Genomic DNA, 57671 nt, shown 5'->3' on the forward strand with positions numbered 1-57671 from the left:
ATGGTGCTGACCGAGCTGGTGCAGAACGCGATCGAGCACGCCTACCCGACCGGGGTCACCGGCGACGTCGAGGTCTCCGCCGAGCGCACCGCCCGCTGGCTGGACGTCATCGTGTCCGACGACGGCCGGGGCCTGCCGAAGGGCTTCTCCCTGGAACGCTCGAACGGCCTCGGCCTGCAGATCGTCCGCACCCTGGTGGAGTCCGAGCTGCGCGGCTCGCTGTCCATGCGCAACCGCCCGCGCGGCGGAACCGAGGCCGTCCTGCGCGTCCCGCTCGCCCACCGCCGCACCTGAAATGCGATGAAGGCGTCCTTCGTCGCGTTGGGTGCGATGGAGGCCTCCTTCGCTGCACCCCGGAAACGCGAAAGGCCCGGATCCCTTTTCGGGAGCCGGGCCTCGTGGCGTCGAAAGCGGGCGATCAGGCGTTGCTGCCGGTCCGCGTACGGGCGTTGCGGCGCTTGAGCGCGCGACGCTCGTCCTCACTCATTCCGCCCCACACACCTGCGTCCTGGCCGCTCTGCAGGGCCCACGTCAGGCAGTTGGAAGCGACGGTGCAGCGGTGGCAAACGGCCTTCGCCTGGGCGACCTGCAGTATGGCCGGACCGCTGGTCCCCACGGGGAAGAACAGCTCGGGGTCCTCGTCACGGCAGGCCGCGCGGTGGCGCCAGTCCATTTCTACGTGCTCCTCGCTTTGGGCGCGTTCGGAAGCGCCTCAGTCGTCAATCCGGTCTCTTGGGGTGCTTGTGAATGCTTTCACAACCCAGCGATATGTCAAGGGTTCTTCATCAGCCCGTGCGTGAACTCACCCGAAAGATCGACGTCAGAGGCATGGCGGAGCACAGAGTAACATTTTGGTCACGACTGCGTCTCGCCCCTCAAGTCGCTCCGTGGCGATCCCGCGCCCGTGCGTCACGGCTACCCGACGACGGCGAGAGCATGCCGGACCGACGAAACTTTTACGCAGGTCCGCTCGCCGATCAGGTCCCCGTCGCACTGCACGAGGACCGGCTCGGGCGAGGTGATGGTGAGCGCGGGCACGTCGTCGAGGCGGAGCAGGTTGCGACCGCGCTGCTCACCCTTTCGACTGACCGCCTGACGGAGGTGTTTGAGCACGGTCGGTAAGCGAAGGCTGCGGAGCGCGAACACCCCCAGATCGCCGTCGAAGCCGCAGCCGCGGTTGAGGTGGATCGGCCGCGTGCCGAGGTAGGTCCACGGGTCGGTGTTGGAGACGAACACCAGCCGCAGGCCCGACTCCGGCTCCGCGCCCGGGATCGACACCGTCAGCCGCGCCTTCCGCCCCGACGGGCGCAGGTACTGGGTGACCGCGACCCGCGTGTAGAGCGCCGGACTGGCCCGCTTGCCCCGCTTGCGGTCCACCTCGGCCACCACCTGGGCGTCCAGGCCGACACCCGCGGAGAAGGTGAACCAGCGCACCGGATCGCCCGGCCGGTCCGACTCGACCCGCCCCAGCCCGACCCGCCGCGACCGCCTGCCCTCCAGTGCGTGCAGCAGCTGGTGGGTCGCCTCCACCGGGTCCCGCTGTACGCCGAGCGCGCGGGCGAACACGTTCGCCGATCCGCCCGGCACGATCCCGAGCATGGGCAGTTCGGGGGACAGGCCGTGGCTCAGCAGCCCGTTGACGACCTCGTTGACCGTCCCGTCGCCGCCGTGCGCGACGACCACGTCGGCGCCGTCCGCCGCGGCCTGCGCGGCCGCGGCCATCGCGTGGCCGCGGTAGTCGGTCTCCAGGATCTCCAGCTTGTTGACCTGGCTGGCCAGCGCGTGCGCCAGCACGTCCCGCCCGGCCGCCGTGGTCGCGGTCGCCTTCGGGTTCACCACCAGCACAGCGCGCATGACCGCAGGGTAGGCGAGTGCGGGCGGGCATTTAGGATCCCAGTCGAACCTCACACCCGGCCGGAGGACGATCGTGCGCATCGCATCCGACGCCCCGCGCACCGTTCGCGCCGCGGGCGTGCTGGTCGGCCTGCAGGGGCTCGCCGGACTGGTGTTCGCGGCGGCGCTGCTGATCCGGGCGCTGGACGGCGCGTCGACGGAGGGCAACAACGTCTTCGGCGAGGCCGGGTACTTCGTCGTGCTCGGTGGCGGGGTGGTCGCGGTCGGCGTCGCGCTGGTGCTGGGCAAGCACTGGGCACGCAGTCCGGCGGTGGTGGTGGAGCTGCTGCTGCTCGGCGTCGCCTGGTACGCGGCCGGGCCGTCCGGGCGCCCGGAGTACGGGGTGCCGATCGGCCTGCTCTGCGCGCTCGTGCTGTACCTGTTGTTCGCCGGCCCGTCCCGGATGTGGTCGCTCGGCCTGGACGAGGACGAGTCGGGCAAATCGGGGCAGTAGGGATTCCCGACTAACGGCGGGTAGTGGATCTACCACGAACGGGTGACCCTGATGGGGTTCCTTGTCCCTGCTCCGCGGCCGTGCGCCGCGGCTACGAGGTGATTCGCAATGCGTTTCGTTCGTGTCGGGGCGGCCCTGGTCGGGGCGGCGGCAGCCGTGCTCGGCTTCCTGGCTCCGTCGGCTGCGGCCGACGAGCCGACCGTTGGGCCGGCGATCATCGACGGTGGTTACGCGGAGAACGCGCCGTGGGCCGCAAGACTCTTCGTCAACGGCCAGGAGAACTGCTCGGCGACGATCATCGCGCCGACCTGGATCCTGACCGCCGAGCACTGTGTCGCCGGTGGCGGCACGGTCTCGTTCAACATCGGCAGCCTGGACCAGACCCAGGGCGAGCAGGCCACCGCGGTGAACATCCACACGCATGGCTCGGCCGACCTCGCGCTGGCCGAGCTGGACCACGCGGTGTCCGCGACCTACTCGCCGCTCGGCACCGCGGGCGCGGTGGCCGTCGGGCAGACGGTGCAGGTCTACGGCTGGGGCGCCACGTGCACCGACCAGCCGGAGATCAACTGCCAGTCCCAGATGCTCAAGGTGGCCGACGTCGGCGTGAACTCGGTCAGCTGCTCGGACTACCGAGGCGGCGTCGCCGTGTGCGCGAACCGGATCGACGGCATCACCGCCGGCGGCGACTCCGGTGGTCCGATGTTCGCCACCAGCCCGGTGGACGGCGGGTACTACCAGGTCGGCGTCGCCTCCACGAGCGACCGCGCGACCCGCACCGCGTACACCAACGTGACCCAGTACCGCGACTGGATCGCCGGCATCGCCGGAGTGTGAGCCCGGTTCGAACGCCGCGTCCGGGTGCCCCCGGACGCGGCGTTCGCGTGCTCGACGACCCACGCGCGCGTTGAGCGCCGGGGCAGTGCCGGCCCGCCACCGCCGTGACTCAGCCGGCGTCGCCGAACCAGCGGGCCAGGTGGTCGAGCAGGCTCCGCTGGTCGTCACCGGCCCAGACCACGTGCCCGTCCGGTCGCAGCAGCGCGGCCGGCACGTCCAGCTCCTCGCTGACGTCGACGACGTGGTCGACCCGGTCCGCCCAGCCCGTGACCGAGAGCCGCCCGGTCTGGTCGAGCAGCAGTCCGCGGCCGTCGTGGGTCAGGTCGTACAGGCGCCCCCGCTTCAGCCCGATGTCCCGCAGCCGCCGGCCCACCAGGTCGTGCTCGGCGCCGAGGTCGTACCGGATCCCGATCGCGGTGATCCGTTCGGTGAGGTACCGGTTGACCTCGTCGAAGTCCATCAGCTCCGCCACCAGCCGCCGCACCGCCCGGGGCCCCGGCTCGGTGGACATCAGCTCCATCTGCGCCCGGGTGATCTCCAGCACGTCGGCGGCCACCGGCCGTCGTTCGGTCTCGTAGCTGTCCAGCAGCCCCGCCGGCGCCCACCCCGCGACCTCGCCCGCCAGCTTCCACCCGAGGTTGAAGGCGTCCTGAACGCCGAGGTTGAGCCCTTGTCCACCGACCGGCGGATGGACGTGTGCCGCGTCCCCGGCCAGCAGCACCCGCCCGACCCGGTAACGCTCCGCCAGCCGAGTGGCGTTGCCGAACCGCGACAGCCAGTGCGGCGAGTGCGCACCGAAGTCGGTGCCCGCCACCGCCCGCAACCGCCGCGTGAACTCCTCGAAGGTGGGCGGAACCGAGCGCTCCTCGGCAAGTCCCTCCGCCGGCACGAGAACGCGGAACACCCCGTCACCGATCGGCCCGGCGCCGAACAGCCGGTTGGTCTCGCGAATCTCGTTCGAGACCGCGACCACCGTCTCCGCCGGCTCGGTCACCCGCAGCTCACCCAGCAGCATCTCCACCGACGACGGCTCCCCGGGAAACCCGACGCCGAGCAGCTTGCGCACCGTGCTGCGCCCACCGTCGCAGCCGACGAGGAAACGGGACCGAAGCCGCGAGCCGTCGGCCAGCTCGACGGTCACCCCGTCGTCGTCCTGACTCAGCCCGACGACGTCGCACCCGCGCCGAATCTCGGTACCGAGCTCGCCCGCCCGCTCGTCCAACAGCCGGTCGATGACGGGCTGCGGCATGCCGAGGACGTAGGCGTGCGCCGTGTCCAACCGCTCCGGCGACGGCTTGCGGATGCCGGCGAAGAAGCCACCGAGCGGGTACCGCCGGCCGGCGGCGAGGAACCGGTCCAGCAACCCACGCTGCGCCATCACCTCGATGCTGCGCGCGTGCAACCCGAGCGCCCGCACGATCCTGGTCGGCTCGACGTCCCGTTCCAGCACGAGGACGTGCACGCCGTGCAGCCGCAACTCACTCGCGAGCATCAACCCGGTAGGCCCGCCCCCGACGACGATCACGTCGAACATGGAAATCCCCCTCAACGATGTGCGATGTCGGACGGGGATTGTGCGGCACCACCGGGGTCTTGCCACAAGCCCCGGGGTGCGCTATACGTTGAAAGTGGCGGGGGAAGGTCAGTCTTCCCGCTTCGCCGACAGCCCGTTCTCGTCCAGCGCGTTGAAGATGTGCAGGCCGCCGCTGTCCGTCGCCAGCCACAAGCCGGTGGTCAATCGGGTCGAACAGGTGCCACTCGGACCATTCACGCTTTCGAGCGTGAACAGGAACGAATTCGCGGAAATGTGCCGCACCGACTCACCTGTTCGCCATTCCAGTGACCAATCCACCCAGGCTCTCGGCGTGACCGGCAGGTCGGCGAACCATTCGCCGACTCGGCGGCCCGACAGGGACCGCGGTCGGGCGTCCTGTCGCTCGAACTGCTCGTCAGCGGGACGGAAGTCGGAACCCGGCCCGAGAGTCAGGATCGGACGGCGTCACGGCCGGCGAGTTTGTCGAGCGCCGGGCCGGTGACGCGGTAGACGGTCCATTCGTCCATCGCGGTCGCGCCAAGCGATTCGTAGAAGTCGATGGCCGGCTTGTTCCAGTCCAGAACCCACCATTGCAGCCGCGTGTAGCCGTTGTTCACGCATTCTTCGGCGAGCGCGATGAGGAGGGCTTTCCCGAGTCCCGTGCCGCGCGCGGCGGGCCGGACATAAAGATCCTCGAGATAAATACCGTGCACGCCGTCCCACGTCGAGAAGTTCAGGAACCACAACGCGCAGCCGACGACCTCACCGTCCAGCTCTGCGACGTGGCCGAACAGCGCCGGACTGGGCCCGAACAGCGCGCGACGCAGCTGTTCCGCGGTCAGGTGGCACTCGTCGGGTGCACGTTCGTACTCGGCCAGCTCGTACACCAGCCCGACCACGGCGTCCACATCGGACTCACGGACCCGGCGGACGCGGGGATCGGGCATGGCGTGCTCCTACTCCAGTACGGGAGGCACGTTCAGCCGTTTGACCTGGGGCTCGCCGCGCTCGTCGCCGAGAACGGAGATCGCGGCGGCCTCGAGTGCGAAGTGGACGCCGGCGGTGGGTGGGAGCCCGAGCCAGGTGGCGACCAGGACGCGGCTGAAGTGCCCGTGCCCCACCAGGATGACATCCCCGTCGACCAGGGCGTCGCGCACCCGCTCGACCACCCGCGCGGCCCGCGCGCCGACCTGCTCGGCAGTCTCGCCACCGGGGGAGACGTGGCTCCACACGGTCCACCCCGGCACGGTCTCCCGGATCTGCGGGGTGGACAGGCCCTCGTACTCGCCGTAGTCCCACTCGGCGAGGTCCTCGGTGACCGAGTCGATCGACAGGCCGGCGAGCTCCGCGGTCCGGATCGCCCGGCCGCGCGGGCTGGTGGCGACGAGCGCGGGGCGGGTGGCGCCGCGCATCGTCCCCAGCAGCCGGCCGGCGTCCCCGGCCAGGCGCTCGCCGGTGGGGGTGAGGGGCAGGTCGGTGACGCTGGTGTGGCGTCCGGTGCGGGACCAGTCGGTCTCGCCGTGTCGAAGCAGGTAGAGCGCGGTCATGGCGGGCCACCTCCCAGGCTACTGGCAGGTAGGTTAACCCGGCCGGGAGTGACCGCGCCGGTTGTCCTGACCCAACGAGCTACCGAGCCTCCGGCTCGGGCCGAAGCAGGGCGACGATCTGTGCCATGCCGACGTTCGGCGTGCTGAACCCAGGTACGCCTCGACCACCACGTCGACGCGCGGTGGTTCGCGTGGCGGAGCCGTCGTGCAAACGCCCTCAAGTGCCAGGCCGCCCTTCTCCCGGTACGCACGCGAAGCCTCCCCAGGTGACGAACGGCGCCCACCAGCGGGAAATCGTCCCGCCGGTGGGCGCCGTTGGCGATGCGCTGGGGTTCAGCCGTTCTTGGTTTCCCAGAAGATCTTGTCGATCTCGGCGATGTAGTCGAGGAGTTGCTGGCCGGTGGCCGGGTCCATGGAGCCCTTGGTGCCGGAGGCGCCCGCGGCCTTGGTGGCCTTGTTGATCAGCTCGTGCAGCTGCGGGTACTTCTCGAAGTGCGGCGGCTTGAAGTAGTCGGTCCACAGCACCCACAGGTGGTGCTTGACCAGCTCGCTGCGCTGCTCGGCGATCATGATCGCGCGGGTCCGGTACTCCGGGTCCTCGTTGTCCTGGTACTTCTGCTGGATGGCCTTCACCGACTCGGCCTCGATGCGGGCCTGCGCCGGGTCGTACACGCCACACGGAAGGTCGCAGTGTGCGGTGGCCTCCAGGCGTGGGCCGAGAATGCGCGACAGGAGTCGCATCTTTCCTCCTGAAACAGGTTGACGCTCCGACTGATCGCGACACTACTCCCGGCATCATGGTCCGACACGACGGAGGTGATCGTTGGCACCCGAACCGAACCCGCTGGGCAGGCTGCCGTTTCGCCGCATCCGCGTACGGGGACCGTCCATGGCGCCAACGCTGCGTGACGGCGACATCGTGATCGCTCGAACGGGTGTCCCGGAGCCGGGTGATGTGGTCGTCGTGACCTGGACGTCCCGGCCGGGACAGCTGTCGGTCAAGCGCGCCGTCGGACCACAGGGTGACGGGTGGTTCGTGGTCGGGGACAACGACCTCGCGTCCACCGACTCGCGCGAGCTCGGGCCCGCCACGGTGCACGGGGTCGTGCGGTGGCGGGCCTGGCCTCGCCCGAAGGCCCTGCGAAAGGCCCTACGACCCGGCGCGTAGCTGCTGGTACCGCGCCAGACAGTCCTCGTACGTCGGCAGCAGGCCGATCGTCCGCGCCTCCGTCAGCCCCGGCGCCGCGCGGTCCTTGTCCGACAGCACCGCCTCGATCTCCGCCGGCCACGGCAGGTCCAGCTCCGGGTCCAGCGGGTTCAGGCCGTGCTCGGCCCCGGGGTTGTACGGCGTCGAGCACAGGTACGAGATCACCGTGTCGTCCTCGAGGGCCATCATCGCGTGGCCGATCCCCTCGGAGACGTACACCGCGCGGAACTCGACCGGGTCCAGGCGCACCGCGTCGACCATGCCGAACGTCGGCGACCCGACGCGGATGTCGACCACCACGTCCAGCAGCGCGCCCTGCGGGCAGTACACGTACTTCCCCTGCCCGGGCGGCACGTCCGCGAAGTGCAGCCCGCGGATCACCCCGCGCCGGGACTTGCTGTGGTTCGTCTGCGCCAGCCGCAGCGGGTGCCCCACCGCCTTGACGAAGTCCTCCTCCTGGTAGGGGCACACGAAGAGACCCCGGTCGTCCGGGAACACCCTCGGGGTGAACTCGAACGCGCCGGGTACGGCCAGTTCCCGAACATCCATGTGACTAAGCGTACTGGCCCCTTACCTCCACCTCCGGCCCCGCACCTGTCACACTGTGGGACACCGCAGCGTCCGCGGTCGCCCGCGAACCATCCGCGCGCGGCCGATCGGCCGGCACCACGAACGCGTCGACGTACCCGATCGATGCTCGATCGTGCCGAGACCCGGCGGGGCTACCTTTCCGCGATCCCCGCTTCGGCCCGTTGGAGGGACGCAATGACCACCGTGAACGACCCGCTCGTGCAACCCGATCTGACCGCCCCCGTCACCGATGAGGAGATCTTCGCCGCGCACGAGGGCGGCAAGCTCGACGTCGCGGTGACCCGCCCGATCGCCGACCCGCGCACCCTCTCCATCGTCTACACGCCCGGCGTGGCCAAGGTCAGCCGGGCCATCGCCGAGGACGCCGACCTCGCCCGGCGCTACACCTGGACCAACCGCCTGGTCGTCGTGGTCAGCGACGGCACCGCGGTGCTCGGCCTCGGGGACATCGGGCCACGGGGCGCCCTGCCGGTCATGGAGGGCAAGTCCGCCCTGTTCAAGACCTTCGGCGGGCTCAACTCGATCCCGCTGGTGCTGGACACCACCGACGTCGACGAGATCGTCGAGACGCTGGTCCGGCTGCGCCCCTCGTTCGGCGCGGTGAACCTCGAGGACGTGTCAGCGCCGCGCTGCTTCGAACTGGAGAAGCGCCTGATCGAGGCCCTGGACTGCCCGGTCATGCACGACGACCAGCACGGCACCGCGATCATCCTGCTCGCCGCCCTGCGCGGCGCCAACGCCGTTCTCGACCGGCCGATCGAGAACGAGCGGATCGTCATCGCCGGCGCCGGGGCGTCCGGGGTGGCCTGCGCGAACTTCCTGCTCTCCGCCGGCGCCGGGGACGTCACCGTGCTCGACTCGCGGGGCATCGTGCACGCCGGCCGGGACGGGCTCAACCCGGTCAAGGCCGAGCTGGCCACCCGGACCAACAAGGCAGGGCTGCGCGGCGGTCTGGCCGAGGCGCTGGCGGGCGCCGACGTGTTCGTCGGACTGTCCGGCTCCACCGTGCCCGAGGAGCTGATCGCCTCGATGGCGCCGGACCCGATCGTGTTCGCGCTGTCCAACCCCGACCCGGAAATTCACCCGGACGTGGCACGGAAGCACGCCGCGATCGTCGCGACGGGTCGCAGCGACTTCCCGAACCAGATCAACAACTCGCTGGCCTTCCCCGGCGTGTTCCGCGGCGCGCTGGACGCGGGCGCGCGCCGGATCACCGAGCGGATGAAGCTGGCCGCCGCCGAGGCCATCTTCCAGGTCGCCGCCGAGGACCTGGACGCCGATCACATCGTGCCGTCCGGGGTCGACCCGAGGGTCGCGCCGGAGGTCGCCGCGGCGGTCGCGAAGGCCGCCGAGGAGGACGGCGTCACGGCGTAGTCACGGCTCGATAACCACGTGGCAGGGGTGTCGTCGCTGGTCAGCGGCCCGGACCGGCGGCGGAACCCCTGCTTCGGCGATTTCGAACAATCCTCGGGTAATTCACGCGGTAGCCTGTGCACCGGCGGGAAAGATCGGCGGCTGCGCCCGACCCGCCGGCATGCGGGCGAGAGGATGGCGTGTGGCCGAGCATGTCCTGCGAGCCGGCCCGCACCCCGCGGCGGTGCGGACCGGCGAGTTAGCCATGCCCGCGGTGGCCGCCAACTCCGCCGTCCCCGTCACCGGGGAGCCACCGCGGGCGGACGTCGTCACGCCCGTCCTGCTCACCGACATCGAGGAGCTCGCCCAACTCGGGGTGTGGAGCATCGACGTCCGGGCCGGCCGCGCGTACTTCTCCGACGGTCTGCGCCGGCTCTGCGGTTCCCCCACCGGCGACACCCTCTCCGCCGCGATCGAACTGGTCCACCCGGACGACAAGCCGGTGCTCGACCTGTTCCGCGCCCGGCTGTACTCGCCGACCGACGACGCGCCGATCGAGGTCGAGCTGCGGGACGCCACCGGCGAGCGCGACTTCCGCGTCCGGGCCCGCTCCGAGACCGACGCCACCGGCGCGGTCGTCCGCATCCTCGGCACCGTCCAGGACGTCACCAGCTCCCGCGACCTCGAGCGGCAGGCGATCCTCGACCGTCGCCTGTTCCAGGACGCTCAACAGGTCGCCCGGGTCGGCACCTGGGAGTGGAACACCCAGACGGGTGAATGCGTGTGGTCGACCATGCTCTACGAGCTGTTCGGCGTCGAGCCGGGCGTGCCGATCACCTACACCGACTACCTCAGCATGGTGCACCCCGACGACCGGGACTGGGTCGACAAGCGCTGGCGCGGGCTCGCCGTGGACGGCCGCCCGGCCGAGGCCGAGCACCGCGTGGTCCTGCCGGACGGCGGCCGTCGGGTACTCCGCTGCCGCGCCGTCGCCCGGGACAACAGCCGAGGCGCCCAGGTGATGATCGGCACCGCCCAGGACGTCACCGAGCAGCGGTCCACCGAGACCAGGATGATGCGCTCCAGCCAGCGGTTCACCGACCTGGTCGCGATCGCCCCGGTCGGCATCGCGCTGTTCGACGACAGCGGGCACCTGCTCGACGCCAACGACGCCCTGTGCCGGCTGCTGGAGGAGGACCTGGAGCGGCTGCGCGGCCGGTCGGCCACCGACCTGGCCCACCCCACCGACCGGGCGACCTCGCTGCTGCACTCGGACGGCCTGCAGGGCGGCGACCTGCGCGCGGGCCAGCGGGTCCTGGTCACCGCGTCCGGCAAGTCGGTGTACTGCGAACTGAGCGTGACCTCGTCGGTCGCCGACGACGGCCAGCGGTTCTGGCTGGTGGTGTTCGCCGACGTCACCGAGCGCCGCCGGGCCGCCGAACGGCTGCGCTACCAGGCCACCCACGACGAGCTGACCGGCCTGCCGGGGCGCGCGGCGGTCAACGAGCTGTTGGGCCAGCTGCTGAGCGGGCCGGAGGCGGACAGCGTCGCGGTGCTGTTCTGCGACGTGGACAACTTCAAGCGGGTCAACGACTCCCTCGGCCACGACGTCGGTGACGAGCTGATCATCGCGCTGGCCAGGCGCCTGGAACGCGGGCTGCCGCCGTGCTGCACGCCGGGGCGGATGTCCGGCGACGAGTACGTGGTGATCTGCTCGGACGTCGGCGAGGTCGGCGGGGTCGAGGTGCTGGCGAACCGGGTGGCGCGGCTGCTGCGCACGGCGGTGCCGGTGCGCGGCCAGCTGCTGCGGGTCTCGGCGGCCATCGGCGCCGCGGTGCCGAACGGGCCGGACGGCGGGCCGAGCGCCGGGTCCCGGTCCACCGCGGCCGACCTGCTGCGGTTCGCCGACGCGGCGATGTTCAACGCGAAGCGGCAGGGCACCGGGCGGGTGTCGCTGGCCAACGCCGAGCTGATCCACACGGCGAACAGCCAGATGCTGCTCGAGGGCCAGCTGCGGGACGCCATCGCGAACGGCGAGCTGGTGCTGCACTACCAGCCGGTGGTCGGCCCGGACGGCACGATCCTGTCCGCGGAGGCGCTGGTCCGCTGGCCGCACCCGGAGCGGGGGATGCTGAGCCCCGGCGAGTTCCTGCCGGTCGCCGAGCAGGGTGACCTGCTGCGCGAGCTGGACCGCTGGGTGCTGCGCACGGCGTTGCGCGAGGCGGCGGACTGGCCGCTGCTGACCGGCGGCGTGCTGGGCGGCGGGCCGGGGGTCGCGGTGAACCTGGCCGGGCTGGTGCCGGGCGACCCGGAGTTCGTGGAGATCGTGTCGGCCGCGGTGGCCGAGTCGGGCATCGCCTGGGACCGGGTGGTGCTGGAGCTGGTGGAGACCAGCCTGATCGACCTGCCGTCCCGGTCGCGTTCGGCCATGGCCGAGCTGGCCGACCGCGGCGTGCGGTTCGCCGTGGACGACTTCGGCACCGGGTACTCGTCGCTGTCGCGGCTCAAGGAGCTGCCGGCGCAGATCATCAAGATCGACCGGGCGTTCGTGTCCGGCGTGGCGACCGAGGCGGCCGACTTCGCGGTGGTCCGCGCGCTGGTCGACATGGCCCGCGCGATGGGCCGCACCTGCGTGGCCGAGGGCGTGGAGGTCGAGTCGCAGTTCCATGTGCTGCGCAGCTTCGGCGTCGAGGCCTACCAGGGCTGGCTGCTGTCCCGACCGTTGTCCGCGGAGGCCCACCGGGAGCTGATGCGGCTCGGACCGGTGCACATTCCACGCGGATCCTGAACCGGTCTCGACTTCGCAACGGCTGCGCCGAACAGAGCAATCGGGTAGGCTGACCGGTCGTCGTCAGATGCTGGGACGACCTGCCGCCGTCGGTACCACCGGCTAAGGTCGGGCGACCTACGGCCGGCAGGGGGCCGTCTCGACCTGAGGAGTCTCGAGCGTGATCGAGTTCCAGGCCGTGACCAAGCAGTACCCGGACGGCACGGTCGCGGTCGACAACCTCGACCTGGCCGTCGAGGACGGCGGGATCACCGTCTTCGTCGGACCGTCCGGCTGCGGCAAGACGACGTCACTGCGCATGATCAACCGGATGATCGACCCGACCGGCGGACGGATCCTGCTGGACGGCAAGGACATCCGCGAGTCCGACCCGCCGCTGCTGCGCCGGGGCATCGGGTACGTCATCCAGCACGCCGGGCTGTTCCCGCACCGCACGGTCCTCGACAACGTCGCCACCGTGCCGCTGCTCACCGGGCAGAGCCGTCGCGCCGCGCGGTCCAGGGCGGGCGAGCTGCTCGAACTGGTCGGGCTGCCGGCGAAGCTCGCCAAGCGGTACCCGGCGCAGCTCTCCGGCGGACAGCAGCAGCGCGTCGGCGTCGCCCGCGCGCTGGCCGCCGACCCGCCGGTGCTGCTGATGGACGAGCCGTTCAGCGCCGTCGACCCCATCGTGCGCGACGACCTGCAACAGCAACTACTGCGCCTGCAGTCCGAACTGGACAAGACGATCGTGTTCGTCACCCACGACATCGACGAGGCGATCAAGCTCGGCGACCGGGTGGCGGTGTTCCGCGTCGGCGGCCGGCTCGCCCAGTACGACGACCCGTCCGCGCTGCTCGCCAGGCCGGCCGACGACTTCGTGTCCTCGTTCGTCGGCCGCGACCGCGGCTACCGGGCGCTCGGCTTCCTCGACGCGGGCGGGGTCCCCGTCGGTCCGGTCGCGACGGTCCGCGCCGGCGAGCAGGCCACCGCCGACCAGCTCGACGACGGCTGGGCGGTCGCGGTCGACGCGGAGAACCGGCCGCTCGGCTGGGTTTCCGCCGAGCTGCTGTCCACGATGGACGGATCGGTGAACGCGGACAGGCTGGTCTCCGGCGGCTCGCTGTTCGAAGTGGACTCCTCGGCCGGGACGACCGCCGGGTCGCTGCGCAACGCCCTGGACGCGGCGCTCAGCTCGCCGTCCGCCGTGGGCATCGCGATCGACGGCGACGGTGCGGTGGTCGGCGGCGTCACCGCCGACACCGTGCTCGCGGCACTGGCCGACGCGCGACGGGCGGGTGAGGTGCCGGCGTGAACATCGACTGGCCGTGGCCCTGGCTGCCGGCCAACACCGACGACATCGCCGAGGCGACCGGTGAGCACCTGTACCTGGCGCTGCTGCCGGTGCTGGTCGGGCTGCTGGTGTCGATCCCGCTCGGCTGGGCGGCGAGCCGCTGGCGGGTGGCGCGCGGGATCCTGGTGCCGCTGGCGGGCGTGCTCTACACGATCCCGTCGCTCGCGCTGATCACGCTGGTGCCGCTGGTCCTCGGCACCCAGATCATCGACCCGCTCAACGTGCAGGTGCCGCTGGCGGTGTACACAATCGCGCTGCTGGTCCGCTCGGTGTCCGACGCGCTGCGGGCGGTGCCGAGCGAGGTCACCGCGGCCGCGACGGCCGTCGGCTACCGGCCGCTGCACCGGTTCCTGACCGTCGAGCTGCCGCTCGCGGTGCCGGTGATCGTCGCCGGGCTGCGGGTGGCGGTGGTGTCGGCGATGAGCCTGACCGCGGTCGGCGCGCTGGTCGGCATCGGCGGACTCGGCCAGCTGATCACCGAGGGCTTCCTGCGCAACAACGGCGTGGAGCTGGTCGCGGCGATCGTGCTGATCGTCGTGATCGCGCTGATCATCGACGCGCTGCTGCTGCTCGTCGGCCGGATCGCCACGCCGTGGACGAGGACGGCCAAGGGGGTGAACTCGTGAGCGAGCTCGCGAGCGAACCATTGACACAGGGCGACCGTGAACGGCACCGCCGAGCCCGCGAGGGGGTGTCGTGAACTCCGCGTTCGCGTGGCTGTTCGACCCGGAGCACTGGTCCGGGCCGAGCGGCTTCCCCGCCCGGATCCTCGAACACCTCACCTACACCGGCATCGCGGTGCTGATCGCGGCCGCGATCGCGGTGCCGCTCGGCGCGGTCATCGGGCACACCGGCAAGGGCACGTTCCTGGTGGCGGGCCTGTCCAACGGCCTGCGCGCGCTGCCCGAGCTGGGCCTGCTGACGCTGCTGGTGCTGTTGACCTGGGTCGGCCTGCTGCCGCTGGTGATCTCGCTGGTGATCCTGGCCATCCCGCCGATCCTGGCCGGGACGTACTCCGGCGTGCGCAACGTCGACCGGGCCGCGGTGGACGCAGCGCACGGCATGGGCATGCGCGGGCCGACGGTGCTCGCCAGGGTCGAGCTGCCGAACGCGCTGCCGCTGATCATCGGCGGCCTCCGCGCGGCGACCCTGCAGGTGATCGCGACCGCGACGATCGCCGCGTACGTGTCGCTCGGCGGCCTCGGCAGGTTCGTGATCGACGGCAACAACGCGGGCGCCGGCTCACCGGACGGCTACCCGCAGATGGCGGCCGGCGCGATCGCGGTCGCGGTGCTCGCGCTGTTGATGGAGGGCCTGCTGGAACTGGTCGAGCGCCTCGTGGTGTCCCCCGGGGTGCGGAACCAGTCGCGGGCCAGGCGCGCGGTCCGGCTGCGTCGGCGGCCGACTACTGATTTGGTGGAGAACCCAACCTAGGGAGACAGGACATGAAGCGCGCACTCGCCGGCGTGGCGACCGCCGTGGCGGCGACGCTGGCACTGACGGCCTGCGGCAGTTCCGACCCGCTGGCCGAGGACCCGGCAGGGGGCGAAGGTGGTTCGAGCGAGTCGATCGCGATCGGCTCGGCGGACTTCCCGGAGAGCCAGCTGCTGGCCGAGATCTACGCCCAGGCGCTGGAGGGCGCGGGGGTGACGGTCTCCCGTGAGTTCGACCTGGGCAGCCGGGAGAAGTACTTCGCCGGCATCGAGGACGGCTCGATCGACCTGATCCCGGAGTACACCGGCACGCTGCTGCAGTTCGTCAACAAGGAGGCGCCGGAGGTCGAGCCCGAGGAGGTCTACACGGCGCTGCAGGAGGTCCTGCCGGACAACCTGACGGTGCTGGAGAAGGCCGAGGCGGAGAACAAGGACGCCGTGGTGGTGACCCGCGAGACGGCCGACAAGTGGAGCCTGACGACGATCGAGGACCTGGTGCCCCACTGCGGCGAGATCGTCTTCGGTGCGCCGACGGAGATGCAGCAGCGCCCGGACGGCATCCCCGGCCTCAAGGAGACCTACGGCTGCACGTTCAAGAGCTTCAAGGCCTTGGCGCCCGGCGCGATCACCACGAAGGCCCTGCTCGACGGGACCGTGCAGGCGGCGGACATCTTCACCACGGACGCCGCGATCGAGGCCAACGACCTGGTGGTGCTGGAGGACACGAAGAACAACTTCGCCGCGCAGAACGTGGTCCCGCTGATCGCCAAGGACAAGGTGAACGACACCGTCACCGAGACCCTCAACGGCATCTCGGCCGAGCTGACCACCGACGTCCTGCTCGACCTCAACGCCCGCCTCAACTCCCCGGAGAAGCCCGACTACGCCGACGTGGCCGAGGAGTGGCTGGCCGAGATCAACGCCTGAGTTCACGGCTGGTTTCACGTCGTGGGGGGGGGGGGGGGGGGGGGGGGGGGGGACGCGGGGGGGGGGGCGGGGGCCCCCCACCCGGGGGGGGGGGGCTGGCCGATATAAACGCCTTATTTCAGGGTTGGTTTCACGTCGTGCCGATGCGATGAAGGGAGCCTTCATCGCATCGGCTCGGTGGTCCGGCCACCGACTCGGGTGCTGAGGTCGGTGGCGGCGCGGAGGGTCTCGGCGGCCAGGTCGGGCCAGGTGTGGCCGCACTCGGGGTCGCACTCGTGGCGGAAGGTGGTGCTGATCGCGGCGATCGGGTGGTCGGCGTGGTCGAGCACGGGGGCCGCGACGGAGGCGAAGCCAGGCGTCACGTAGCCGTCCTCCACCGCCCAGCCGCGTTGGCGGCCCGCGGTGAGCAGGCGGCGTAGGGCGGGTAGGTGCGCCGGGCCTCGGCCGGTGCGGTCGACGAACGTCTCCCGGTTCGGGAACAGGGCCCGGACCTGCGGGGCGGGCAGGCGGGCGAGGATCGCGCGGCCGGTGGCCGGCAGGTGCGCGGGTAGGCGGACGCCGACGTCGGTCACCACTGTCGCGTGTGGGTGTGGGGGTTGCTCGCGCAGGAGGTAAAGGGTCTCGCGGCCGTGGAGGACGCCCAGTTGCGCGGTGTGGCCGGTGCGGGCGATCAGCGCGCGCAGGACGGGGCGGGCGAGGCGTTCGAGCGGATCGTGGCGTAGGTACGCCGAACCCAGTTCGAAGGCGCCGAGGCCGAGACCGTACCGGCGCTCGTCCGGCAGGTGGGTGACGAAGCCGGCGGCGACCAGCTCCGCCAGCAGGTGGTACGTCGTGGAGCGGGGGAGGTTCAGCTCGCGGGCGACCGAGCCCGCGGTGACCGGGCCGGCCCTCGTCGCCAGCAACCGGAGCACGGCCAGCCCGCGGCGCAGCGCTGGCACGTCGCTGCTGGCTCCCATCGGAACAGTCTGCGGCAAGTGATGGACATCACTCGATGGCGGCCCTAGGATTTGGAGTTGAAACGTTTCATTCAGGGGTTGAACGAAACCTCGTCGAAAGGAGCGCCATGAGCAGCGGGGTCAACCGGCGGACGTTCATCCATGGCTCGGCCGCCGCGGGGGCGCTGGCCACGACAATCGCCACCACCGCGCGGGCCGCCGCCGAACCCGGCCGGCACCGTGGCCGGCTGCGCGTGGACCGCACCACCGTCGAGTACGCCGAGACCCTCCTCGGCACCGACGTCACCGCACCTCGACTCTCCTGGGAACTCGACACCGACCAGCACGGCGCCCGGCAGACCGCCTACCAGGTCCGGATCGCCGGCGTCTGGGACTCCGGCAAGGTCCGCTCCGACCGCACGGTCGGCATCCCCTACGGCGGCCCGCCGCTGCGCCCGCGTACCCGCTACACCTGGCAGGTCCGCGTCTGGGACGACCAGGACCGCGTCTCCGGCTGGAGCCCGGCCCGCTGGTGGGAGACCGGGTTCCTCGACACCCCCTGGCAGGCGCGCTGGATCGGCGCCCCCGCCCCCGAGGCGCCGCCCGCGTTCGACGGCGCCTCCTGGATCTGGTCGGCCGACGCCACCACCGAGGGCGCCCCGGTCGGCGCCCGCTGGTTGCGCGGGAGCGTCGATGTGCCAGCCGAGGTCACCCGCGCGCGGGTGGTCGCCACCGCGGACGACGACTTCACCCTGTACCTCGACGGTCAGCAGGTCCTGCACGCGCCAGAGCAGGTCGACGGGTGGAAGGCCGGCCTGCTCGGCGACGTGACCGCGCGGGTCCGGGCCGGCGAGACCGTGCTCGCCGCCGTCGCGCACAACCGGGGCGGCAGCTCGGTCAACCCGGCCGGCCTGCTCGTCCGCCTCGAGGTCGAGCTGGCCGACGGGCAGCGGGTGGACCTCACCACCGGTGACGGCTGGCGGGTCACCGACACCGAGCAGGACGGGTGGCAGCGCCCGGACTTCGACGACAGCTCCTGGGCGCCCGCGACCGTCCTCGCGCCCTACGGCCACGGCCCGTGGGGCGACCAGGTCGCGGTGAACGCGACCCGCCCCGCCCCGGTGCTGCGCCGCGAGTTCCGGCTCGACAAGGCGGTGGACTCGGCGCGGCTGTACCTGTCCGGGCTCTCCTACTACGAGGCCGAGCTCAACGGCAGGCGCGTCGGCCGCCAGGTGCTCGACCCCGGCTTCACCGACTACGACGAGACCGTCCTGTACGTCACCCACGACGTCACCGGCCAGCTCCGCCGCGGCACCAACCGCGTCGACGTGACGCTCGGCCGCGGCTTCTACGGCATGACGACCCCGAACGTCTGGGGCTGGCACCAGGCCAGCTGGCACGGCGAGCCCCGCCTGCTCGCCCAGCTGGAGGTCCGCCACCCCGACGGCTCCACGACCACGATCGCCTCCGACACCGACTGGCGGGTCGCCGACGGCCCCACCCGGTCCGACTCCCTCTACGCCGGCGAGACGTACGACGCCCGCCGCGCCCCGACCGACTGGCGCGAACCCGTGCTCCAGGACGCCCCGGCCGGCACCCTGCGCGCCCAACAGCACGAGCCGATCGAGATCGCCGACACCGTCCGCCCGGTCGCCATCACCGAGCCGAGCCCCGGCGTGTACGTCGCCGACATGGGTCGCACGATGGCCGGCTGGACGCACCTGACCGTCAGCGCCTCCGCGGGCACCGTGGTCCGGCTCGCGCACGGTGAGAAGCTCCGGGACGACGGCACCGTGATCTCCGCGAACGGGCTCGTGCCCGGCCGGCACCAGACCGACGAGTACGTCTGCGCCGGCACCGGCGTGGAACGCTGGGAGCCGAGGTTCTCCTACAAGGGTTTCCGGTACGTCCAGGTCACCGGCCTGCCCGCGCGTCCCGACCCGGACGACCTGCTCGGCCGGCTGGTGCACAGCGCGGTCCCCGACGCAGGCGACTTCCAGTGCTCCGAGCCGTTCTTCGAGCAGCTCGAACACGCGATGCGCCGCACGCTGCTCAACAACTTCCACGGCATCCCCACCGACACGCCGATGTTCGAGAAGAACGGGTGGACCGGGGACGCGCAGGTCGCCGCGCCGGTGATGCTGCACGCGTTCGCCATCCAGCGGTTCTTCACCAAGTGGATCGGCGACCTCGGCGACAGCCGGGTGGACAGCGGCCAGATCCCGGTGATCGTGCCGAGCGGCGGCTGGGGGTACACGCAGCTCGCGCCGACACCGGAGTGGACGACCGTGTACCCGTTCCTGGTCCGCGAGATGTACCGGGTCTACGGCGACGACCGGGTGGCCGCCGCGCAGTGGCCGACGCTGACCGCGTACCTGGACTGGGAGATCGACCGCCTGGAGAACGGGCTCGCGGTCACCGCGCTCGGCGACTGGGTCTCGCCCGGGTACGAGGTGCCGCCGGAGGACACCCGGCTGACCGCGACCTCGTACCTGTACCGGGCGCTGACGCTCACCGCCGAGGTCGGCGACCTGCTCGGGCACACCGACGTCGCCGTCCGGTACCGGCGGGTCGCCGGTGAGCTGCGGGACGCGCTCAACGCGACGTTCCTCGTCGACGGGCACTACCGGACGGAGAAGGACCCGCACTACCGGCAGACGTCCAACGCGGTGCCGCTGATGTTCGGGATGGTCCCGGACGGCGCGGTCGCCAGCGTGGTGGCGAGCCTGGTCGCGGACATCCGCGAGCGCGGGAACCACCTGAACACCGGCATCCTCGGCACCAGCGTGCTGCTGCGGGTGCTCACCGCGCACGGGCACGCGGACGTGGCGCACGCGCTGGCCACCCAGCGCACCTACCCGAGCTGGGGGTACTGGTTCGACAACGGCGCCGACACGATGTGGGAGTTCTGGCCGCTGGACTCCCGGTCCCGCGACCACTACTTCCTCGGCACCGTCGTGCAGTGGCTGTACGAGAACGTCGCCGGCCTGCGCCCGGGCGACGCGGGCTACCGGCGCTTCACCGTCCGGCCGGACGCGCGGGTCGGGGTCCGGTGGGCACGAACGTCGATCCGGACCGTGCGGGGCCGGGCGGCGGCGGGCTGGGCGTCGACCGGCCGCACCGTGCACCTGACGGTCACCGTCCCGGTCGGATCGACCGCCGAGGTGCACGTCCCGGCCGCCTCCCGCGCGGCCGCGTCGGTGCGGCGGGGAGCCCGGTTCCTGCGGTACGAGCCCGGGTTCGCGGTGTACGAGGTCGCGGCGGGCACCTGGCGGTTCCGCGGCCAAGTCTGACATCCCAGACGGACTCCGTGCCGCTCGGGTCGTGCGAACCGCGTCGCCGGGTTGGGATGGGGGAATGCGTGAGGTGGTGGTGGACGGCGGGGCGCTGACCCGCGAGGAGGTGGTCGCCGTCGCGCGGGCCGGGGTGCCCGTGCGGCTCGGCGACACCGCGCTGGACGAGGTCGCGAAGACCAGGGCGCACGTGGAGCGGCTCGCCGGGGCCGACACCCCGACCTACGGGGTCTCCACCGGCTTCGGCGCGCTCGCCACGCGGCACATCCCGACCGACCGGCGCGCGGCGTTGCAGCGGTCGCTGATCCGGTCGCACGCGGCCGGCGCGGGCGACCCGGTCGAGCCGGAGGTGGTGCGGGCGCTGATGCTGCTGCGGCTGCGGACGCTCGCCACCGGACGCACCGGGGTCCGCCCGGTCACCGTGGAGACCCTGGCCGCGCTGCTGAACGCGGACGTGCTCCCGGTCGTGCACGAGTACGGCTCGCTCGGCTGCTCCGGCGACCTCGCGCCGCTGTCGGCGGTCGCCCTTGCCCTGATGGGCGAGGGCGAGGTGCTCGACCACGGCACGCTCCGGCCGGCGGCGGACGCGTTGCGGGACAACGGGATCACCCCGCTCCAGCTGGCCGAGAAGGAGGGCCTCGCGCTCATCAACGGCACCGACGGGATGCTCGGCATGCTCGTGCTGGCCCTCGCCGACCTGCACCGGCTGCTCGACCTCGCCGACCTCACCGCCGCGATGAGCGTGGAGGCCCTGCTCGGCACCGACCGGGTGTTCGCCGACGACCTGCAACGCCTGCGCCCGCACCCCGGCCAGGCCCACAGCGCCGCCCGGATCGCCGCGCTGCTCGACGGCTCCGCGATCGTGGCCAGCCACCGCGGCCCGGACTGCAACCGCGTCCAGGACGCCTACTCGCTGCGCTGCGCCCCCCAGGTGCACGGCGCCGCCCGCGACACCGTGTCCTACGTGGAGACCGTCGCCGACCGGGAGCTCGCCGCCGCCATCGACAACCCCGTCGTCCTCGCCGACGGGCGGGTGGAGTCCAACGGGAACTTCCACGGCGCCCCGATCGCCTACCCGCTGGACTTCCTCGCCATCCCGGTCGCCGACGTCGCCAGCATGGCGGAGCGGCGCACCGACCGGATGCTCGACGCCACCCGCAGCCACGGCCTGCCGCCGTTCCTCGCCGACGACCCCGGCGTCGACTCCGGCCACATGATCGCCCAGTACACCCAGGCCGCGGTGGTCTCCGAGCTGAAGCGCCTCGCCGCGCCGGCCAGCGTGGACTCCATCCCCAGCTCCGCCATGCAGGAGGACCACGTCTCCATGGGCTGGTCGGCGGCCCGCAAGCTCCGCACCGCCATCGACGGCCTGACCACGGTCCTGGCCGTCGAACTGCTCACCGCCGCCCGCGCGCTCGACCTGCGCGCCCCGCTCACCCCGGCGCCCGCCACCGCCCGCGCGGTCGCGGCCCTGCGCGAACGCGTGCCTGGCCCGGGCACCGACCGCCACCTCGCGCCCGAGATCCACGCCGCCGAGCAGCTCATCCGGGAAGGAAACCTGCCATGACCGCCCCAGGCCCCCGACCCGTCCGTGCCGCGCGCGGCACCGCGACGACCGCCCGCAGCTGGCAGACCGAGGCCGCGCTGCGGATGTTCCACAACAACCTCGACGCCGAGGTCGCCGAACGCCCCGACGACCTGGTGGTCTACGGCGGCACCGGCAAGGCCGCGCGGAACTGGGCCAGCTTCGAGGCCATCACCCGCGAGCTGACCGGCCTCGGCGAGGACGAGACGCTGCTCGTGCAGTCCGGCAAGCCGGTCGGGGTGATGCGCACGCACGAGTGGGCGCCCCGGGTGCTGATCGCGAACTCGAACCTGGTCGGCGACTGGGCCACCTGGCCGGAGTTCCGCCGGCTGGACGCGATGGGCCTGACGATGTACGGGCAGATGACCGCCGGCTCGTGGATCTACATCGGCACCCAGGGCATCCTGCAGGGCACCTACGAGACGTTCGCCGCGGTGGCCCGCAAACGCTTCGGCGGAAGTCTCAAGGGGACGCTCACGCTGACCGCCGGGCTCGGTGGCATGGGCGGGGCGCAACCGCTCGCCATCACGATGAACGGCGGCGTCGCGCTGTGCGTCGAGGCCGACCCGGCGCGGGCGAAGCGGCGGGTGGAGACCCACTACCTGGACGAGATCGCGTCCGATGTGGACGACGCGGTCCGGCGGGCCGAGCGGGCGAAGAAGGAGGGCCGCGCGCTGTCGGTCGCGGTCGTCGGCAACGCCGCCGAGGTCGTGCCGGAGCTGCTGCGTCGCGGTGTCGAGGTCGACGTGGTCACCGACCAGACGTCCGCGCACGACCCGCTCGCGTACCTGCCGAAGGGTGTCGACCTGGACGACTGGGGGGACTACGCGGCAAAGAAGCCGGACGAGTTCACCGACCGCGCCCGGGACTCGATGGCCGAGCACGTGGACGCCATGATCGGGTTCCTCGACGCGGGGGCGGAGGTGTTCGACTACGGCAACTCGATCCGCGGCGAGGCCAAGGAGGGCGGCTGCGACCGCGCGTTCGACTTCCCCGGCTTCGTGCCCGCCTACATCCGGCCGATGTTTTGCGAGGGCAAGGGCCCGTTCCGCTGGGCCGCGCTGTCCGGCGATCCGGCCGACATCGCCGCGACCGACCGGGCGATCCTGGACCTGTTCCCGGAGAACGAGTCGCTGGCCCGCTGGATCCGGCTGGCCGGCGAACGCGTCGCCTTCCAGGGGCTCCCGGCGCGGATCTGCTGGCTCGGCTACGGCGAACGGCACCTGGCCGGCCTGCGGTTCAACGAGATGGTCGCCAGCGGAGAGCTGTCCGCGCCGGTGGTGATCGGCCGCGACCACCTGGACTGCGGCTCGGTCGCCTCGCCGTACCGGGAGACCGAGGCGATGGCCGACGGCTCGGACGCGATCGCCGACTGGCCGCTGCTCAACGCCATGGTCAACACCGCGTCCGGCGCCACCTGGGTGTCCATCCACCACGGCGGCGGCGTCGGCATGGGCCGCTCGATCCACGCCGGCCAGGTCACCGTCGCCGACGGAACCCCGCTCGCCGGGCAGAAGATCGAACGCGTCCTCACCAACGACCCCGGCATGGGCGTGATCCGGCACGTCGACGCCGGCTACGACCGCGCCGACGAGGTGGCCGCCGAGCGCGACGTCCGGGTCCCGATGCGCCATGCCTGACCTGCTCGCGGCGATCGCCGGCGTGGGGGCGGACCCGCGGCGCGGCGGGTACTCCCGGCACGGGTTCGACCGGGCCGACCTGGAGCTGCGCGCGTGGTTCGTGGAGGAGGCCGAGCGGCGCGGGCTCGCGGTGCGCACCGACCGCAACGGCAACGTCTGGGCCTGGTGGGGCACCCCCGGTCCGGACGCCGTGGTCACCGGCAGCCACCTGGACTCCGTGCCCGGCGGCGGCGCGTTCGACGGCCCGCTCGGCGTGGTCAGCGCCCTGCTCGCGGTGGACTCCCTGCGCGCCAGGGGGTTCACGCCCACCCGGCCGCTCGCGGTGGTGGTGTTCGCCGAGGAGGAGGGCGGCCGGTTCGGCGTGCCGTGCCTCGGTTCCCGGTTGCTCGCCGGCACCATCGACCCGGACGCCGCCCGCCGGCTGCACGACCCGGACGGCGTGACGCTCGCCGAGGCCGTCACCGAGGCCGGGTTGGACGCCTCCCGGCTCGGCCGCGACGATGTGGCGCTCGGGCTGATCGGCACGTTCGTCGAGCTGCACGTCGAGCAGGGCCGGGGTCTCGTCGATCTGGACGCCCCGGTCGCGGTGGCCGGCTCGATCCTCGCGCACGGGCGCTGGCGGTTCCGCTTCACCGGCGAGGGCAACCACGCCGGGGCCACCCTCATCGGCGACCGGCGCGACCCGATGCTGCCGGCGTCCGCACTGGTCCTCGCCGCCAGGAAGGCCGCGGCCGGGGTCGACGGCGCCCGCGCCACCGTCGGCAGGCTCACCCCGAACCCCGGCGGCACCAACGTCATCGCGTCCACTGTGGACGTCTGGCTGGACGCCCGCGCCGACGACACCGCCCGCACCCGCGCCGTCGTCGACGAGATCACCGCCGCCGCGCACGACGCGGCCACCGACGAGGGCTGCGCGGTCACCGTCACCGAGGAGTCCTACGGCGACACCGTGCACTTCGACCCCGCCCTGCGCGACCGGCTCGCCGGCAGCCTCGGCGGTGTCCCCGTGCTCGCCACCGGCGCCGGCCACGACGCCGGCATCCTCGCCGCCCGCGTGCCGACCGCGATGCTGTTCGTCCGCAACCCCACCGGCGTGAGCCACGCGCCGGCCGAGCACGCCGAACCGGACGACTGCGCGGCCGGCGTCGAGGCACTGGCCGCCGTGCTCGCGGAGCTGGCCGGATGACCGCCTACTGGTGCGAGCGGGCCTGGCTGCACTCCGGCGTCACCCCCGGAGTCCTGGTCGACACCGACGGCGGCACGATCACCGAGGTGTCCACGGCGGAGCACGCGCCCGCCGGCGCGCACCGGTTGGCGGGGCTGGTGTTCCCCGGGTTCGCCAACGCGCACTCGCACGCCTTCCACCGCGCCCTGCGTGGCCGCACCCACGACGGCGGCGGCACCTTCTGGTCGTGGCGCACCGCCATGTACGCCCTCGCCGCCGGCCTCGACCCCGACCGCTACCGCCGCCTCGCCACCGCCGTCTACGCCGAGATGGCCGCCACCGGCGTGACCTGCGTCGGCGAGTTCCACTACGTCCACCACCCCCAGCAGGGCCGCTACTCCGACCCCAACGCCATGGGCGAGGCCCTGCGCCAGGCCGCCGCCGACGTCGGCATCCGCATCACCCTGCTCGACACCTGCTACCTCGCCGGCGGCATCGACACCCCGCTCGCCCCCGAGCAGGCCCGCTTCTCCGACGGCTCGGTGGACGCCTGGGCGGCCAGGATCGCCGACCAGCGCGACACCGCCCACGCCCGCACCGGCGCCGCGATCCACTCCGTGCGCGCCGTACCGAGGGGCGACCTGCCCGCCGTCGCCGCCGCCTCGGGGGACCGGCCGCTGCACGTCCACCTGTCCGAGCAGCCGGCGGAGAACGAGGCCTGCCAACGCGCCTACGGCTTGAGCCCGACCGAGCTGCTGCACGAGGCCGGCGCGCTGACCCCGCGCACCACCGCCGTCCACGCCACCCATCTGTCCACACAGGACATCACGTTGCTGGCGGACTCCGGTACCGGCGCGTGCTTCTGCCCGACCACGGAGGCCGACCTGGCCGACGGCATCGGCCCGGCCCGGGAACTGCTCGACGCGGGCGTGCCGCTGTCGCTGGGCAGCGACCAGCACGCCGTCGTCGACCCGCTGCTGGAGGCCCGCGCCCTCGAACACGGCGAACGCCTGCGCAGCGGCCGCCGCGGCCGGATCGCCCCGGCCGACCTGGTCACCGCGCTCACCAACCACGCGAGCCTCGGCTGGCCGGCGGCGGGTCGGATCGCCCCCGGCGCCCCTGCCGACCTGGTCGCCGTCGACCTGAACAGCGCCCGCACCGCCGGCTCCCGGCCCGAGCAGGTCGTCCTGACCGCCACCGCCGCCGACGTGCACACCGTCGTGTCCAGCGGCCGCGTGATCGCCACCGACGGCCACCACGCCCTGGCCGCCGACCTGGCGGCAGCCATCGAGGAGGTCTGGGCATGAGTGTTGTCATCACCGGCATCGGCGAGCTGACCACCAACGACGGCCCGCCGCGCACCGGCGCCGCGCTGGTGCTCGACGGCGACCGCGTCGCCTGGGTCGGCCCCGCGTCGGCCGCCCCCGCCGCCGACGAGTCCGTCGACGTCGAGGGCCGCGCCGTGCTCCCCGGCTGGGTCGACAGCCACACGCACCTGGTGTTCGCCGGCGACCGCACCGAGGAGTTCGCCGCCCGGATGGCCGGCCAGCCGTACACCGCCGGCGGGATCGCCGTCACCGTCGCGGCCACCCGCGCCGCCTCCGACGCCGAGCTGGCCGGGGTGCTGCGCCGGCACGTCGCCGAGGCCGTCGCGCAGGGCACCACCTGCCTGGAGACCAAGACCGGCTACGGCCTGACCGTCGCCGACGAGCTGCGCTCCGCCCGCATCGCCGCGTCGGTTGCCGACGAGGTCACGTTCCTCGGCGCGCACCTGGTCCCGACCGAGATGTCCACACAGGACTATGTCGACCTGGTCCGCGGCGAGATGCTGGACGCGGTCGCCCCGCACGTCGGCTGGGCGGACGTGTTCTGCGAGACCGGCGCGTTCGACGAGGACGCCTCCCGCGCGGTCCTCACCTCGGCCGCCGACCGGGGTCTCGGCCTGCGCGTGCACGGCAACCAGCTCGGCCCCGGCCCCGGCGTGCGCCTCGCGGTGGAACTCGGCGCGGCGAGCGTCGACCACTGCACGTACCTCACCGAGTCCGATGTGGACGCCCTGGCCGGCTCGGACACGGTGGCCACCCTGCTGCCCGCGTGCGACCTGTCCACCCGCCAGCCGCTGCCGGACGCCCGCGCGCTCCTCGACGCCGGTGCCACCGTCGCGCTGGCGTCGAACTGCAACCCCGGCTCGTCGTACACGTCGTCGATGGCCTACTGCGTGGCCACCGCCGTGCTGCAGCTGCGCATGTCCGTCGAGGAAGCCGTCCGCGCGGCGACCTGGGGCGGCGCGCGTGCCCTGCGCCGCGAGCACGAGGTCGGCGTGCTCCGCGAGGGTGCCCGCGCGGACGTGCACGTGCTGGACGCCCCGTCGGTCACCCACCTCGCCTACCGCCCCGGCGTGCCGTTGACGCACGCGGTGTGGCGCAAGGGGGAGCGGGTTCGCTAGTGGCCGGAACGGGCCAGCGCCGGCCATGCGCGGGGTGCGCTGCCGCACACTGCCCGTCATGGACGCGATCGTCGACCGGGTGCTGGACGAGATCGGCGCGGCGAAGCGCGCGATCGCGGAGGTCGAGGCCAGCGCCGACTCCCCGGACGGCCTGGTCACCGCCACCGTGAACGGCGGCGGCGAACTGGTCGAGCTGGAGCTGGACCCGCGGATCTACCGCGAGCACGACACCCGCGCGCTCGCCACGCGCATCCGTGCCGCGGTCGGCGAGGCCCACGCGCTCGCCGGGCAGCGGGTCAGGGCGGTGTACGAGCGCCTTGGCCGCCGGGAGGACTGACCCGTGCCGATCCCCGAGCCGTCCGGGCCGCTGTGGTGGATGGTCAAGGCGTTCAGCGGCTGGCCGGAGACCAACGAGGACGCCGTGCGCCAGCTCGCCGACGGCTGGCGGGCGGGTGCCGCCGCGGTCAGGACGGCCGCCGAGTTCGACCAGAGCCCGCTCGCGGCCGCGTGGCCGGACGACGTGGGAAAGGCGTTCGGCGGTCGGATCGCGCACACCACGAACTGGGCGATCGACACCGCGGTCGGCATGGACGGGCTGATCACGCAGGCCACCCGGCTCGCCGACGCCGTGACCCACGCCAAGACGTCGATCCGCTCTCTCATCTCCGCCGGCGGGGAGCTGGCCGAGGGCAGCGCCTACTTCCCCGGCTTGTCGGTGAACGTGCTCCAGCTCGTGCCGCGCCTGGCCGGCGAGGTCAACGACATCCTCGCCCGGACGGCGGCGATCGTCGCCGCGGACCCGGCCATCCCCGCGCCGCCGCCACCGCCGCCGCCCTCGTTCACCGCGGGCGAGTTCGGCTCCGACCCGAACACGCTCGACCAGCACGCGACGGAGCCGCTGTACGACGTGGCCGCGGCGGGCGCGCTGCCCCTGATGCCGGACGGGGCCGAACGCCTGGCGCACTACCTGGACGGTACCGGCACCACCATGGACGTCGACCCCGACGAGGTCATCGCCGCCGTCCCGGAGCTGGGCACGAAGGTGGACGAGCAGCTGAACGCCGAGCTGCGTCGGGTCACCGACCAGGCGGTCGCGAACGGCGACTACGGCCGCCCGATCCCCTTCTCGTCCGACTGGTCGGAGAAGTTCAACATCACGCCCGGTCACGACCTGAACTGGCACGTCGCCATGGGGCACGTGCAGCACTCGGTCACCGGTGTCGCCACCGTGCTCCCCCCGACCGACCCCGGCGGCACGCCGAGGGTCGAGGTCACCTACCAGACGCACTTCCACGACCCCTACAACTGGAACGCCGGCGACCCGAACAAGGCCGTTCACCTCGGCGGCGTCCCCGTGCCGGGCACCTACGACACCGACCTCGCCCAGTTCCACCGCGCCGGCACGGCCCAGGAGTACGACACCACCGGCTCGTCCGCCCCGCACACGGAGACCAGGGAGGTGCGATGACCGCCGGCGGGTTCATCGAGATCGACCTCGACGCGGTGGAGCAGGTGTTCCGGCGGCTCGACGCCACGGGCGCCACGCTGGACACCGAGTGGCGGCGGGCGCGGCTGACGGTCCACATCGGCGAGGCCGGCATCGGCCACGACGAGATCGCCCGGTCGTTCCGCATCCACTACGGGCCAGCCAGCGGCGCCGCGTTCCGCGCGGCGGACAACCTGCCCAGGTCGTTCACCACGCTGACCACCGCCGGCCGGGCCGGCGCGGCGGAGTACCGCGCGGCCGACGAACGCGGCGCGGCCGCGATCAACGGCAAGCCGCCGATGCTGGGGCCGCGCTAGAAGACCCAGATGCCCATGCCGCCGACCAGGACCATCACGATCAGCAGGATCGTGACCACCATCGGCCAGCGCGGGCGGCGGTAGGTCGGCTCCTCGTCCTCGAACAGGCCTGGCGGCTCGGGAAACGGGTCCGTGCCGAACAGCACCGGATCCGGTGTCCTCCGGCCAGGGGGCGGCGTGTCGTCCGTCATGTCTGCCATACAACCACCGACGGCGGCCCACCCGCAGGTCAGACGACCAGCCACACGACCAGGAGCACCGCCAGCACGCCGACGCCCAGTGCGATCAGGATCAGCCGGCGGAACGGCTGGCCCTCGCCGGTCGGGTCGAGGACGTCACGCTTGTCGTCCGCGTGGGGGTTGGCGTCGAGCGGGAGCCACTCGTCGGTCGGTTCGGTGTCGGCCACCCCGGCATTGTCGCGGGTCAGTCCGTGGCGCGGAACTCCACCTCCGGGTACGCCGCCGACGGGCCGTCCAGGATCGGCGCCTCGCGGTCGCGCAGGAACCTGTCGAAGAACGCGGTGGTGAAGTCGAGCAGCAGCTGCTGGGACCGCTGCGGGTCGATGTCGCCGAAGACCGACGTCCACGTCTCCGGCGGCATGGCCTCCTTGAGGTTCCAGCGGTCGGTGCTGCCGCCGAGGTCGACGAACCGGTAGTGCCCGGCGTCGACGAACCGCAGCCACCGGTTCCAGCCGGTCAGCTTCGGCAGGAAGTCGTCCCAGCTGGGATCCTTGACCGACGTGTGGTGGTAGTCGGAGCCGACCACGAGGAACGGCTTCGCCAGGCCGGTGTGCCGCACGGGCCCGGCGATCAGGCCGTCGAGGTCGATACCGGCGTCCAGGCGCGGGTCGTCGGCCAGCGCCTGCGCGGCGGTGGAGCCGCCGAACGAGTGGCCGTAGATGCCCACCCGATCCAGGTCGAGCGCGCCGGGCAGCCCCCACGGCACGTCCCCGCCGTCCAGCGCCGCGAGCTCGTCCAGGGTGAACCGCACGTCGGCGACCCGGACCCGTTGCAGCCGCTCGAGGATCGCGGCGTTCGCCGGGTCGTCCGGTGCCTGGGCGGCGGTGCAGAACGCGGGGTCCGCGGTGCCGACCAACCGGCCGTCCGGGAACTCGACCTGGTTGGACTCGTGGGTCGCGCCCAGCGCCACCACGACGTAGCCGAGGCTCGCCAGGTGCTCGTTGACCGCGGTCGTGTCGGTGCGGCCGGCGCACAGGCCGTGGGCGAACAGCACGACCGGGAAGTCGCCGGGGATCGCGGGCGCGTCCAGCGCGCTGTTGGTCGGCGCGCCCTCGAACGCGCCGGGCGGCACCGGGTAGAACGCCTGCAGCGCGGCGGCCTCCTTCGGTGGCGCGTACGGCGCGAGCGGGGCGTCGCCGACCGGGAGCCTCGGGTACCAGACCTGCGCCATCAGCTCACGCGGGCCGCCGTCCGGGTCCAGGGCGTCGACGCGGTCGGCGTCGGTCAGGTGCAGCACCGTCGTCGCCGTGGGGAGCGGGCCCGCCGGTTCCGGCAGGTGGACCCGTTGATCTTCGGCCGCGGCCGCTCCCGGTGCGGAGACCAGCATGGACAGCAGCAACAACACCCCGACGGCTCGCATGTCGATCAGTCTCGCACGACCTCCAACGGGCCGCTGGAGGCCACCGTCGCCCTGCCGTCCCGGTCCACCTCGACGGTCAGCGCGTGCCCGCCGACCGACAGGCCCTCGACGCGCAGCGGGAACCACGCGGCGAACGCGGGCGACGGCGCCACGGTCAGTCGCCCGGCCGGCACGTCGGCGGTCAACCCCAGCGCGGCGCGCACCAGCACGAACGCCGACGCCGCCGACCACGCCTGCGGGCGGCACGCGGCCGGGTAGTCCAGCAGTGCGTCCGGCCAGCCGCCGTACAGCTCGGGCAGCCGGTGGGCGAACCGGGTGCCGGCCCGGACCAGGCCGTGCGCGAGCGACGCGGCGGTCTCCGGGTGGCCGGCGCGGGCGAGGCCGTCGACGGCGATCGCGGTGTCGTGCGGCCAGACCGAGCCGGTGTGGTAGCCGACCGGGTTGAAGTACGGGTGCCGCGGATCCATCGTGCGCAGCCCGAACCCGCTGTCCAACGCGGCGATCCGACCGGCCACAGTGGACTCCTCGGCGGTCGACAGCAGCCCGGTGCCGAGCAGGTGCCCGAGGTTCGAGGCGAGCGTGTCCACCGGGCGCCCGGTGCCGTCGAGCGCGAGCGCGGGGAAGCCGTCCACCCAGAACGACTCCCGGAACCGGGTGCGCAGCCCGTCGGCGAACGCGCGAGCCGCCGCCGCGCCGGGCCGGCCGAAGGCGTCCAGCAGCGTGGCGGCGTCCAGCGCGGCGCGGTGCGCGTAGGCCTGCGCCTCGGACAGCACGATCGGCGGGGTGGCGAGGACGCCCGCGCTGTCCTGGACGGCGTCGGCGGAGTCCTTCCAGCCCTGGTTGGCCAGCCCGGTGCCGGACTCGTCGTGGTAGGCGAGGAAGCCGTTCCCGTGCGCGAGGATCCAGTCGAGCGCGCGGGCGAGCGGGTCGAGCAGCGGTTCGACGTCGGCGGCGGGCAGGCCCCAGCGCCAGGCGTCGTGCAGCAGGCTGATCCACAGCGGGGTGGCGTCGATGGTGCCGTAGTAGGTGGGCGGCAGACCGGCGTGCCGGTCGAGTCCGGCGGGGACCTGCCGGAGCTCGTGCGGGACCTTGCCCGGCTGCTCGGCGGTCTCCCGGTCGTGCCGGGTGCCCTGCCGGCGGGCGAGGGTGCGCAGGGTGCCGAGGGCGAGGTCGGTGCCGAGCGGGAGGGCGAAACGGGCGGCCCAGAGCGAGTCGCGGCCGAACAGGGTGAAGTACCAGGGCGTGCCGGCGCCGGCGAACCGGTCGTCGGGGGTGTCGGGGTCGGCGAGCAGGAGCGCGGAGAGATCGTCGAGCCCGGTGGCGACGAGCCGGTCCAGCTCGGGCTCGCGGCTGGTGACGCGCAGGGGCGCGAGGTCGCGGGAGCGTGGCGCGGTGAACAGCGGGGCGTCGCCGGTGGCGTGGAACGTGAGGGTGACGGCGGCGCGGCCGCGGGCCGGTACGCGCAGGTCCCAGGCGAGGAGGACGTGGTCGTCGGCGGCGTCGGCGCGGTCCGGTGCGCGGTCGGCGGTGGCGGTGGTGATGCGGGAGCCGGCGGTCCAGGTGGCCAGTGAGCGGCCGTGGGAATCGCCGGACGGAAGCAGACGGGGAGGTGGGAATCCCGGGAAACGGATGGCGAGGATCGGGGCCAGGTCGGTGGCGAGGCGGAGCTGGAGCGTGGCAGCGACCTCGGTGCGGGCGTCGTTGACCAGGGTGACGGTCTCGCGCAGGCGGTCCGGTTCGACGGTGCGGTGGCGTTCCAGGCGGACGGTGGGATCGGCGGTGGGGTCACCGTGGCCGAGGAGGGCGCCGACGAAGCGGAGCGTGGCCGCCGAGGGCTGGTGGTGCCCGATCGGGTGCGGTTCGGCGCCGTCGACGAGGACGGTCAGTTCCGCGAGGTGCCGGACGTCGGCGACCAGCCAGCCCTGCGCGCCGGACGGGCGGAGCTGCCCGTCCGGCGCGGACAGCACGGCGGCCGGGGCGCACACGCCGGTCACCAGTTCGTGGACGAAGACCCTGCTCACGACTTCTCACCTCAGACCTGGAGTAGCTCCGGGGATAGGTTGGTAATCATGGAGTACACCCACCTCGGCCGCAGCGGCCTGTCCGTGTCCCGGCTCGTGCTCGGCACGATGAACTTCGGCCCGGAGACGTCCGAAGAGGACAGTTTCGCGATCATGGACCGGGCGCACGAGCGCGGCATCAACTTCTTCGACACCGCCAACGTGTACGGCTGGCGCAAGGGTGAGGGCGTCACCGAGAACATCATCGGCCGCTGGCTCGCCCAGGGCGGCGGGCGCCGCGAGCGCACCGTGCTGGCCACCAAGCTCTACGGGTCGATGGGCGACTGGCCGAACGAGACGTTCCTGTCCGCGCTGAACATCCGGCGTGCCGCCGACGCCTCGCTCAAGCGCCTGCGGACCGACTACCTGGACCTGTACCAGATGCACCACGTCGACCGCAGCACGCCGTGGGAGGAGATCTGGGAGGCCTTCTCGGTGCTGCGGCAGCAGGGCAAGGTGCTCTACTTCGGCTCGTCGAACTTCGCCGGCTGGCACCTCGCGCAGGCGCAGGAGGCCGCGCGGAACCGGCACTTCGTCGGCCTGGTCAGCGAGCAGTCGATCTACAACCTGTTCACCCGCTGGATCGAGCTGGAGGTGCTGCCCGCCGCCCGGCACTACGGCATCGGCGTGATCCCGTGGTCCCCGCTGCACGGCGGCCTGCTCGCCGGCGTCCTGCGCAAGCAGCGCGAGGGCGGCGCGTCCCGCGGCACCTCCGGCCGCTCCGCCGACGCCATCGAGAAGCACCGCGAGGCCATCGAGGCCTACGAGAAGCTCGCCGCCGACCTCGGTGTCGACCCGGCCGACCTCGGCGTCGCCTGGCTGCTGCACCAGGAGGGCGTCACCGCCCCCATCATCGGCCCCCGCACGATGTCCCAGCTCGAAGGCTCCCTGCGCGCCCTCGACGTCACCCTGGACGCCGACACCCTCGCCAAGCTCGACGAACTGTTCCCGCCCCCCGGCCCCAACGGCGCCAAGCCCGCCCCCGAGGCCTACGCCTGGTAACCCCGCGAGTCGTACGTTCCGGTCGCGCGAGTCGTACGTTCCGGGAATGTACGACTCGCCGGTCGGGAACGTACGACTCGCGGGTCAGTCGTCGGGGTCGTCGTCGCGGGCCAGGTAGGTGGCGAGGCGTTCGACGGCGGTCTCGAACTCCGGGTTGGCGTCGACGAAGTCACGCATCTTGGCGGCCAGCCAGGACAGCGTGACCTCGTCGTCGCCTCGCCGGTCCTCGAGCTCCTCGAGGCCCCGATCGGTGAAGTACACGGCTACGCGAACGCCTTCTCGATGATCTCCCGCTGCTCGACCTCGTGCACCTTGCCGGAGCCGGCGGACGGCGCCGCCATCACCCGGCGGGACACGCGGGTCACGTGCGGCAGGTCGGGGAACAGCTCCCGCAGGTGCAGGCCGTAGAACGGCCACGCGCCCTGGTTCGCCGGCTCCTCCTGCACCCAGCGGACGTCGTCGACGTTGCCGTAGCGCTCGAACACCGCGCCCAGCCGCTTGACCGGCACCGGGTACAGCTGCTCGACGCGCACCAGCGCCACGTCGGTCAGGCCGCGCTTGTCCCGCTCGGCGGCCAGCTCGTAGTAGAGCTTGCCGGACACCAGCAGCAGCTTGGTCACCGCCGACGGGTCGGTGATCTTCGGGTCGTCGATGATCGAGCTGAACCGCGACTCCTCGGTGAAGTCGGCCACCGAGCTGACCGCGGCCTTGTTGCGCAGCATCGACTTCGGCGTGAACACCACCAGCGGGCGGGCCACCCCGTCGAGGGCGTGCCGGCGCAGCAGGTGGAAGTAGTTCGCCGGGGTCGACGGGATCGCGACGGTCATCGAGCCCTCCGCGCACAGCTGCAGCCAGCGCTCGATCCGGCCGGACGTGTGGTCCGGGCCCTGGCCCTCGTGCCCGTGCGGCAGCAGCATCACCACGTCCGAGCGCTGACCCCACTTGGCCTCGCTGGACGAGATGTACTCGTCGATCACCGACTGCGCGCCGTTGACGAAGTCGCCGAACTGCGCCTCCCACAGCACCAGCGCGTCCGGGTTGGCCACCGAGTAGCCGTACTCGAACCCGACCGCGGCGTACTCGGACAGCGCCGAGTCGTAGACCATGAACCGGCCCTGCTCGCCCGACAGGTGCTGCAGCGGCGTGTACTCCCGGCCGGTCTTGCGGTCGATGAGCACCGCGTGCCGCTGGGTGAACGTGCCGCGCCGCGAGTCCTGCCCGGCCAGGCGGACCAGGTGGCCCTCCAGGTTCAGCGAGCCGAACGCGAGCAGTTCGGCGAACGCCCAGTCGATGTCGCCCTCGCGGGCCATCTTGGCGCGCCGCTCGAGCACCGGCTTGACCCTCGGGTGCGGGACGAACCCGTCCGGCAGGTTCACGTGCGCGTCGGCGATCTTCTCCAGGACCTCCCGGGTGATCCCGGTCGGCAGCTTCGCCGGCACCTGCTGCTCGGACTCGACCGACGGGCTCGGCGCGACCGGGTGCTTCTCCAGCTCGCGGACCTCGTTGAACACGTGCTCGAGCTGGCTGGAGAAGTCGCGCAGGGCCTTCTCGGCCTCCTCGACGGAGATGTCGCCGCGGCCGATGAGCGACTCGGTGTAGGTCTTCCGCACGCTGCGCTTGGCGTCGATGATGTCGTACATCGCCGGCTGGGTCATCGACGGGTCGTCGCCCTCGTTGTGCCCGCGGCGGCGGTAGCAGACCATGTCGATCACGACGTCCTTGTTGAACGTCTGCCGGTAGTCCATGGCCAGCGCCGCGACCCAGTAGCACGCCTCCGGGTCGTCGCCGTTCACGTGGAACACCGGCGCCTGGATCATCTTCGCCACGTCGGTCGCGTACTGCGAGGAGCGGGAGTGCTCCGGCGCGGTGGTGAACCCGACCTGGTTGTTGATGATCACGTGCACGGTGCCGCCGGTGCGGTAGCCGCGCAGCAGCGCCAGGTTCAGCGTCTCGGCGACCACGCCCTGGCCGGCGAACGCGGCGTCGCCGTGCAGCGCGACCGGGAGCACGGTGAAGCCGGCGCCGCCCTTGTCGAGCAGGTCCTGCTTGGCCCGAACGATGCCCTCCAGCACCGGGTCGATGGCTTCCAGGTGCGACGGGTTGGCGGTCAGCGTCACCTTGGTCTCGCCGTCGCCGAACATCCGGAAGTACTTGCCCTCGGCGCCGAGGTGGTACTTCACGTCGCCGGAGCCGTGCGCCTGACCCGGGTCGAGGTTGCCCTCGAACTCCTGGAAGATCTGCGAGATCGGCTTGCCGACGATGTTGGCCAGCACGTTCAGCCGGCCGCGGTGCGGCATGCCGATGACGACCTCGTCCAGCTCGTACTCGGCGGCCTTGTCCAGCACGGTGTCCAGCAGCGCGATGACCGACTCGCCGCCCTCCAGTGAGAACCGCTTCTGGCCGACGTACTTGGTCTGCAGGAACGTCTCGAACGCCTCGGCGGCGTTGAGCTTGGACAGGATGTACTTCTGCACGGCCTGCGGCGGCTTCTCGTGCCGGACCTCGACGCGCTCCTGGATCCAGCGGCGCTCGGTCGGGTCGAGGATGTAGGTGTACTCGACGCCGACCGTGCGGCAGTAGGAGTCGCGCAGCACGCCGAGCACGTCGCGCAGCTTCATCCGGTTCTTGCCGGCGAACCCGCCGACCGGGAACTCGCGGTCCAGGTCCCACAGGGTGAGTCCGTGGGACAGGATGTCGAGGTCCTCGTGCTTGCGCTGGCGGTAGTTCAGCGGGTCGACGTCGGCCATCAGGTGCCCGCGGGTGCGGTAGGTGTCGATCAGCCCGATGACGCGGGTGGTCTTGTCGATCTCACCCTCGGGGATGTCCTCGACCCAGCGCACCGGCTCGTAGGGCAGCCGCAGCGAGGTGAAGATGTCGTCGTAGAAGTCGTCCTCGCCGAGCAGCAGCTGGTGCACGCGGCGCAGGAACTCGCCGGACTCGGCGCCCTGGATGATCCGGTGGTCGTAGGTGGAGGTCAGCGTGATGATCTTGCTGACGCCCAGCTCGAACAGGGTGCGCTCGCTGGTGCCCTGGTACTGCGCCGGGTACTCCATGGCGCCGACACCGATGATCGCGCCCTGGCCCTTGGTCAGCCGGGGCATCGAGTGGTTGGTGCCGATGGTGCCGGGGTTGGTCAGCGAGATCGTGGTGCCGGCGAAGTCCTCGGTGGTCAGCGCGCCGTTGCGGGCCTTGCGGATGATCTCCTCGTAGGCCTGCCAGAAGCGGGTGAAGGACATGTCCTCGCACTGCTTGATCGACGCGACCACGAGGGTGCGCTCGCCGCCCTTGCCGGGCAGGTCGATCGCGAGGCCGAGGTTGACGTGCTCCGGCGTGACCACGGCGGGCTTGTTGTTGACCTCGTCGTAGTGCCGGTTCATGTTCGGGAAGTCGGCGAGCGCCTTCACCAGCGCGTACCCGATGAGGTGGGTGAAGGAGACCTTCCCGCCCCTGGTGCGCCGCAGGTGGTTGTTGATCACGATGCGGTTGTCGAACAGCAGCTTCGCCGGCACCGCGCGCACGCTGGTCGCGGTGGGGATGGACAGCGAGATGTCCATGTTCTTGGCGATCACCGCGGCCGCGCCACGCAGCGGCTTGCTCTCGTCGCCGGCACCCTTGTCGGCCGGCTTGTCGGTCTTGGCCGGAGCGGTCTTGGCGGTCGGCTTGGGCTCGGCCTTCTGCGTGGTCTTCTGGCCGGACTTCTCGGCCGTCTTCTGGGCGGTCCGCTGCTCGTCCTTGGCGGCCTGCTTCGTCGGCGGCTTGCCCTCGGTCTTCGCCGTCGTCCCGGCGGCGGCCTTCTGGGCGGCCTTGTCGGTGACCTTCTCGGCGGCCTTCGCGCTCTTGGCGGACGTGCCGCTCGGTGGCGCGCCGGCCTGGCCGTTGGGCGTACCGGACCGGGTCGACGTGCCGGAGGTGGTGGCGGTCGATGTGGGTTTGGTCACGGTGTCGGTGTTCGCCTGGCTCTTGGCCTGGTTCCCGACCCGCTGGGTCGGCTTGTAGTCGGCGAAGAAGTCGTGCCACGCGTCGTCAACGGACGACGGGTCGGCGAGGAACTGCTCGTACATCTCCTCGACGAGCCACTCGTTTGGGCCGAACTGCGACGCAGGGCTGCTGCTGGACACGGCAGGCACTCGCCTCTATCTATCTCGATCTGTTACTGAAACGCTGCATGTTCAGGCTAGTCCTCATGGGTGGTCGGTGACGTCCCCCACTGAACTGTCGCCAGATACTCGCACTCCTGCCGAACGTACCCGCACTCGGTCCGGAGCAAGCGTTCAGCCACGGCCGAATCCTGCCAAATCGGACACATCTTCGGTCGAGGTGTCGACAGTTCCACCGGCCGCTGGTAACTCGGTGGTCCCGTGCCGCCACAGCGTGGCGTAGTGCCCGTCCGCGGCGACCAGCTCGTCGTGCGTGCCCTGCTCCACGATCCGGCCGCCGTCGAGCACCACGATCCGGTCCGCCCTGGCCGCGGTGGCCAGCCGGTGGGCGACCACGAACGTCGTCCTCGGCCGGGCGAGCCGCTCGCTCGCGGCGAGCACCACCGCCTCGGTGGCCGGGTCGAGCGCGGCCGTGGCCTCGTCGAGCAGCAGGATGTCCGGGGTGACGAGCTCGGCCCTGGCGAGCGCGATCAGCTGCCGCTGCCCGGCCGACAGGCCCTGCCCGCGCTCGCCGACGTGCTGCCGGAAGCCCGAGGGCAGCTCGGCGACCATCGGCAGCGCGCCGACCGCCCGTACCGCGGCCTCGACCCCAGCCGGCCCCGTGTCACCCCCGTAGGCGACATTGCTCGCCACGTCGCCGCTGAACAGGTGCGGCTCCTGCGGCACCACGCCCAGGTGCTGGCGGTAGGCGGAGGGGTCGTATTCGCGCACGTCGACCCCGTCGACCAGCACCGCGCCCGCGGTCGGGTCGTAGAACCGGGCGATCAGCTTCACGACGGTCGACTTGCCGGCCCCGGTCGGCCCGACCAGTGCGACGGTCTCGCCGGGCGAGACGGTCAGCGTGATGCCGGAGACCGCGTCCCGGTCGGCGCCGGAGTACCGGAAGGACACGTCGGCCAGCTCGACCGAGCCGGCCAGGCTCGCCGGCACCGGCGTGGGGTGTTCCGGTGGCTCGACCGAGGTCGGGGTGCGCAGCAGGTCGGCGATGCGGCGCAGGCCGACGCGAGCCTGCTGGTAGCCGTCGAACACACCGGACAGTTGCTGGACCGGCGCGAAGAACAGGCCCAGGTACAGCATGAACGCGAGCAGGACGCCCGGCGTCAGGTCGCCGGACGCGACCCGGCCCGCCCCGACCGCCAGCACCGCCGCCTGCGCGATCCCGGCGAGCAGCGCGGCGAACGGGAAGTAGGTGGCCACGTAGCGCTGGGCCCGCAGCCGGGTGCGCCGGTAGGTGTCGCTGCGCCGCGCGAACTCCTGGGCGGAGTGCTCCTCGCGGGTGAACGCCTGCGCGACCCGGAGGCCGGAGACGTTCTCCTGCATGTCCGCGTTGACCGCGCTGACCTGCTCGCGGGCCTGGGTGTAGGCGACGGTGGAGAGCCGCTGGAAGATCACCGTGGCGACCGCGAGCACCGGCAGGACGGCGAGCGCCACCAGCGCCAGGCCGGCGTCGGTGACCAGCAGCGCGATGGTGATGGCGAGGATCGTCAGCACGCTGGCGAGCGCGGTGGTGAGCCCGGTCTGCAGGAATGTGGACAGCGCGTCGACGTCGGTGGTCATCCTGGTCATGATCCGCCCGGCCATCTCGCGCTCGAAGTAGTCGAGCCCGAGCCGTTGCAGGTGGGCGTAGCTGCGGACGCGCAGGAGGTAGAGGAGGCGTTCGCCGAGCCGGGCGGTGAGCACGGTGTTGACCGCGGTGTTGACGAAGCTCACGGCGACCAGCACGGCCGCGATCGCGGTGACCGTCCACAGCGCGGCCTCGCTGCCGGTCAGCACGCCGTCGTCGACGCCGGTGCGGATCAGGGTGGGCAGGGCGATGGTGAGCACCGCGTCGAGGATCACCAGCGTGGCGACGACGACGAGGGGGCCGCGGACCAGGCGCAGGAGCTTGCGCAGCCGGAAGCGCGGGTCGGGCGCGGTCGGGTCCTCGCCGCCGAGCCGGGGGCGCTCGTCGGCGGGCGGGAGGGCACGTACCTGGGCGAGCAGTTCGGGGGTCGGCGGGAGGTTGGGGAGCGCGCCGCCCACACCCCCGCCGGTCACCCGGCCCCGGCCGCCGCGCGGCGCGCCGACGGCGATGGTCGGCGGTCTGGTCCCGTCGGGGCGGTGGCCGTCCGGTGAGTCGGGGTCGGGGTCCGGTTCCGGCCACAGGGCCGGGGTCCAGCCGTCCGGGCCGGGGGTGAGGTCGGTGGTGGCGCGGCGGGTCGGGTCCTCGATGGCCTCGCCCGGGCCGGCCAGCAGCGCCCGGTACAGCTCGCAGCGGGTGACGAGTTCGTCGTGGGTGCCGGTGTCGACCACGCGGCCCTTGTCGAGCACGGCGATCCGGTCGGCCAGGGACAGCGTGGAGCGGCGGTGCGCGATCAGCAGCGTGGTGCGGTCGCGGGTGACCGAGCGCAGCGTGTCGTGGATGGCGGCCTCGGTGGCCGTGTCGACGGCGGAGGTGGCGTCGTCGAGTACCAGCACCCTCGGGTCGGACAGCATCGCGCGGGCCAGCGCCACCCGCTGCCGCTGCCCGCCGGACAGGGTCAGCCCGCGTTCGCCGACGACGGTGTCGTAGCCGTCGGGCAGCGCGGTGACGAACCCGTCGGCCTGGGCGGCGCGCGCCGCGGCCCGGACCTCCTCGTCGGTGGCGTCCGGGCGGCCGTAGGCGATGTTGGCGCGCACGGTGTCGGAGAACAGGAACGCCTCCTCGAACACCACCCCGACCGTGCCGCGCAGCGACGCCGTCCGCAGGTCGCGCACGTCGACCCCGGCGATGGTGACCGCGCCCTCGTGCACGTCGTAGAACCGGGGCAGCAGCAGCGACACCGTCGACTTGCCGGAACCCGCGGTGCCGACCAGGGCCAGCGTCTCGCCCGGCCGGACGTGCAGGTCGACGCCGTCGAGCACCGGCTCGCTGCGGGTGTAGCCGAACCGGACGCCGTCGAGCCGCACGTCGACCGGACCGTCCGGCACGTCGACCGCGTCCGGTTTGTCGGCGACCGTCGGGTGCGAGTCGATCAGCTCGTAGACCCGCTCGACGCCCGCGCGCGCCAGCTGCACGTTGATCAGCAGGCTGGACAGCAGCCGGGTGGGGCCGACCAGGTTGGCCACGTAGGTCGCGAAGGCCAGGAACGTGCCGAGCGTGACCTGCCCGTGCAGCGCGAGGAACCCGCCGAGGGCGAGCACCGCGACCTGCCCGGCGGCCGGCATCGCGACCATCGTGGCCGCGGGCCGGGAGGTGAGCGCCGCGGTGCGCATCCGCTCGCCGAACAGCGCGCGGGCGGCCCGGTCGAGCCGGTTGATCTCCCTGGCCTCCTGCCCGAAGCCCTTGACCACCCGCACGCCGGTGACCGTCTCCTCGACGTGCTGGGCGAGGTCGGCGGCGCGCTGCTGCGCCGACCACGAGGCCGGGAACAGGGTGCGCCTGCTGTGCACCGCGACGATCGCCACCACCGGGGTGACCACGAACGCGATCAGGGTGAGCAGCGGGGACAGCCACAGCATCGCGCCGAGCGCGCACAGCGCGAACACGACCGTGCCGATCGACAGCGGCACCATCATCAGCAGGCCCTGCACGAGCTGCAGGTCGGTGATCGAGCGGGACACCACCTGGCCGGTGCGCAGGGTGTCCTGTTTGGCGCCGTCGAGCCGTTGGACGGAGGCGAACACCCGCTGGCGCAGGTCGTGTTGCACGTCGAGGGCCAGGCGCCCGCCCAGGTACCGCCGCACGAACGCGGTGGCGAACGTGGACAGCTCCATCAGGACGAGCGCGGCGACCAGCCAGCCCAGCTGCTCGGTGCTGCCGGCGACGGCGTCGTCGACGACGAACTTGACCAGCAGCGGGCCGGCGGCCTGGAAGCCGACGCCGATGACCGAGGAGACGATGGACAGCACGACCAGCCGGCGGTGTCGCCAACAGGCGGCGGACAGCCGGCGGATCCAGCCGGGGGAGGTCGGGTTCTCTGGCACGAGATCCAGACTAGGCCGGGGTGCCGACCGAACCGGTGGAGTTGTCCACAGGTTCGGCCGGCACCCCGGTCGCGAATGGTCAGGTGATGTCGCGGCTCCGGTTGCGGAACAGGCCGGTGACGAAGAACAGCATCGTCCAGCCGAGGAAGATCAGCCCGCTGACCCACAGGGAGTAGGCGCCGGGTGCGCCGGCCGCGAACCGCACCGCCATGTCGAAGTCCTCGACGTCGGCCTGCGCGAGGACGGCGTTGTTCCCGACGATGTCCTGCACCTGGCCGAACAGCACCTCGCTGGCGGTCGCGCCGGTGAGGCCGTTGGCTGATCCGTTCGGCAGCCAGCCGGTGAGGTGGGAACCCTCGGTGACGCCGAACAGGATCAGCTCGCTCACCGGGCCGACGAAGCCGGCGTAGATGAGCAGGATCACCAGCGTGCCGACCGGCGAGCCGAGCAGCGCGCCGACGCCCATGCCGAGCAGTGTCCACAGGACGCAGGCGATGACGCCGGCGACCAACACCAGGAACCAGTCGCCGCCCTCCGGCAGGTAGTCGCTGTTGGAGCCGAGGACCGTGCCGAGGCTGGCCGCACCGGCGACGACGAGGCCGTAGATGGCGCCCCAGGCGACGTAGGTGATCGCCTTGGCGCCGAGCACGCTCCCTCGGCTCGCGGCGGTGAGGAACGTGGTGGTGATGGTCTTGCGGCTGAGCTCGCTGGCCAGCGCGAGCGCGCCGAACACCATCGGGAACAGGGTGGCGATGTTCATCGCCCTGGTGAGCGCGAGCACCGACCAGGACATGTCGGTGACCTGGATGTTCGCGGCGTCGAGCAGGTCGGAGTCGGCGACGTCGTCGGCGATGTCGGTCACGAACGCGGAGACGCCCCAGGCCCAGGCGAGCGCGAGCAGAACGGCGGGGATGGCGAGTGCCCACCACAGCTTGGTGGTGAGGATCTTGAGAAACTCCGCCTTGATCAGCCGGCCCATCAGGCGTTACCTCCGACTCCGCCCTGGCCGGGCTGCTGCTCCTGCTGGGGTTGCTGGTTGGGTGGCTGTTGTTGGTTCCAGCCTTCTGGTGGCTGGCCGGGCTGGGGTGCCGGTGGCGCGGCCGGTGGCTGGCCCCAGCCTTCCGGCGGGGTGCCGGGTTGTTGCGGCTGTGCTGCTCGGCCGTCGGGTGGATTGCCCGGCTGGCCCTGCGGCGGCGCGGGTGGCATGCCGGGCTGTTGACCTGGCTGCTGGGCAGGTGCCCAGCCTTCCGGCGCGCCTGGTTGGTGCGGCTGGGTCGCCCAGCCTTCGGGCGGCGTGCCCGGCTGTGCGGGCGCGGGTGGCCCGCCAGCCTGTTGACCTGGCTGTCCCGGCGCGGGTGGCCCGCCGGGCTGTTGACCTGGCTGTTGCGGCTGGACCGCCCAGCCCTCGGGCGGGGTGCTCGGCTGGCCGTGCGGCGGTGCCGGTGGCCCGCCGGCCTGGTGCGGCTGTGCTGCCCAGCTCTCGGGCGTGCCCGGCTGCCCGGGCGCCGGTGGCCCGCCGGGCTGGTGCGGCTGCGCCGCCCAGCCCTCGGGTGTGCCTGCCTGTCCGGGCGCCGGTGGCCCGCCGGGCTGGTGCGGCTGCGCCGCCCAGCCCTCGGGTGTGCCTGCCTGCTGGCCTTGTTGCTGGGCTCCCCAGCCTTCCGGCGGGGTGCCGGGCTGGCCCTGTTGCTGGGGCGCGCCCCAGCCTCCCTGCTGCTGTGGTGCCTGCCCCCAGCCACCGGGCTGGCCCGGCTGCTGGTAGCCCTGCGGCGGCGTGCCGTAGGGCTGCTGACCCGGCTGGGCCTGACCCGACTGGGCCACGGGCTGGGCGTACCCACCGGGCGGCGTGCCGTAGCCACCCTGCGGCACGCCGGGTGCGGCGTACTGCCCGCTCGTCAGCTGGAAGAACAGGTGCTCGAGGTCCGCCTTCTCCTCCTGCACCCCGTACAGCGCCACCCCGGCCTTCGCCGCGATGTCGCCGATCTGTTGGACGGTGGCGCCGAGGATGGCGACCTTGCCGTCCGGCAGCGGGGTGACGTTGCTGATCTCGGCCTCCTGCAGGGCCGTGACCAGCTTGTTCGCGTCCGCGGGCTGCACGATCACCCGGCTCTGCTGCGACTTGCGGAGCTCGTCGAGCGGGCCGTTGTACCGCGTCTGGCCGTGGCTGATGATCACGACGTGGTCGATGGTCTGCTCGACCTCGGCCAGCAGGTGGCTGGAGATCAGCACCGTGCGGCCGCTGGCGGCGAACGCCTTGAGGAACGTGCGCAGCCAGGCGATGCCCTCCGGGTCGAGCCCGTTCGCCGGCTCGTCGAGCACGAGCACCTGGGGGTCGCCGAGCAGCGCCGTCGCCAGCGCGAGCCGCTGCTTCATGCCGAGCGAGAACCCGCCGGCCGCGCGGTTGCCCGCCGAGCCGAGGCCGACCAGGTTGAGCACCTCGTCGGCCCGCTGCTCGGGGACGCCCATCGCCGCGCAGTAGACGCGCAGGTGGTCACGCGCGGTGCGGCTCGGGTGGAAGCCCTGCGCCTCGAGCACCGCCCCGACCACGCGGGCCGGGTTCTCCAGCCGGTGGAAGGGCTGGCCGTTGATCGTCGTCCAGCCGGCGGTGGGGGCGACCAGGCCGAGCAGCATGCGCAGCGTGGTCGTCTTGCCTGCTCCGTTGGGTCCGAGGAACCCGGTGACCGATCCGGGCTCGACGTGGAAACTCAGGTTCTGTACCGCGGCCACCTGACCGAAGTTCTTGGTCAGGTTCTGAACCACGATGCGGCCGCTTCCGTCGTGCACTGCCCCTCCTGCCTGCCGAGTCGTGCGGGACATCTTGCCCCATGACCTTCGGCCGGCGAGTGGGAACCACACGGGTTGGCCCCGAGTTCATCCCGCGGACTGGCGAGCTGGGCGTCAGGGAGTGGTGCGGAACGGGTTGCGGAGGGGGTGGGGACGCTGGCGGTGGGGGAGGCCTTCGCCGATGAGTTGTTCGTGGGCGGAGCGCCAGACGGGGCAGGGCCAGCGGCGGGCACGAACACCGTGGTGGCAGGCGGCGCAGCGGCCGGACTCGTCCGCGCGGTGGGTACGGAGGAGGTGGCGCCAGCCGTCGGCCAGGCGGTGCAGCTCGGCGCGGGCCAGGGGGAGCAGGGTGGACGGGTCGGCGTGGCCGGCTGCCCGGTCGAGCAGGTCGAGGCGGCGGAGGACGGCGTCGCGGATGTCCGGTTGCTGACGCACGCTCAGCACGCCTCCCGGTTCCGCACCCTGTCCTGCACGGTGCGCACCTGGGCCTGGTCGAGCGCCAGCCCGAGGCCCCTGGCCTGCTTGGCGGACAGCACCGCGGCGGCCCCCGGCGGGGGAACGAGCACGATCCGCTCGTTCTCCACCAGCACGGTCAACGCGCGGTCCCGACCGAAGGGATCGTTGCAGCGAACGGACCATCTGGGTTCAGTCACGTCTACGCCATCGGCGCGCCGACGCGCCGACCCAAGTTGGTAATGGCCATGTTCACTCTGATGCTGGCGATCTCACTCGATCGAGCGGCCGCGTCGTGCGGAAAGTGAAGGTGTGAGTAGCAACTTGCACATGGGTTGGTGAACGATCCTCGGGATCTGAGAGGCATACGTCCTAAAGAAACTCAAAACTCGCGACCCCCGGTATGTGTCGACAGCCCGGCGATCGCATATCCTTACCGTGGCGGCCCGCTCCCAGTGACCCCCAGGCTGGTTGAGCGGGCCGCCCCCAGACATCCATGTTCGGTGGCGGAGCCACCTTTCCGGTGTCTCGTCTCATTCGGGGGGCGGCCCCTCGAACCCCCACGGTGCGAGCTCCTGGCGGCCCGGCGCTGGGTACGTTTTGGTGTTGACCAGCGCCGGGTCGCCTGTGGTGTGGCTACCGGTCAGTGCACGTGCTCGGACAGCGGGGTGTGCGGGAGGTCGTGGGCGGTGGCGACGGGGGCGTTGGTCAGGTCGCCCGCGTGCGTGTTGAGTCCCTGGGCCAGCGCGGGGTCGTCGGCGAGGGCCTGGTGCCAGCCCTTGTCGGCCAGGGCCACGGCGTGCGGGAGCGTCACGTTGGTCAGCGCGTACGTGCTCGTGCGGGGGACGGCGCCGGGCATGTTGGCCACGCAGTAGAACACCGACTGGTGAACCTCGTAGGTCGGGTCCGCGTGCGTGGTGGGGCGGGAGTCGGCGAAGCAGCCGCCCTGGTCGATGGCGATGTCGACCAGCACGCTCCCCGGCTTCATCTCCTTGACCAGGTCGTTGCCGATGAGCTTGGGGGCCTTGGCGCCGGGCACCAGGACGGCGCCGATCACCAGGTCGGCCTCCCGGGCGGCCTCCTCGACCGCGTACCGGTTGCTGGTCACCGTCCGCAGGCGGCCTCGGTACTGGTGGTCGATCTGGCGCAGGCGGTCGACGTTCGTGTCCAGGACCTGCACGTCGGCACCCATGCCGGACGCGATCGCGGCCGCGTTGAGGCCGGCCACGCCGCCCCCGATCACCACCACCCGCGCCGGGAGCACGCCGGGGACACCGCCGGGCAGCACGCCCCGGCCACCGCTCGGTCGCATCAGCGAGTACGCGCCCACCTGGGGAGCCAGCCGGCCGGCCACCTCGGACATCGGTGCCAGCAGGGGCAGCGCGCCGGACGCGGTCTGCACCGTCTCGTACGCGATCGCGGTCGTGCCGGCGGACATCAACGCCCTGGTCAGAGCCTCGTCGGCGGCCAGGTGCAGGTACGTGAACAGCACCTGCCCGGACCGCAGCCTCGGGTACTCCTCGGCGATCGGCTCCTTCACCTTCAGCACCAGCTCACCCTCGGCCCACACGTCGTCCGCGGTGGCCAGGACCTTCGCGCCGGCGGCGATGAACTCGTCGTCGGAGATCGAGGAGCCGAGGCCGGCGTTCGCCTCCACGTAGACCTCGTGACCGTGCAGCACCAGTTCGTGCACGCCGGCGGGCGTCAGTGCCACCCGGTACTCGTGGTTCTTGATCTCGCGGGGAACGGCGACCTTCACGACTTCCTCCCGACTAGGCCACATGGGTGTCGAAGACCACAGTGCGGTAGCAGCGGGTCATAGTCATCGTGCGCGGGGCATCATCATGGGCCGGATCGATAGTGGCGGTGACACTAACTGGCACCAACTACCGCCAGCGCAGTGCGGTCAACTGCGCGAGCAGCGCCAGCCGCACGTCCGGGTCCTCCAGATCGACGCCGGCCAGCTCGATCAGCTTCGCCATCCGGTACCGCAGGGTGTTCGGGTGGATCCGCAGCGCCCGGCTCGCCGCGCGTGGATCCCCCGGGTGCCGCAGCCACTCGTACAGGGTGTCCACGTACGCCGTACCCGAATCCTCGTCCCGCGCGCGCAGCAGCGGCAGCGGCCCGAACTCGGTCGTGCCGGCGCCGGCCGCCGCCACCGCCGCCCGGTGCAGCACCAGCACCGGCCAGGCCTCCTCGTGGCTGGTCACCGGCCCGGGCACCAGCCCAGCCCGCAGCAGCGACAGCAGCTCGACGGCCAGCGCGCGCGACTCCGGCAGACCGGCCAGCGGCACGGCCGGACCAGCGGCGACCAGCGGCGGCGTCCGGTCCTCGGCGAGCGCGGCCCGCAACGACGGCCAGCCGCCGTTCCCCGCCCGGTCCGGGACCACGGCGTAGAGCACGTCGTGCAGCTCCGCCACCGCCGGGCGGCGGCCGACGCCGGCGGTGATCCGCTCCCACAGCGCCAGCCGCATGCCCTCCGCGCCCAGCGTGTCCTGCGTCTGGCTGGCGATCGCCACCGCCCGGTGCGGCTCGTCGGCCAGGTCCAGCTCGGCCGCCGCCAGCCGCACGCTGCCCCGCCCGGCCAGCACCGACCGCACCAGCTCCGCCCACCGGCGGCGCTCGGCGTCCTCGGTCGCCCGGCGGCGCAGCAGGTGCAGCGCCACCACCGGCGCCGTGTCGGCGAACGCGGCCGCCCGCTCGGCCGGCACCGGGCCGGGGACCACCGCCCACATCGAGCCGAGCAGTTCCCCGCCCATCCGGATCGGCACGATCAGCCGGGGCAGCGTGCCGTCCTGCTGCGCCGGCACGAAGATCGTCGTGCGGCCGCGGGACAGCTCCCGGAACACCCCGCGCGACCGGAACCGGGCCAGCACGTCGTCCGGCACCCGCCGGCCCATGATCGTCGACACCCGCGCCGGGTCGGTCCGGTCCTGGCGGGCCGAGTACGCGAGCACCCGGGAGTTCGCGTCCTCGATCGTCACCGGCGCGTCGACCACCGCCGCGGCCGCGTCGGCGAGCCGGAACAGGTCACCGAGGCCACCCGTGTGGGTGTCACCCAGTTCGGACTCGTCCGCGGCGGCGTCGAGCACCGAGCGCAGCAGCCACACGACCTGCGCCCACGCCGCGCCGGCGTCCACCTCGACCAGCGCGAGCTCGCAGGTCCGCGCGGCGTCCCGGACCGCGGTCCTGGTCGGCAGCGGCGGCTTGAGCAACACGGCCGCCGCGCCCTGCGATCCGCAGTGCCGCACCAGCTCGACCGCGTCCGCGGTGCTGTGCACCGATACGCCGAGGACCAGGTCGCCGTCGCCGACCTGGTCCCGGCGCCCCGGCTCGGCGATCACCACGTCCGTGACGTGCGCCGCGGCGCCGTCCAGCCGCACGTGCAGCAGCGTCGGACCCACCCGGTCCACCACACCCCGCACGGTGATCATCGGCGCTCCCTCGTCACGTCCCCGGGACGATCCACCCTCGCACTAACCGAGCAGGTACGCCCGGACGACGGTCTGCTCGACGGTCGTACCGTCCCGGTTGACCGCCCTGGCCCGCAACGACACCGACTCCGCGTCCGCCGGATGGTGCAGCCGCGCGACCTGGTGCCCGGTCACCGGCACCGTCCGCCAGGTCGCGCCGTCGTCGTAGGACACCTCGACGGTCAGCCGCCGAGGGCGCACCGGCTCGCCCGACGGCCCGGTCACCACGACCGGCACCGCGAACCGGCCGACCGGCGCCTCCCCGGACTCGCTCACCGCCGGCCGGAACCCGATCACCGACAGCGGCACCCGCCGCCAGTCGCCGCCGGGAACGTGGGCCGAGCGGAACGTCCACGCCGCGCTCACCCGCGTGCTCAGCGCGAACCCGGACCGGCTCGCCGAGGTCGTCAGCCGGTACGTGCCCGGCTCGGGCGGCACCTCGAACGACCCGGTGCCGGGGACCGGCCGCTCCCCGATCAGCACGTCGTCCCGGTACAACGCCGTGCGGGCGGAGTCGTGGGTGGAATACCCGGCGTTGCCGGCCGCGTCGCCGAACAGCGGCACGTCGACCTCGATCCAGTCGCCGGTGCGGGACGCGCCGGGCGCCCGGTACGGCGTCGGCGGCAGCGCCGGGCCGAGCACCGGGTGGCCGAGGACCTGCCGGTGCGTGCCCGGCCGGAACCATCGTTCCGGGGAACGCGCCGACGTGGCCCCGCCGTCCGGGGTGTCCTGCCGCAGTGCGGTCGTCCAGGCCGCCTCCCGGTTCACCCGCGTGACGAACTCGGCGGGCAGGTCGAAGTCCTCGCTCGGGGCGCCCATCGTCAGGGACGCGGGGAACACCCGGTTGAGCCCGCCGACCGGCGCCGGCAGCACCAGCACCGACCCGGTTGCCCCCGGCGCGTGCGCGACCAGCCGCGTCCGCACCGTGGCGAGGTCCTTCTGGCGCACGGTCTCGCGGAGCCCGGTGTGCGAGCCGCCATGACGGAACCACGCCAGGTGGTAGCGCCCGTCACCCCATCCCCCGCTGAGCCAGGTGGTCACCCGGTCACCGGGCACCACCGGGCCGGCGTGCGCCACCGCCACCGTCGCCGGACCCGGGTACAGGACCGAGTGGTAGTTCCACGCCAGGTCCGGGCGGTACACGGCGTAGCCGACATCGAACCCGTCGGGTGAAGCCTCCTCCGGCAGGGTGATTTCCACGGGTTGGGCGGTCCGTGCGTCGAGCGTGACCGTCGTGTCCTCGGTGACGGTCAGCCCCAGGAGGTTCACCAGGTGGTCGCGGGTCGAGCCGGGGCCGCGCACGGTGGCCTTCAGCGGAGCCGGCCCGGCCGGCACCCGGGTGGTGATGGTGCCGTCCGGGTCGTACAGGAACTCGAAGCCGTCCTCGCCGAACCCCATCCGCAGCACGTCGTAGTCGTCGGCCGGCAGCCCGTCCAGACCGATCACGTTGATCGTCAGGTCGTAGCTCTCCGGCTCCCACACCACCCCGACCGGTGTCCGCACCGACACCGCCCCCGACATCGCCGTGACCGTCGTCGACGTGCTGCCCGGCGCGGCGGTGACGTCCACCGACGCCTGCCCGCCCGCCGGCACCAGCACCCGGTCCGCCCCGAGGGAGAGCCCGGTCGCGTCCACCGCGAGGTCCAGCGACACGTCCGCCGGGCCGTCGTTGTGGTAGGTCAGCGTCCTGGTCACCGGCTCGTCGTGCGGGTAGCGCACCACCCCGAAGTCCAGCGTCGCGGGCGTCGCGTGGACGCTCGCCGCGAGCGCCGCCGGCACGTCGACCCGCCCGGAGCCCTGCTCGAACACCGACGCGGCACTGGTCGGCACGGCCGAGCCGGTGAGCGCCGCGCGCAACCGCTGCCCGGTCCACTCCGGGTGTCGCTCGGCCAGCAGCGCCGCCGCGCCCGTCACGTGCGGGGTGGCCATCGAGGTGCCGGACAGGGTGTCGTGCCCGCCGGGCACCGCGGCCGTGATGGCCACGCCCGGTGCGGTGATCTCCGGCTTCACCACGTTGTCGAGCCCCGGCCCCCGGCTGGCGAAGTCGGCGACCGCCCCGTCGGCGTCGACCGCGCTGACCGCGAGCGCGCTGTCCGCGCTGGCCGGCGAGCCGATGGTGCGCGGCCGGTAGGAGTTGCCGGCGGCGGCCACGAAGAGGATGCCGTGCTCGGCGGACAGCGCGTCGACCGTGGCCTCGACCGGGTCGACGCCCGGGGTGTCCTCGACACCGAGGCTCAGGTTCACGATCCGCGCGCCCTGCTCGGCAGCCCAGTGCATGCCGGCGATGAGCGCCGAGTCGCTGCCCCACCCGCTGTCGTCGAGCACCTTGCCGTCCAGCAGCCGCACACCGGGCGCGACGCCGCGGTACGGCTCGCCCACCCCGGCGATGGTCGACGCGACGTGCGTGCCGTGGCCGTACCGGTCGACGTTGTCCGGCGCCTCGCTGAAGTTCGCCTCGGCGAGTTCCCGGCCGGCGAGGTCCGGGTGGTTCTGGTCCACCCCGGTGTCGAGTACCGCGACCGTGACGCCGTCGCCGGTCAGCCCCGCCTCCCAGGCCGCCGGCGCACCGATCCGCGGCACGCTCTCGTCCAGGCTCGCCCGCCGGTGACCGTCCAGCCACACCGTGCCGGCCGTGGTGAGCGCGCGCCAGTCGTCACCGTCGCGGTCGACGTCGACGGCCGTGAGCCCGGGGAGCCGGCGGGTCACCGTCGCGCCCGACACCCGCCCGTCCACGATCAGGGGCAGGGTGTCGCGGGCGGCGTAGTGCGGTTCGCGCAGCAGCGTGACGTCGAACAGCCGGGGGTCCAGCCGGTCGGCGGCGAGCAGCCGGACGGCGTCGTCGGGCACCACGTGGGTGTGGCCGTCGGTGCGGAAGGTGCGGAACGGGACCTCCTCGCGCCCCGGTGCCGGCTCGATGTCGACCACCGAGCCGTCCGCGTCGAGCACCACGCGGTCGCCGGTGACGAGCGCGACCGACTCTCCCGGTGGCGGGGCCGCGGCGGCGGGTAACGCGACGATGCCGCCGGCGACCAGAGCCGCGACGACGACCGCCGTGAGGCGTACGGACATTGATGAACCTCCCCAGTGCGGTTACTTCTCGTGCCGGGCGACCAGCGCCCGCAGTGCGGCGATCTCGTCGGCGAGCGCCTGCCGCCCGGCGCGGGTGATGCTCACCCAGGTCTTGGGACGACGCCCGTCGTAGCCCTTCTCCATGTCGAGCAGGCCGGCGTCGACCAGGACGGTCAGGTGTCGCGAGAGGTTCCCGCCGGTGAGTTCGAGTGCCTCCTTGAGGTAGCCGAACTCGACCCGCTTGGACTCCGCCGCGATCGTCAGGATGCCGAGCCGGTGCCGCTGGTGGACGACGTCGTTGAGCCCGTTGGTCGGATGGTCGGTCATCGCCGATCGCTGCGCCGGGTGAGCGCCGCGACGGCGCCGCCGACGACCAGGACCAGCCCCGGCACCAGCAGTGTCTGGAACACGCGCAGTTGTTCGTCGAGTCCGGCCGCCCAGCCGAGGTCGCCGAACACGCTGGGGAAGTTCCAGTACCACAGCGAGTGGTTGGCCGGTACCGACGCGGCCGTGAACAGCGTCGCCACCACGCCGAGCAGCACGCTGCGTTCCCACCACGCCAGCACGATCAGCGCCACCGCGATCACCATCAGGCCGATGAACCCGAACCTGAGGTACACGCACAGCGACGAGAAGGAGAGCATGGCGAGCAGCGTCGCGAAGAACACCCCGACCGCCCTGGCCGGGTCGGACCGCTGCGGACGGAAGGCCCAGGCGAACAACACCGCCGAGAGCGCCGCCGACCCGAACAGGATCGGCAGGTTGATCGCCGGGGTGGAGTACAGGCTCGGCCAGTAGTCGTCTCCGCTCACGACCCGTTGCAGCGTGTCCGGTCCGAACAGCAGGCCGAGCAGCGCCGCCCCGGCCGCCGCGAACGAGACGGCGACGTTCGTCTCCACCCCGAGCCGCAGCGCGCGCCGCCGGTACCACCAGCCGGTCGCGGCGAGCCCGCCGACGATCACCAGCATCCAGTACCAGCCGATCAGCCACGCGTGCTCGAACTCGGCGCTCGGGACGAACTGCGGGAACGGTCCCGGGTCGGCGTACGCGGTCCACCCGTCGGACTCCGGCTCGGGCAGCGGCTTCTGCACGTAGAGCACCGGCGCCACCAGGATCAGGCCGCCGAACAGGAGCAGTGGGAACGCGTAGCCGCGGCGGTCGGCGCGGACCCGCTGGCGCAGGGTGCGCAGGTCGTCGAGGAGCGCGCCGGGCTCAGTCATCCCGACCCCCAGCCGGGACGCGCCCGACCGCGGCGACCGCCTGCACCGACGAGCAGGACGAGGGCCGGCACCAGGTCGGCACGCGTGCGGTGCCGTAGCTCGCGCGTCTCGGCGAGCAGGGCACCCGGCTGGTCGGACATGACGTGACCCCCAAAGTTGATTGCGACGCACATAGGTTTGCATCGCAAACCAAACTTCGTCAAGAGGGCGGGGTCGACGCCACGGGGGTCGGCTAGGACAGGGCGCGGGTGATCCAGTCGGCCACCGGGAGATCGCGCGTGGTGCACTCGTGGGACAGGCGGAGCGTCCAGCGCAGGGCCTGGATCATCAGCGTGACCATCTCCTCCGGCGCGGCGTTGGCCAGCGCGATCTCGATGTGCGTGCGCGCCGCCTCGCGATCCCCGTGCACCTCGGCCAACAGCGTCCGCACGGCGGTGCGCACCGGCGGGTCGGCCTGGTCGATCGGGATCTCCTCGCCGTCGTCGTCGTAGACCTGCATCCGGACCGGAGCCGGCCCGGCGTCGGGGCCGATGGTGCCCTCGTTCAGCGCGGTGACCATCGCGCTGCACTCCTGGAACAGCAGCAGCATCAGCTCCTGCGCGTCGGCCCGGTTCTCCGCCTGCCGCGCCGAGTCCGCCGACACGACCTCGGTCAACCGGTCCACCGCGCCCTCGTCGGAGCCGGTGTTCATCGCCGCGAGCGCCTTGCTCGCGGTCTCGACGATGTGCTGCCGGTCGGGCTCGGATCGCGGGTCCACGGCCCCATCTTCCATCAGAGTCGGTCGAAACGCGCTCAACCGGTCGGAACCCGCGGCAGGCCGGGTAGTTCGTCGGCCGCCACCGGCGCCCCGAACAGGCCGCCCTGCGCGCTCACCGCGCCGGCCGACGCCCACCAGGCCGCCTCCGCCGGGGTGCGCGGGTCCAGCACCGAGCACTCCCGGCCGCCGTCGACGATCGCCCGCACCAGCCGCGCAACCTCGGTCCGCAGCACCTCGCCCGCGGTGTCCCGGCCCGCGGCGCCGATGCCGTCCGGGTCCAGCGTCACCGACCGCACCGGCGAGTCGGCCAGCAGCTCCAGCTCCCTCGGCCCGCCCTGGAACCCGCACAGCCCGGTCGACACCCCGATGTCCACCAGCACGTCCAGGTTGTCCCGCGCGTCGCCGACGTCGTCGAGCACCGCACCGGTGTCCAGCGCGACCTCGAGCAGCCCGGGCGTGGCGACCCCGCGCAGCGCCCGGTGCACCGCCCGCGCGAGGTCGGCGTCACCGGTCTGCGCGCGGGTCAGCTGGATCCGCACCAGCGGGTCCTCGACCTCGCCGAGCGACTCCGCGAACACCTCGCGCAGCACCGGCAACCGGCGGCCGACCTCACCGAGCACCTGCGGCACGAGCTGGACGGTCAGACCGGTCCGCTCGGCGAGCTCGACGCAGAACCGGTGGTCGTGAACCGTCTCCTCGTCCCGCTGCCAGCTCAGTACCGGACGCGCGGCCACCACCCGCTCGGTGCCGAGCAGCACCACCGGCTCGTAGGCGACGGTCAGCTGCCCGTTCTCCCACGCCGCCGGCAGCTCCACGGCCAGCGCGTCGCGCTCGCGGGCCGCGTCGTCCTCGTGCGAGTGGAAGCCGGCCCACTGCCGTTTGCCGGTCGCCTTCGCCTTGCGCAGCGCGGTGTCCGCGGCCCGGAACAGCTCGCCGGCCGACATGTCCGCCGCGCGGCAGCGGACCGCGCCGGTGCTGGCGCCGATCCCGACACCGCGTCCGTCGAGGTACTCCGGCTCGGCCAGCTCCACGTTGATCTGCGCGATCAGGTCGTCGATGTCCGGCGTGACCGGCAGGTCCTCGATCAGCACCGCGAACTCGTCGCCGCCGAGCCGCGCCACCATCGCGCGTTCGGCGGCCACCGCGGCCTCCAGCCGCTGCCCGACCGTGCGCAGCAGCCGGTCGCCGACGTCGTGCCCGAGGCTGTTGTTGACCAGCGCGAACCCGTCGAGGTTCACCACGCACAGGGTGACCGTGGCGTCCGGCGCCGCGCGGCCGAGCGTGGTCTCCAGCTTCGAGGTGAACTGCTGGCGGTTGGGCAGCCCGGTCAGCGCGTCGTGCAGCAGCTGGTGGCCGAGCCGGTCGGAGAGCAGCCGCAGCTCGCTCACGTCCTGGATCATGGTCACGAAGTACGCGGGCGAGCCGGCGCCGTCGTGCAGCAGCGAGATGCCCACCACGACCCACGCGGTCTCGCCGTCGACGGTGCGCAGCCTGCGCTGCTCCTGCACCCGCTCGGCCTCGCCGTCGAGGACCCGGCGGTAGGTCTCGGCAAGCGACCCGGGCACCGGGCGCGGGCCGGCGAGGCCGGGCGTTGGCAGCGGGTCCTCGGTGACGAAGAACTCCGGCAGCATGCGCCCGGCGAGCTGGTTGGGCGAGCAACCGAGGATCTGGCCGAGCGCCGGGTTGGACTCCACGCACATGCCGTCGAGGTCGGTGATCGCGATGCCGACCGCGGAGGAGGCGAACACCTCCTGGAACCGGTTCTCGGTGGCGCGCAGGTTGTGCTCGGCACGCACCATCGCGTTGAACAGGGCCTGCTTGAGCCGTTCCTGCTGGGTGAGGGTGTAGTTGCGCAGCCCGTCGGCATAGCCGGCCGACATCGCCCCGAGCAGCGCGACGGTCCGGCGCGCCAGCTCCGAGTCCGGGGTGCGGTCGAGCTCGCCCAGCAGGCCGGCGGTGAGCACCTCGATGCTCGCGCGCAGGGCGTGCGGGTCGGTGAAGCCCTCCTCGACCAGCCGGGCGCCGACCGTCTCGCCGGTGGCGGCCGGTGTCGACGTGCTGTCGTCGGCGAGCGCGGCGAGCACCTCGTCGACGAGCTCCAGCAGGATGGTCTCCAGCTCGTCGATCGCCCTCGGGATGTAGGCCGTCGACGTCGCCGCGCCGGTCCACGCCCGCGCGAGATCCTCCCGGCGCGCGGTCGGGGGCGGCGTGGCTGGTACTGGGTCCTTGTCCATCATTCCGTGATCACGACGACGCGAGTGGTGACACCGCGTCGGTACGTTAACGCTTGCGGGCGACGCCCGCGTAGAGCCCGTCCTCGGATTCGGGGCGGGCGTCGGACTCGCGCTCCGGCCGCCACTGCGAGGTGGAGACCAGCCCGGGCTCGACCAGTTCGAAGTCGCCGAAGAACGGGAGCACCTGCTCCCTGGTGCGGGCGACGACCTTGTTCTGCGAGCGGGCCATGGTCGAGGTGAGCGTGTCCTGGTCGGTGAAGTCGTCGGTCATGTGGGTGATGGCGAGGTAGCTCCCCGGGGCGACGGCGTCGCGGTAGGCGGCGAACACCCCGTTCGGGTCATGTTCGTCGAGGATGTAGTGACCGATCGTGACGGCCAGGATCCCGACCGGCTGGTCGAAGTCGAGCAGTTCCCTGGTCGCCGGGTCCTGCAGGACGAGCAACGGTTTGGCGATGTCGGCGTGGACCATCGCGGCGTTGGCGTTGGTCTCCAGCATGAGCTGGCTGTGGGCGACGGCGACGTGCTCGTTGTCGACGTAGACCACCTTCGTGTCCGGGTCGGCGGCCTGGGCGATCTCGTGCACGTTGCCCACGGTCGGGATGCCGGAGCCGAGGTCGAGGAACTGCCGGATGCCCTGGTCGACCAGGAACAACACGGCGCGCCGCAGGAAGGCCCGGTTCATCAGCGCGAACCGCTTGACCGACGGCTGGGCCGCCACCAGTTGCTCGACGATCTCGCGGTCGACGGCGAAGTTGTGGTGACCGCCGAGAACGTAGTCGTACATCCTGGCCGCGCTGGGCTTCTCGAGGTCGACCGAGGTGGGCACCCAGTTGATCTGCTGCGACACGCGTACACCTTCCCGTTTCTCATCCGTGACCGAAACACTACTGATTCCCCGACGACCGTCGGGCGCCGGTTCACCCGGATGTACCAGTGGGCGCAACGCTTTAGAGTGAGGTGTCAGCTGACCGCCGGCAGACCCGACTCGCCCTGTTGTCCGGGGCGCACGCCGGCCAGGGCGCTCACGGCCATCTCCCGCAGCATCGTCGCCATGCCGTCCCGGCCGAGGTGGCGGCTGTGCGGGGTGGAGTTGATCAGTCCGAACACCGCGTGCGCGGCCGCGCGGGCGGTAGGCTCGTCGACCCCGTCGGTGGTGTCCCGGATCGCCTGCACCCAGACCTCGACGTAGCGGCGCTGCAGCGCCCGGACGCGGCGCCGGTCGGGGTCGGTGAGGTTGCCGAGGTTGCGCTCCTGCACGGTGATCAGCGCCGGGTTGTCCAGCGCGAAGTCGACGTGGAACCGGATGAGGGCGCCGAGCACCTCGCCCGGCTCGTGGGCGTCGCGGCGTTCCTGCCCGCCGGCGAGCAGCGTCTCGCTGATGGAGGTCAGCATCTCCCCGAGCATCGCGTCCTTGCTCCGGAAGTGCCGGTACAGGGCGGGCCCTGAGACACCGACCGCCGCGCCGATCTCGTCGATCCCGACCCCGTGGAAGCCGTGCCGGGCGAACAGCTCGGCGGCGGCGGCGAGGATCTGCTCGCGGCGAGTCTGCACCCGTCAAGCCTACCGTTTGGGTTAGCGGCAGTTAACCCAGTTGAGGCAATGTCGCTAAATGCCATGTCTGGCAACGGTTAACGACTAACGAACGGTTCGCGCGGTCACGACCCGCTGGTGATGATGTTGGGCGTCGGGAACCCCTCCACCGGAGGTCATCATGCGCCTCGCTCGTCCACTCGCCGTCACCCTCTTCGCCGCCCTCTCGTTCGTCGGCATAGCCGCGCCGGCATCCGCCGACCCCGCCGCCGCCGGGAAGTACGTCGCCCTCGGCGACTCGTACTCCTCCGGCACCGGCGCCGGGAGCTACGGCGACTCCGGCAGCTGCAAACGCAGTGCCAACGCCTACGCCCAGCTCTGGGCCAACGACCACGCCCCGTCGGCGTTCGCGTTCGTCGCCTGTTCCGGCGCGGTCACCGCGGACGTACTGGCCAACCAGGTCTCCGCGATCACCTCGGACACCGAGCTGGTCACGATCTCCGTCGGTGGCAACGACGCCGGCTTCGCCGACGTGATGACCGACTGCAACCTCGGCTCGGACCAGGCCTGCGTCGACCGCAACGCGCAGGCGCAGAACTTCGCCCGCACCGAGCTGCCCGGCCGGCTGGA

49 protein-coding genes and 1 pseudogene (2 of these 50 only partly in view) are annotated in these 57671 nt (G+C 72.5%); 21 read left to right on the forward strand and 29 right to left on the reverse strand.

Annotated elements, in window-relative coordinates; all coding sequences use genetic code 11:
* Window positions 1-294 carry the 3' portion of a sensor histidine kinase gene (locus JT362_RS24650; protein WP_260194068.1) on the forward strand. 1212 nt of this gene lie to the left of the window's left edge, so the window shows 294 of its 1506 coding nt (coding positions 1213-1506); its start codon lies beyond the left edge, outside the window; its stop codon occupies window positions 292-294.
* Between the two features lie 124 nt (window positions 295-418).
* On the opposite strand, the gene JT362_RS24655 is transcribed toward JT362_RS24650, so the two are convergent.
* Both JT362_RS24655 and JT362_RS24660 read right to left on the reverse strand, forming a co-directional pair.
* Window positions 419-673, reverse strand: coding sequence for a WhiB family transcriptional regulator (locus tag JT362_RS24655; protein ID WP_075136731.1), 255 nt, complete (start codon window positions 671-673; stop codon window positions 419-421).
* Between the two features lie 242 nt (window positions 674-915).
* Window positions 916-1854, reverse strand: a complete 939-nt coding sequence (locus JT362_RS24660; protein ID WP_260194069.1) for a diacylglycerol/lipid kinase family protein — start codon at window positions 1852-1854, stop codon at window positions 916-918.
* Between the two features lie 73 nt (window positions 1855-1927).
* Between JT362_RS24660 and JT362_RS24665 the strand changes: the two genes are divergently transcribed.
* Window positions 1928-2347, forward strand: coding sequence for a hypothetical protein (locus JT362_RS24665; protein WP_260194070.1), 420 nt, complete (start codon window positions 1928-1930; stop codon window positions 2345-2347).
* Window positions 2348-2455: 108 nt separating this feature from the next.
* The gene (locus tag JT362_RS24670; protein ID WP_260194072.1) at window positions 2456-3184 is read left to right on the forward strand and encodes a S1 family peptidase; all 729 of its coding nucleotides are present in this window, start codon (window positions 2456-2458) and stop codon (window positions 3182-3184) included.
* Window positions 3185-3293: 109 nt separating this feature from the next.
* On the opposite strand, the gene rox is transcribed toward JT362_RS24670, so the two are convergent.
* The 5 genes from rox to sodN all read right to left on the reverse strand — a co-directional run bounded on the left by rox (window position 3294) and on the right by sodN (window position 7006).
* Window positions 3294-4718 (reverse strand): rifampin monooxygenase, encoded by a 1425-nt coding sequence (rox, locus tag JT362_RS24675; RefSeq protein ID WP_260194073.1) that lies wholly within the window; start codon window positions 4716-4718, stop codon window positions 3294-3296.
* A 108-nt stretch (window positions 4719-4826) separates the two neighbouring features.
* The gene (locus tag JT362_RS24680; RefSeq protein WP_260194074.1) at window positions 4827-5000 is read right to left on the reverse strand and encodes a hypothetical protein; all 174 of its coding nucleotides are present in this window, start codon (window positions 4998-5000) and stop codon (window positions 4827-4829) included.
* A 167-nt stretch (window positions 5001-5167) separates the two neighbouring features.
* Complete coding sequence (locus tag JT362_RS24685) at window positions 5168-5665, reverse strand: GNAT family N-acetyltransferase (RefSeq protein ID WP_260194076.1); 498 nt, start codon at window positions 5663-5665, stop codon at window positions 5168-5170.
* A gap of 9 nt (window positions 5666-5674) precedes the next feature.
* Window positions 5675-6265: a histidine phosphatase family protein gene (locus JT362_RS24690; RefSeq protein WP_260194077.1), complete on the reverse strand. Its 591-nt coding sequence runs from the start codon at window positions 6263-6265 to the stop codon at window positions 5675-5677.
* A gap of 333 nt (window positions 6266-6598) precedes the next feature.
* Window positions 6599-7006 carry a superoxide dismutase, Ni gene (sodN, locus tag JT362_RS24695; RefSeq protein ID WP_260194078.1) on the reverse strand — a complete coding sequence of 136 codons (408 nt, stop codon included), beginning with the start codon at window positions 7004-7006 and terminating at the stop codon, window positions 6599-6601.
* 82 nt (window positions 7007-7088) lie between these two features.
* Between sodN and JT362_RS24700 the strand changes: the two genes are divergently transcribed.
* Window positions 7089-7433 (forward strand): S24/S26 family peptidase, encoded by a 345-nt coding sequence (locus JT362_RS24700; protein ID WP_311202750.1) that lies wholly within the window; start codon window positions 7089-7091, stop codon window positions 7431-7433.
* Here the strand turns inward: JT362_RS24700 and JT362_RS24705 are convergent.
* Complete coding sequence (locus tag JT362_RS24705) at window positions 7416-8021, reverse strand: dTDP-4-dehydrorhamnose 3,5-epimerase family protein (protein ID WP_260194080.1); 606 nt, start codon at window positions 8019-8021, stop codon at window positions 7416-7418. The genes JT362_RS24700 and JT362_RS24705 overlap by 18 nt on opposite strands.
* A 216-nt stretch (window positions 8022-8237) precedes the next feature.
* On the opposite strand from JT362_RS24705, the gene JT362_RS24710 reads away from it, so the two are divergent.
* The 6 genes from JT362_RS24710 (at window position 8238) to JT362_RS24735 (ending at window position 15894) form a co-directional block, all read left to right on the forward strand.
* Window positions 8238-9437 carry an NAD(P)-dependent malic enzyme gene (locus tag JT362_RS24710; protein WP_260194081.1) on the forward strand — a complete coding sequence of 400 codons (1200 nt, stop codon included), beginning with the start codon at window positions 8238-8240 and terminating at the stop codon, window positions 9435-9437.
* 181 nt (window positions 9438-9618) lie between these two features.
* Entirely contained in the window at window positions 9619-12204 is a 2586-nt protein-coding gene (locus JT362_RS24715; protein WP_260194083.1) for a sensor domain-containing protein, read from the forward strand.
* 160 nt (window positions 12205-12364) lie between these two features.
* The gene (locus tag JT362_RS24720; protein WP_260194085.1) at window positions 12365-13495 is read left to right on the forward strand and encodes an ABC transporter ATP-binding protein; all 1131 of its coding nucleotides are present in this window, start codon (window positions 12365-12367) and stop codon (window positions 13493-13495) included.
* Window positions 13492-14160: an ABC transporter permease gene (locus tag JT362_RS24725; RefSeq protein WP_260194086.1), complete on the forward strand. Its 669-nt coding sequence runs from the start codon at window positions 13492-13494 to the stop codon at window positions 14158-14160. The genes JT362_RS24720 and JT362_RS24725 overlap by 4 nt, the downstream gene beginning before the upstream one ends.
* Window positions 14161-14230: 70 nt before the next feature.
* Window positions 14231-14968, forward strand: a complete 738-nt coding sequence (locus JT362_RS24730; RefSeq protein ID WP_260194087.1) for an ABC transporter permease — start codon at window positions 14231-14233, stop codon at window positions 14966-14968.
* An 11-nt stretch (window positions 14969-14979) separates the two neighbouring features.
* Window positions 14980-15894 (forward strand): ABC transporter substrate-binding protein, encoded by a 915-nt coding sequence (locus tag JT362_RS24735; RefSeq protein ID WP_260194089.1) that lies wholly within the window; start codon window positions 14980-14982, stop codon window positions 15892-15894.
* A gap of 161 nt (window positions 15895-16055) precedes the next feature.
* Here the strand turns inward: JT362_RS24735 and JT362_RS24740 are convergent, their stop codons facing one another.
* Complete coding sequence (locus tag JT362_RS24740; protein ID WP_260194091.1) at window positions 16056-16850, reverse strand: IclR family transcriptional regulator; 795 nt, start codon at window positions 16848-16850, stop codon at window positions 16056-16058.
* Between the two features lie 107 nt (window positions 16851-16957).
* On the opposite strand from JT362_RS24740, the gene JT362_RS24745 reads away from it, so the two are divergent.
* The 9 genes from JT362_RS24745 to JT362_RS24785 all read left to right on the forward strand — a co-directional run bounded on the left by JT362_RS24745 (window position 16958) and on the right by JT362_RS24785 (window position 28761).
* Complete coding sequence (locus tag JT362_RS24745) at window positions 16958-20122, forward strand: family 78 glycoside hydrolase catalytic domain (RefSeq protein ID WP_260194092.1); 3165 nt, start codon at window positions 16958-16960, stop codon at window positions 20120-20122.
* A 64-nt stretch (window positions 20123-20186) separates the two neighbouring features.
* Complete coding sequence (gene hutH, locus JT362_RS24750; RefSeq protein WP_260194093.1) at window positions 20187-21689, forward strand: histidine ammonia-lyase; 1503 nt, start codon at window positions 20187-20189, stop codon at window positions 21687-21689.
* Complete coding sequence (gene hutU / locus JT362_RS24755) at window positions 21686-23347, forward strand: urocanate hydratase (protein ID WP_260194094.1); 1662 nt, start codon at window positions 21686-21688, stop codon at window positions 23345-23347. The genes hutH and hutU overlap by 4 nt, the downstream gene beginning before the upstream one ends.
* A complete protein-coding gene (locus JT362_RS24760) occupies window positions 23340-24533 on the forward strand; it encodes an allantoate amidohydrolase (RefSeq protein ID WP_260194095.1) in 1194 nt (397 codons plus the stop codon). Before hutU ends, JT362_RS24760 begins: the two co-directional genes overlap by 8 nt.
* Window positions 24530-25819, forward strand: coding sequence for a formimidoylglutamate deiminase (locus JT362_RS24765; protein WP_260194097.1), 1290 nt, complete (start codon window positions 24530-24532; stop codon window positions 25817-25819). Before JT362_RS24760 ends, JT362_RS24765 begins: the two co-directional genes overlap by 4 nt.
* On the forward strand, window positions 25816-26958 hold the full coding sequence (gene hutI, locus JT362_RS24770; protein WP_260194098.1) for an imidazolonepropionase: 1143 nt from the start codon (window positions 25816-25818) through the stop codon (window positions 26956-26958). Before JT362_RS24765 ends, hutI begins: the two co-directional genes overlap by 4 nt.
* Before the next feature lie 58 nt (window positions 26959-27016).
* Window positions 27017-27295 carry a YbaB/EbfC family nucleoid-associated protein gene (locus tag JT362_RS24775; RefSeq protein ID WP_260194099.1) on the forward strand — a complete coding sequence of 93 codons (279 nt, stop codon included), beginning with the start codon at window positions 27017-27019 and terminating at the stop codon, window positions 27293-27295.
* A gap of 3 nt (window positions 27296-27298) precedes the next feature.
* Window positions 27299-28426: a WXG100-like domain-containing protein gene (locus tag JT362_RS24780; protein ID WP_260194100.1), complete on the forward strand. Its 1128-nt coding sequence runs from the start codon at window positions 27299-27301 to the stop codon at window positions 28424-28426.
* The gene (locus JT362_RS24785; RefSeq protein WP_260194101.1) at window positions 28423-28761 is read left to right on the forward strand and encodes a hypothetical protein; all 339 of its coding nucleotides are present in this window, start codon (window positions 28423-28425) and stop codon (window positions 28759-28761) included. Before JT362_RS24780 ends, JT362_RS24785 begins: the two co-directional genes overlap by 4 nt.
* Here the strand turns inward: JT362_RS24785 and JT362_RS24790 are convergent.
* Genes JT362_RS24790 through JT362_RS24805 form a run of 4 tightly spaced genes read right to left on the reverse strand, consistent with a single transcriptional unit; the run spans window position 28758 to window position 32381 of the window.
* Window positions 28758-28952, reverse strand: a complete 195-nt coding sequence (locus tag JT362_RS24790; RefSeq protein ID WP_260194102.1) for a hypothetical protein — start codon at window positions 28950-28952, stop codon at window positions 28758-28760. The two genes, JT362_RS24785 and JT362_RS24790, sit on opposite strands and share 4 nt — an antisense overlap.
* Window positions 28953-28990: 38 nt before the next feature.
* Window positions 28991-29167, reverse strand: coding sequence for a hypothetical protein (locus JT362_RS24795; RefSeq protein ID WP_260194103.1), 177 nt, complete (start codon window positions 29165-29167; stop codon window positions 28991-28993).
* Window positions 29168-29184: 17 nt separating this feature from the next.
* Window positions 29185-30360 carry an alpha/beta hydrolase family protein gene (locus tag JT362_RS24800; protein ID WP_260194104.1) on the reverse strand — a complete coding sequence of 392 codons (1176 nt, stop codon included), beginning with the start codon at window positions 30358-30360 and terminating at the stop codon, window positions 29185-29187.
* 5 nt (window positions 30361-30365) lie between these two features.
* Window positions 30366-32381: a glycogen debranching N-terminal domain-containing protein gene (locus tag JT362_RS24805; protein ID WP_260194105.1), complete on the reverse strand. Its 2016-nt coding sequence runs from the start codon at window positions 32379-32381 to the stop codon at window positions 30366-30368.
* Between the two features lie 48 nt (window positions 32382-32429).
* Here JT362_RS24805 and JT362_RS24810 point away from each other — a divergent pair, with 48 nt between their 5' ends.
* Window positions 32430-33422: an aldo/keto reductase gene (locus tag JT362_RS24810; RefSeq protein ID WP_260194106.1), complete on the forward strand. Its 993-nt coding sequence runs from the start codon at window positions 32430-32432 to the stop codon at window positions 33420-33422.
* Between the two features lie 84 nt (window positions 33423-33506).
* Here the strand turns inward: JT362_RS24810 and JT362_RS24815 are convergent, their stop codons facing one another.
* From JT362_RS24815 to JT362_RS24890, 16 genes and pseudogenes are all read right to left on the reverse strand, one after another.
* The gene (locus JT362_RS24815; RefSeq protein WP_260194107.1) at window positions 33507-33683 is read right to left on the reverse strand and encodes a DUF6104 family protein; all 177 of its coding nucleotides are present in this window, start codon (window positions 33681-33683) and stop codon (window positions 33507-33509) included.
* Between the two features lie 2 nt (window positions 33684-33685).
* Window positions 33686-37483: a multifunctional oxoglutarate decarboxylase/oxoglutarate dehydrogenase thiamine pyrophosphate-binding subunit/dihydrolipoyllysine-residue succinyltransferase subunit gene (locus tag JT362_RS24820; protein WP_375546554.1), complete on the reverse strand. Its 3798-nt coding sequence runs from the start codon at window positions 37481-37483 to the stop codon at window positions 33686-33688.
* Between the two features lie 210 nt (window positions 37484-37693).
* Entirely contained in the window at window positions 37694-41524 is a 3831-nt protein-coding gene (locus tag JT362_RS24825; RefSeq protein ID WP_311202751.1) for an ABC transporter ATP-binding protein, read from the reverse strand.
* Window positions 41525-41603: 79 nt separating this feature from the next.
* Window positions 41604-42503 (reverse strand): ABC-2 transporter permease, encoded by a 900-nt coding sequence (locus JT362_RS24830; RefSeq protein WP_260194109.1) that lies wholly within the window; start codon window positions 42501-42503, stop codon window positions 41604-41606.
* A 662-nt stretch (window positions 42504-43165) separates the two neighbouring features.
* Window positions 43166-44305: pseudogene (locus tag JT362_RS24835) on the reverse strand (ABC transporter ATP-binding protein); the annotation flags it as partial.
* A 114-nt stretch (window positions 44306-44419) separates the two neighbouring features.
* Window positions 44420-44749 (reverse strand): hypothetical protein, encoded by a 330-nt coding sequence (locus JT362_RS24840; protein WP_260194110.1) that lies wholly within the window; start codon window positions 44747-44749, stop codon window positions 44420-44422.
* A complete protein-coding gene (locus JT362_RS24845) occupies window positions 44743-44958 on the reverse strand; it encodes a hypothetical protein (RefSeq protein ID WP_260194111.1) in 216 nt (71 codons plus the stop codon). The genes JT362_RS24840 and JT362_RS24845 overlap by 7 nt, the downstream gene beginning before the upstream one ends.
* Before the next feature lie 443 nt (window positions 44959-45401).
* Window positions 45402-46517, reverse strand: coding sequence for an alanine dehydrogenase (gene ald, locus JT362_RS24850; RefSeq protein ID WP_260194113.1), 1116 nt, complete (start codon window positions 46515-46517; stop codon window positions 45402-45404).
* A gap of 127 nt (window positions 46518-46644) precedes the next feature.
* The gene (locus JT362_RS24855; protein WP_260194114.1) at window positions 46645-48192 is read right to left on the reverse strand and encodes a PucR family transcriptional regulator; all 1548 of its coding nucleotides are present in this window, start codon (window positions 48190-48192) and stop codon (window positions 46645-46647) included.
* A 42-nt stretch (window positions 48193-48234) separates the two neighbouring features.
* Window positions 48235-51300: a S8 family peptidase gene (locus tag JT362_RS24860; RefSeq protein WP_260194115.1), complete on the reverse strand. Its 3066-nt coding sequence runs from the start codon at window positions 51298-51300 to the stop codon at window positions 48235-48237.
* A 21-nt stretch (window positions 51301-51321) separates the two neighbouring features.
* On the reverse strand, window positions 51322-51627 hold the full coding sequence (locus tag JT362_RS24865) for a transcriptional regulator (RefSeq protein WP_260194116.1): 306 nt from the start codon (window positions 51625-51627) through the stop codon (window positions 51322-51324).
* Window positions 51624-52520 carry a hypothetical protein gene (locus tag JT362_RS24870; RefSeq protein ID WP_260194117.1) on the reverse strand — a complete coding sequence of 299 codons (897 nt, stop codon included), beginning with the start codon at window positions 52518-52520 and terminating at the stop codon, window positions 51624-51626. The genes JT362_RS24865 and JT362_RS24870 overlap by 4 nt, the downstream gene beginning before the upstream one ends.
* 232 nt (window positions 52521-52752) lie before the next feature.
* A complete protein-coding gene (locus JT362_RS24875; RefSeq protein WP_260194118.1) occupies window positions 52753-53292 on the reverse strand; it encodes a hypothetical protein in 540 nt (179 codons plus the stop codon).
* A 20-nt stretch (window positions 53293-53312) separates the two neighbouring features.
* Window positions 53313-55514 carry a diguanylate cyclase domain-containing protein gene (locus JT362_RS24880; RefSeq protein WP_260194119.1) on the reverse strand — a complete coding sequence of 734 codons (2202 nt, stop codon included), beginning with the start codon at window positions 55512-55514 and terminating at the stop codon, window positions 53313-53315.
* Window positions 55515-55557: 43 nt separating this feature from the next.
* Window positions 55558-56358: an SAM-dependent methyltransferase gene (locus tag JT362_RS24885; RefSeq protein WP_260194120.1), complete on the reverse strand. Its 801-nt coding sequence runs from the start codon at window positions 56356-56358 to the stop codon at window positions 55558-55560.
* 113 nt (window positions 56359-56471) lie between these two features.
* A complete protein-coding gene (locus JT362_RS24890) occupies window positions 56472-57062 on the reverse strand; it encodes an SACE_7040 family transcriptional regulator (protein WP_260194121.1) in 591 nt (196 codons plus the stop codon).
* 160 nt (window positions 57063-57222) lie between these two features.
* On the opposite strand from JT362_RS24890, the gene JT362_RS24895 reads away from it, so the two are divergent.
* On the forward strand, window positions 57223-57671 hold the 5' portion of the coding sequence (locus tag JT362_RS24895) for an SGNH/GDSL hydrolase family protein (RefSeq protein WP_260194122.1). 352 nt of this gene lie beyond the right edge of the window; the window shows 449 of its 801 coding nt (coding positions 1-449); the start codon lies at window positions 57223-57225; its stop codon lies beyond the right edge, outside the window.

It is taken from the genome of Actinophytocola gossypii, assembly GCF_025165815.1.
GTDB classification, from domain to species: domain Bacteria; phylum Actinomycetota; class Actinomycetes; order Mycobacteriales; family Pseudonocardiaceae; genus Actinophytocola; species Actinophytocola gossypii.

Bases quoted from the DNA above. Each gene is read 5' to 3' on its own strand.
- JT362_RS24710 (WP_260194081.1), top strand. From the start codon at position 8,238: ATGACCACCGTGAACGACCCGCTCGTGCAACCCGATCTGACCGCCCCC.
- JT362_RS24855 (WP_260194114.1), bottom strand. From the start codon at position 48,192: ATGATCACCGTGCGGGGTGTGGTGGACCGGGTGGGTCCGACGCTGCTG.
- hutH (WP_260194093.1), top strand. From the start codon at position 20,187: ATGCGTGAGGTGGTGGTGGACGGCGGGGCGCTGACCCGCGAGGAGGTG.
- hutU (WP_260194094.1), top strand. From the start codon at position 21,686: ATGACCGCCCCAGGCCCCCGACCCGTCCGTGCCGCGCGCGGCACCGCG.
- JT362_RS24670 (WP_260194072.1), top strand. From the start codon at position 2,456: ATGCGTTTCGTTCGTGTCGGGGCGGCCCTGGTCGGGGCGGCGGCAGCC.
- JT362_RS24765 (WP_260194097.1), top strand. From the start codon at position 24,530: ATGACCGCCTACTGGTGCGAGCGGGCCTGGCTGCACTCCGGCGTCACC.
- JT362_RS24860 (WP_260194115.1), bottom strand. From the start codon at position 51,300: ATGTCCGTACGCCTCACGGCGGTCGTCGTCGCGGCTCTGGTCGCCGGC.
- JT362_RS24820 (WP_375546554.1), bottom strand. From the start codon at position 37,483: ATGTACGAGCAGTTCCTCGCCGACCCGTCGTCCGTTGACGACGCGTGG.
- JT362_RS24830 (WP_260194109.1), bottom strand. From the start codon at position 42,503: ATGGGCCGGCTGATCAAGGCGGAGTTTCTCAAGATCCTCACCACCAAG.
- JT362_RS24740 (WP_260194091.1), bottom strand. From the start codon at position 16,850: ATGGGAGCCAGCAGCGACGTGCCAGCGCTGCGCCGCGGGCTGGCCGTG.
- JT362_RS24745 (WP_260194092.1), top strand. From the start codon at position 16,958: ATGAGCAGCGGGGTCAACCGGCGGACGTTCATCCATGGCTCGGCCGCC.
- JT362_RS24875 (WP_260194118.1), bottom strand. From the start codon at position 53,292: ATGGAAGATGGGGCCGTGGACCCGCGATCCGAGCCCGACCGGCAGCAC.
- JT362_RS24760 (WP_260194095.1), top strand. From the start codon at position 23,340: ATGCCTGACCTGCTCGCGGCGATCGCCGGCGTGGGGGCGGACCCGCGG.
- JT362_RS24870 (WP_260194117.1), bottom strand. From the start codon at position 52,520: ATGACTGAGCCCGGCGCGCTCCTCGACGACCTGCGCACCCTGCGCCAG.
- JT362_RS24775 (WP_260194099.1), top strand. From the start codon at position 27,017: ATGGACGCGATCGTCGACCGGGTGCTGGACGAGATCGGCGCGGCGAAG.
- rox (WP_260194073.1), bottom strand. From the start codon at position 4,718: ATGTTCGACGTGATCGTCGTCGGGGGCGGGCCTACCGGGTTGATGCTC.
- JT362_RS24785 (WP_260194101.1), top strand. From the start codon at position 28,423: ATGACCGCCGGCGGGTTCATCGAGATCGACCTCGACGCGGTGGAGCAG.
- JT362_RS24880 (WP_260194119.1), bottom strand. From the start codon at position 55,514: ATGATGGACAAGGACCCAGTACCAGCCACGCCGCCCCCGACCGCGCGC.
- JT362_RS24735 (WP_260194089.1), top strand. From the start codon at position 14,980: ATGAAGCGCGCACTCGCCGGCGTGGCGACCGCCGTGGCGGCGACGCTG.
- JT362_RS24865 (WP_260194116.1), bottom strand. From the start codon at position 51,627: ATGACCGACCATCCGACCAACGGGCTCAACGACGTCGTCCACCAGCGG.
- JT362_RS24655 (WP_075136731.1), bottom strand. From the start codon at position 673: ATGGACTGGCGCCACCGCGCGGCCTGCCGTGACGAGGACCCCGAGCTG.
- JT362_RS24685 (WP_260194076.1), bottom strand. From the start codon at position 5,665: ATGCCCGATCCCCGCGTCCGCCGGGTCCGTGAGTCCGATGTGGACGCC.
- JT362_RS24800 (WP_260194104.1), bottom strand. From the start codon at position 30,360: ATGCGAGCCGTCGGGGTGTTGTTGCTGCTGTCCATGCTGGTCTCCGCA.
- JT362_RS24790 (WP_260194102.1), bottom strand. From the start codon at position 28,952: ATGACGGACGACACGCCGCCCCCTGGCCGGAGGACACCGGATCCGGTG.
- JT362_RS24810 (WP_260194106.1), top strand. From the start codon at position 32,430: ATGGAGTACACCCACCTCGGCCGCAGCGGCCTGTCCGTGTCCCGGCTC.
- JT362_RS24660 (WP_260194069.1), bottom strand. From the start codon at position 1,854: ATGCGCGCTGTGCTGGTGGTGAACCCGAAGGCGACCGCGACCACGGCG.
- JT362_RS24705 (WP_260194080.1), bottom strand. From the start codon at position 8,021: ATGGATGTTCGGGAACTGGCCGTACCCGGCGCGTTCGAGTTCACCCCG.
- sodN (WP_260194078.1), bottom strand. From the start codon at position 7,006: ATGCGACTCCTGTCGCGCATTCTCGGCCCACGCCTGGAGGCCACCGCA.
- JT362_RS24690 (WP_260194077.1), bottom strand. From the start codon at position 6,265: ATGACCGCGCTCTACCTGCTTCGACACGGCGAGACCGACTGGTCCCGC.
- hutI (WP_260194098.1), top strand. From the start codon at position 25,816: ATGAGTGTTGTCATCACCGGCATCGGCGAGCTGACCACCAACGACGGC.